Origin of the sequence: Terrimonas ginsenosidimutans, assembly GCF_022012415.1 — a bacterium.
GTDB classification, from domain to species: Bacteria; Bacteroidota; Bacteroidia; order Chitinophagales; family Chitinophagaceae; genus Terrimonas_A; species Terrimonas_A ginsenosidimutans.
In genome coordinates, this window is record NZ_JAKLTR010000016.1 from 57,672 (window position 1) to 115,342 (window position 57,671).

Annotated in this window: 35 protein-coding genes and 1 tRNA gene (2 of these 36 cut by a window edge); 20 read left to right on the plus strand and 16 right to left on the minus strand. The window is 46.4% G+C overall.

Annotated features, from left to right (window positions below; all coding sequences use genetic code 11):
- The 4 genes from LZZ85_RS21715 to LZZ85_RS21730 form a co-directional block, all read left to right on the plus strand.
- A protein-coding gene (locus LZZ85_RS21715) for a TonB-dependent receptor (RefSeq protein ID WP_237875467.1) crosses the window boundary here: on the plus strand, positions 1-1,864 show its 3' portion. Its footprint begins 563 nt before the window's first position; 1,864 of the gene's 2,427 nt are visible here — the last part of the coding sequence; the start codon falls outside the window, past its left edge; it ends in the stop codon at positions 1,862-1,864.
- A 248-nt stretch (positions 1,865-2,112) separates the two neighbouring features.
- Positions 2,113-4,539: an outer membrane beta-barrel protein gene (locus tag LZZ85_RS21720; RefSeq protein ID WP_237875468.1), complete on the plus strand. Its 2,427-nt coding sequence runs from the start codon at positions 2,113-2,115 to the stop codon at positions 4,537-4,539.
- Positions 4,540-4,682: 143 nt separating this feature from the next.
- Positions 4,683-5,738: a nucleoid-associated protein gene (locus LZZ85_RS21725; protein ID WP_237875469.1), complete on the plus strand. Its 1,056-nt coding sequence runs from the start codon at positions 4,683-4,685 to the stop codon at positions 5,736-5,738.
- Positions 5,739-6,016: 278 nt separating this feature from the next.
- Positions 6,017-6,892: a hypothetical protein gene (locus LZZ85_RS21730; protein ID WP_237875470.1), complete on the plus strand. Its 876-nt coding sequence runs from the start codon at positions 6,017-6,019 to the stop codon at positions 6,890-6,892.
- A gap of 71 nt (positions 6,893-6,963) precedes the next feature.
- Here LZZ85_RS21730 and LZZ85_RS21735 read toward each other — a convergent pair whose 3' ends face one another.
- Together LZZ85_RS21735 and LZZ85_RS21740 are read right to left on the minus strand one after the other, a co-directional pair.
- Positions 6,964-7,380: an SET domain-containing protein gene (locus LZZ85_RS21735; RefSeq protein WP_237875471.1), complete on the minus strand. Its 417-nt coding sequence runs from the start codon at positions 7,378-7,380 to the stop codon at positions 6,964-6,966.
- 70 nt (positions 7,381-7,450) lie between these two features.
- Positions 7,451-7,882: an rRNA adenine methyltransferase gene (locus LZZ85_RS21740; RefSeq protein ID WP_237875472.1), complete on the minus strand. Its 432-nt coding sequence runs from the start codon at positions 7,880-7,882 to the stop codon at positions 7,451-7,453.
- A gap of 165 nt (positions 7,883-8,047) precedes the next feature.
- Here LZZ85_RS21740 and LZZ85_RS21745 point away from each other — a divergent pair, with 165 nt between their 5' ends.
- Complete coding sequence (locus tag LZZ85_RS21745) at positions 8,048-8,578, plus strand: STM3941 family protein (RefSeq protein ID WP_237875473.1); 531 nt, start codon at positions 8,048-8,050, stop codon at positions 8,576-8,578.
- A gap of 8 nt (positions 8,579-8,586) precedes the next feature.
- Here the strand turns inward: LZZ85_RS21745 and LZZ85_RS21750 are convergent, their stop codons facing one another.
- The 8 genes from LZZ85_RS21750 to LZZ85_RS21785 form a co-directional block, all read right to left on the minus strand.
- The gene (locus LZZ85_RS21750; protein WP_237875474.1) at positions 8,587-9,048 is read right to left on the minus strand and encodes an NUDIX hydrolase; all 462 of its coding nucleotides are present in this window, start codon (positions 9,046-9,048) and stop codon (positions 8,587-8,589) included.
- A 9-nt stretch (positions 9,049-9,057) separates the two neighbouring features.
- The gene (locus LZZ85_RS21755; RefSeq protein WP_237875475.1) at positions 9,058-10,110 is read right to left on the minus strand and encodes a T6SS phospholipase effector Tle1-like catalytic domain-containing protein; all 1,053 of its coding nucleotides are present in this window, start codon (positions 10,108-10,110) and stop codon (positions 9,058-9,060) included.
- A 45-nt stretch (positions 10,111-10,155) separates the two neighbouring features.
- Positions 10,156-10,977 (minus strand): N-acetylmuramoyl-L-alanine amidase, encoded by an 822-nt coding sequence (locus LZZ85_RS21760; RefSeq protein ID WP_237875476.1) that lies wholly within the window; start codon positions 10,975-10,977, stop codon positions 10,156-10,158.
- Between the two features lie 493 nt (positions 10,978-11,470).
- A complete protein-coding gene (locus tag LZZ85_RS21765; protein ID WP_237875477.1) occupies positions 11,471-12,193 on the minus strand; it encodes a copper homeostasis protein CutC in 723 nt (240 codons plus the stop codon).
- 196 nt (positions 12,194-12,389) lie between these two features.
- Positions 12,390-13,415 (minus strand): glycosylasparaginase, encoded by a 1,026-nt coding sequence (locus LZZ85_RS21770; RefSeq protein ID WP_237875478.1) that lies wholly within the window; start codon positions 13,413-13,415, stop codon positions 12,390-12,392.
- A 230-nt stretch (positions 13,416-13,645) separates the two neighbouring features.
- Entirely contained in the window at positions 13,646-15,025 is a 1,380-nt protein-coding gene (locus LZZ85_RS21775; protein ID WP_237875479.1) for a sugar porter family MFS transporter, read from the minus strand.
- A 174-nt stretch (positions 15,026-15,199) separates the two neighbouring features.
- Positions 15,200-16,963, minus strand: coding sequence for a class I mannose-6-phosphate isomerase (locus LZZ85_RS21780; protein ID WP_237875480.1), 1,764 nt, complete (start codon positions 16,961-16,963; stop codon positions 15,200-15,202).
- A gap of 156 nt (positions 16,964-17,119) precedes the next feature.
- On the minus strand, positions 17,120-21,160 hold the full coding sequence (locus LZZ85_RS21785) for a hybrid sensor histidine kinase/response regulator transcription factor (protein ID WP_237875481.1): 4,041 nt from the start codon (positions 21,158-21,160) through the stop codon (positions 17,120-17,122).
- A gap of 426 nt (positions 21,161-21,586) precedes the next feature.
- On the opposite strand from LZZ85_RS21785, the gene LZZ85_RS21790 reads away from it, so the two are divergent.
- The 11 genes from LZZ85_RS21790 (at position 21,587) to LZZ85_RS21840 (ending at position 43,714) form a co-directional block, all read left to right on the plus strand.
- The gene (locus LZZ85_RS21790; protein ID WP_237875482.1) at positions 21,587-24,787 is read left to right on the plus strand and encodes a DUF1553 domain-containing protein; all 3,201 of its coding nucleotides are present in this window, start codon (positions 21,587-21,589) and stop codon (positions 24,785-24,787) included.
- Between the two features lie 171 nt (positions 24,788-24,958).
- Positions 24,959-26,434 carry a DUF1501 domain-containing protein gene (locus LZZ85_RS21795; RefSeq protein ID WP_237875483.1) on the plus strand — a complete coding sequence of 492 codons (1,476 nt, stop codon included), beginning with the start codon at positions 24,959-24,961 and terminating at the stop codon, positions 26,432-26,434.
- 119 nt (positions 26,435-26,553) lie between these two features.
- Positions 26,554-27,612, plus strand: coding sequence for an NHL repeat-containing protein (locus LZZ85_RS21800; RefSeq protein WP_237875484.1), 1,059 nt, complete (start codon positions 26,554-26,556; stop codon positions 27,610-27,612).
- Between the two features lie 113 nt (positions 27,613-27,725).
- Positions 27,726-29,147 (plus strand): c-type cytochrome domain-containing protein, encoded by a 1,422-nt coding sequence (locus tag LZZ85_RS21805; RefSeq protein ID WP_237875485.1) that lies wholly within the window; start codon positions 27,726-27,728, stop codon positions 29,145-29,147.
- Positions 29,148-29,473: 326 nt separating this feature from the next.
- Positions 29,474-32,578: a SusC/RagA family TonB-linked outer membrane protein gene (locus LZZ85_RS21810; RefSeq protein ID WP_237875486.1), complete on the plus strand. Its 3,105-nt coding sequence runs from the start codon at positions 29,474-29,476 to the stop codon at positions 32,576-32,578.
- A gap of 20 nt (positions 32,579-32,598) precedes the next feature.
- Complete coding sequence (locus LZZ85_RS21815; protein WP_237875487.1) at positions 32,599-34,239, plus strand: RagB/SusD family nutrient uptake outer membrane protein; 1,641 nt, start codon at positions 32,599-32,601, stop codon at positions 34,237-34,239.
- 167 nt (positions 34,240-34,406) lie between these two features.
- Positions 34,407-36,347, plus strand: coding sequence for a heparinase II/III domain-containing protein (locus tag LZZ85_RS21820; protein WP_237875488.1), 1,941 nt, complete (start codon positions 34,407-34,409; stop codon positions 36,345-36,347).
- A gap of 18 nt (positions 36,348-36,365) precedes the next feature.
- Complete coding sequence (locus LZZ85_RS21825) at positions 36,366-37,619, plus strand: glycoside hydrolase family 88 protein (protein WP_237875489.1); 1,254 nt, start codon at positions 36,366-36,368, stop codon at positions 37,617-37,619.
- A 148-nt stretch (positions 37,620-37,767) separates the two neighbouring features.
- Positions 37,768-40,161, plus strand: a complete 2,394-nt coding sequence (locus LZZ85_RS21830; protein ID WP_237875490.1) for a penicillin acylase family protein — start codon at positions 37,768-37,770, stop codon at positions 40,159-40,161.
- 169 nt (positions 40,162-40,330) lie between these two features.
- Complete coding sequence (lacZ, locus tag LZZ85_RS21835) at positions 40,331-43,450, plus strand: beta-galactosidase, LacZ type (protein ID WP_237875491.1); 3,120 nt, start codon at positions 40,331-40,333, stop codon at positions 43,448-43,450.
- Between the two features lie 182 nt (positions 43,451-43,632).
- A tRNA-Leu gene (locus LZZ85_RS21840) sits at positions 43,633-43,714 on the plus strand.
- A 400-nt stretch (positions 43,715-44,114) separates the two neighbouring features.
- Here LZZ85_RS21840 and LZZ85_RS21845 read toward each other — a convergent pair.
- The 5 genes from LZZ85_RS21845 to LZZ85_RS21860 form a co-directional block, all read right to left on the minus strand.
- A complete protein-coding gene (locus tag LZZ85_RS21845; RefSeq protein WP_237875492.1) occupies positions 44,115-44,330 on the minus strand; it encodes a hypothetical protein in 216 nt (71 codons plus the stop codon).
- Between the two features lie 17 nt (positions 44,331-44,347).
- Positions 44,348-44,614 (minus strand): hypothetical protein, encoded by a 267-nt coding sequence (locus LZZ85_RS21850; RefSeq protein ID WP_237875493.1) that lies wholly within the window; start codon positions 44,612-44,614, stop codon positions 44,348-44,350.
- A 429-nt stretch (positions 44,615-45,043) separates the two neighbouring features.
- Positions 45,044-45,640: a hypothetical protein gene (locus LZZ85_RS21855; RefSeq protein WP_237875494.1), complete on the minus strand. Its 597-nt coding sequence runs from the start codon at positions 45,638-45,640 to the stop codon at positions 45,044-45,046.
- A 2-nt stretch (positions 45,641-45,642) separates the two neighbouring features.
- Positions 45,643-45,891 carry an RNA polymerase sigma factor gene (locus LZZ85_RS28865; RefSeq protein ID WP_432422777.1) on the minus strand — a complete coding sequence of 83 codons (249 nt, stop codon included), beginning with the start codon at positions 45,889-45,891 and terminating at the stop codon, positions 45,643-45,645.
- Entirely contained in the window at positions 45,881-46,132 is a 252-nt protein-coding gene (locus LZZ85_RS21860; protein WP_237875495.1) for a sigma-70 family RNA polymerase sigma factor, read from the minus strand. The genes LZZ85_RS28865 and LZZ85_RS21860 overlap by 11 nt, the downstream gene beginning before the upstream one ends.
- Before the next feature lie 791 nt (positions 46,133-46,923).
- Here LZZ85_RS21860 and LZZ85_RS21865 point away from each other — a divergent pair.
- The 3 genes from LZZ85_RS21865 (at position 46,924) to LZZ85_RS21875 (ending at position 49,032) form a co-directional block, all read left to right on the plus strand.
- Positions 46,924-47,157: a hypothetical protein gene (locus LZZ85_RS21865; protein ID WP_237875496.1), complete on the plus strand. Its 234-nt coding sequence runs from the start codon at positions 46,924-46,926 to the stop codon at positions 47,155-47,157.
- A gap of 82 nt (positions 47,158-47,239) precedes the next feature.
- Positions 47,240-48,037 carry a hypothetical protein gene (locus tag LZZ85_RS21870; RefSeq protein ID WP_237875497.1) on the plus strand — a complete coding sequence of 266 codons (798 nt, stop codon included), beginning with the start codon at positions 47,240-47,242 and terminating at the stop codon, positions 48,035-48,037.
- A gap of 140 nt (positions 48,038-48,177) precedes the next feature.
- Positions 48,178-49,032 (plus strand): hypothetical protein, encoded by an 855-nt coding sequence (locus LZZ85_RS21875; RefSeq protein WP_237875498.1) that lies wholly within the window; start codon positions 48,178-48,180, stop codon positions 49,030-49,032.
- A gap of 285 nt (positions 49,033-49,317) precedes the next feature.
- Here LZZ85_RS21875 and LZZ85_RS21880 read toward each other — a convergent pair whose 3' ends face one another.
- Positions 49,318-49,563: a hypothetical protein gene (locus LZZ85_RS21880; RefSeq protein WP_237875499.1), complete on the minus strand. Its 246-nt coding sequence runs from the start codon at positions 49,561-49,563 to the stop codon at positions 49,318-49,320.
- A 9-nt stretch (positions 49,564-49,572) separates the two neighbouring features.
- On the opposite strand from LZZ85_RS21880, the gene LZZ85_RS21885 reads away from it, so the two are divergent.
- Positions 49,573-57,671 carry the 5' portion of an FG-GAP-like repeat-containing protein gene (locus LZZ85_RS21885; RefSeq protein ID WP_237875500.1) on the plus strand. It continues 124 nt past the right edge of the window, so 8,099 of the gene's 8,223 nt are visible here — the first part of the coding sequence; its start codon is at positions 49,573-49,575; its stop codon lies beyond the right edge, outside the window.

Sequence of the window (57,671 nt, forward strand, 5' to 3'; positions counted from 1 at the left end):
TGACCTTCTAAAAAGCATGTCTGCCAGCCAGCTTGACCAGATCGAGATCATGACACAACCCTCGGCTAAATATGACGCCGCGGGGAATTCCGGGATCATCAACCTTCGTACGAAAAAGACAAAGGCAATGGGTTTCAACGGAAGCATAAGCGTTGCTTACATACAGGGCAATTATCCGAAATCACCCAATAGTTTCAATTTTAATCTCCGGAAAGGAAAAGTCAATTTCTTTTCCAGCGGGGGCTATACGTTCTGGCAAAGCGATTCAAAACAATACCTGAACCGCAAGTTCAGCAATGCAACTATAGCTTCGGAATTTGATCAGAATGGCTGGCAGAAAAACACCTCCAAAAGCTATAACCTTCGTCTGGGAGTGGATTATTCTGTCAGCGCTAAAACCACCATCGGTTTTATGGTGAATGGCATGACTAACCGCGTGAAAGGCTCCAATAGAAGTGAGGGTGATTTTTACAGTAATGGGGTAAATATTCCGGATTCCAATATATATGCTACCAATAACCGGAAGAATACGTTCAAAAATTTTACAGGCAATATCAATTTCCGGCATCAGCTGAATAAGAATGGACGTGAGATCACTGCAGATCTTGACTATGTGAAATACAGTTCAGAGTTGGATCAGTTCACGAATAACCAGATGATCTATCCTTCAGATCCTGTATCGCAATACCTGCTTCGTGCAATTTTGCCGACAGAGATCGATATCTATACCGTCAAAGCGGATTATACACATCCGTTGAGCAAAGAGGCGAAATTTGAAGCCGGCGTTAAAACAAGTCTGGTGAAGACAGATAACAACGCGCCTTACGAAACATGGGATGCCGCCCAGAATAAATGGGTGGACGATGTGCGCAAAGATCATTTTGCCTATGACGAACAGATCAGCGCTGTTTATTTGAATTTCAATAAACAAGTGAAAAAATGGGGTTTCCAGACAGGCCTCCGGGGTGAGCACACTCATTCAACCGGCAAACAGGTGCTGGCAGGAAAAAGCATTTCCCGAAACTATTTCCAGGTATTTCCGACGGCGTATATCAGTTATTCGCTGAATGACAAAAACCAGTTTGGTTTAAATTATGGCAGAAGGATCACGCGGCCGAATTACCAGGATATGAATCCGTTTCAGAAATTCCTGGACCTTTATACGTTCAACCAGGGAAATCCATATCTGACGCCACAGTTCACTCATAACATCGAACTGAGCCATATTTTCGCTGGCAAACTAAATACCTCCATCAATTATACTTCCACAACTGATATCATCAATGATATAATAAAGCAGAACGACGAAACAAAAGTCATCTACCAGACGAAAGAAAATGTTGCTTCGAGCCGCAATGTCGGGATTACGGTCAATTACAATGCACCTTTGCTAAAATGGTGGACTATCAGCCTGTTTGCAAACGGGTATAATAATATGTATAAGGGCCTTGTCAATAATGTGATGCTGAAGAAGGAGATCTTTGGATATTTTTTCAATATGAATAATCAGTTCAAATTTGCAAAAACATGGGGAGCGGAGGTGAGCGGTTTTTACCAAAGCAGGTTCCTTTACACAAGTATGTTCATCATCGAGCCAATGGGAGTGATCTCGTTTGGGGCAAGCAAACAAATATTGAAAAACAAAGGGACACTCAAGTTAAGTATCAATGATGCATTCCTGCTTCAGCGATCAAATGTGGATATCCGGCATGGTAATATAAATATGCGTGTGGAGAATAGCTGGGATAACAGGCGTGTGGGACTCACTTTCACGTATCGTTTTTCAAAAGGCCAGGCGGTTCAGCAGCGTAAACAATCGGGAAGTTCACAGGATGAGCAGCGACGCATAGGAGGAGGTAACTGATCCGGTTATCTGCAACCTGAAGCTAGCCAACTGGCATAGAAGTTACGAAGCGGACGCAACAATACGCGGCGAGCCACGGGATATAATTTTCCCGGGCTGTTTTTATGGTGTCTCTTTCGTATCGTAGCGCCCGTTGCGTTACTTTCACGCCAGACTATTCACCGTGCTGATCCACTCATAAACTTTATTCCTCAATCCATCACTTTTAACAAGGTTCGTCACCGGCCGTAAATAATCTTTGCGGTCTTATGAGACTAACCTTAACCACACTCGCTTGTTTATTCTTCCTGGCGCCCTTGTTTGCGCAGGATTCTCTTTCTGTAAAAGGAACAGTTCGTGATACAGAGAAACCATTAGCATCAGTCACCGTTTCCTTATTAAAGGCTTCCGATTCATCATTAGTGAAGCTGGCACTGACCAATCAACAAGGTGTTTACGAATTTCATGGCATCAAACCGGGAGCTTACCGCATCATGACCACGTTTGTCGGTCTTGCCACGCAATATTCTGAAGCGGTTGAGCTTACCGCCAACCGTGAATTTTCAGCGATCACCATGCAGCCGCAGGCTCAATCGCTTGCAGGCGTGACAGTGCAGGCAAAACGTCCGCTCGTAGAAGCCCGGCTGGATAAAATGATCGTGAATGTTGATGCATCGCCGTCCAATGCTGCCAATAATGTATTGGAAGTGCTGGAGAAATCTCCGGGTATTTCTGTTGATCGTGACGGTAATATCAGCCTGAAAGGAAAACAGGGCGTGATCGTGCTGATGGACGGAAAACAGACCTACCTCAGCGGGCAGGATCTTGCCAATCTTTTGAAAAGTATGTCGGCCAGCCAGCTTGATCAGATCGAGATCATGACACAGCCTTCGGCTAAATATGACGCTGCCGGTAATTCAGGCATCATTAACCTGAAAACAAAAAAGAATAAAACGATGGGCTTTAATGGTAGCGTGAGTACGTCTTTCGTGCAGGGCTATTATCCGAAATCGCCCAATAGTTTCAGCTTTAACTACAGAAAAGGAAAACTGAATTTCTTTTCAAATGGTGGTTATACCTACTGGCAGAGCAACAGCGACCAGACGTTGACCAGGAATTTCCATAATAACGGACCGACCACCGTATTTGACCAGGTCGGTTTTCAGAAAAATACCAGCCACAATTTTAATCTCCGCCTCGGAATGGATTATGCAATGGATGCGAAAACAACACTCGGTTTCACTATCAATGGTATCTCCAACAGCAATGATGGGATCAATTTCAGCAAAGGTGATTTTTTTACAAAAAATACGGGCATTGTTGACTCAACGATCGATGCCGTCAATGATCAGGATAACAAATTCAGGAATTTCAGTGCAAACATCAATTTCCGCAAGCAATTGAATGCAAACGGGCGAGAACTGTCTGCTGATATAGATTATATCCGGTACAGTTCCGAGATCGATCAGTACACAGATAATAAAGTATTGTATCCGGCAAGGCCTCTGAAGCAATACCTGCTGAGAGCGATCCTGCCAACTGATATAGATATCTATACAGCTAAGATCGACTACGCTCATCCATTTGGTAAAAATGCAAAATTTGAGACTGGTGCTAAGACAAGCCTTATCAAAACCGATAACAATGCGCCTTACGAAACGTATGATGAGTCTATGGGCAAATGGGTAGATGATGTCCGTAAAGATCATTTCGCCTATGATGAGCAGATCAGTGCGGTGTATGTCAACTTCAGCAAACAGGTCAATAAATGGGGATTCCAGACCGGCTTGCGTGGAGAGCATACACATTCCAAAGGAAAACAGATCCTGCTGAACAAAAGCATTTCGAGAGATTACTTCCAGCTGTTTCCAACTGCGTATATCAGTTATGCGATGAATGACAAGAACCAGTTCGGATTGAATTACGGAAGACGGATCGAACGTCCGGATTACCAGGACATGAACCCTTTTCAGCAATTCCTGGATCTTTACACCTACAATCAGGGTAACCCGTATCTGACGCCTCAGTTCACCAACAGCGTGGAACTGAGTCATATTTTCGCAGGTAAATTAAGTACCACCCTGAACTATACGCATACCACCGATATCATCAATGATATCCTGAAGCAGGACGATGTAACAAAAGTGACTTTCCAGACAAAGGAAAACGTTGCGACCAGCCGTAATATCGGTTTATCCGTGAGTTATAATGCTCCGTTGAAAAAATGGTGGACGATCAGCCTGTATGGTAACGGTTACAACAACCTGTACAAAGGCCTGGTGAATAATGTAATGCTGAAGACAGATGTATATACATATATGTTCAATATGAACAACCAGTTCAGGTTTGCAAAGACCTGGGGAGCTGAGGTCAGCGGTTTCTATCAAAGCAGAAGCCTGATGACGAGCATGTTCATCATTGATCCGATCTACGTGCTGTCATTTGGCGCCAGCAAGCAGATCCTGAAGAACAAGGGATCGCTGCGTTTGAGCATTATCGATCCATTCCGTTTGCAAAAAGCGAATGTATGGATCCGTCATGATAATATCGATATGCTCGTTACCAACCGCTGGGATAACCGCCGTGTTGGTCTCACTTTCACTTACCGTTTTGCGAAAGGGCAGGCAGTTCAGCAACGCAGACAGACAGGTGGGGCAGCGGATGAGCAAAAACGTATTGGCGGCGGCGGGAATTAAAACGCCAATGGTCGCAAATAGAGAACTTCTCCTTCCTGGTTTTCCCCAGGGAGGAGAAGTTTTTATTTTCTCAAACCCACGGCATCTCCTTTTCTTTCAATCGCTATTCGCGCTCATTCGCGGCCATTCGTGTAAATTCGCGGATGATTTTTAGTACCGAAGCAAAGCTCTCCCAACTCTCCATTCACAAAGTAGGCAACAAAGCTGCGGCAGAGCCGCTGGCACTGTCGGAGCAACCGTATCCGGTAGAGGATGAGGTGTTGAATGGAATTTTGTTGCAATATTTTACTGGCGGATTTTTAAAGGTCAATGAAATATACAGGTTACATCATCCTACGTCGAACCTGGCGCTGAATGAGGTGTATCATTTCTGTAAGAGCATTTTTGCCGATCCGGAGAGTTTTCATGAGAACAGCCGCCAGCTGGCAAAGCAGCTGTATGATATCGCGGATCATCCAAATATCAAGCCCGGAGAGTTCTATGTGGTCTATTTCCAGAACATCCAGGTGGAGGGTGCATTGGTAGATGCCGTGGGCCTGTTCAAATCGGAGAACAAGGAGACTTACCTGAAAGTTACCCCGTCTGCGGGTGCATTCGGCTTGTCTTATGAATCGGAAGCGATCAATATCAAAAAACTGGATAAAGCCTGTATCGTTTTTAACGTCGAGGAAGAACTGGGCTATAAAGTGTCGGTGATCGATAATACCAATAAGTCGGGAGAAGCGGTTTACTGGATGGATGGATTTTTGAACCTCCAGATCCGCAATGATGAATACACCCAGACGCATAATGTACTGAGTATCTACAAAGAGTTCATAACAGATAAGCTGGATGAAAAACTGGAAGTATCCAAGCCGGATAAGATCGATCTGCTGAACCGTTCCATTCGTTATTTCAAAGAAAATGAGCAGTTCAATTTAGATGAATTTTCCAATGTGGTGCTGGATAACCCGGTGGCGATCCAGGAATGGAAGGATTACAAGCAACATTATGAGCAGGAATCAGGGAGTGAGATCGGCGATTCTTTTTCGATCAATAATGCGGCGGTGAAGAAACAGGCGAGAACCTATAAGAGTGTGTTGAAGCTGGATAAGAACTTCCATATTTATATCCATGGCAACCGGGACCTGATCGAGAAGGGGTTTGATGATGCGGTGAAGATGAGTTACTACAAGGTCTATTTTAATGAAGAACAATAAGCGTCTATTTATTATTGGTGTGCTTTCCCGGCTCTGATTCGATGAGGGACTATTTGGTGAAAGTCCGATGCCCCGGGTGACCTTGAGCCTTTCCTGCTCTTTATACCGTGGCGCGTGAGACACGCACCACGGCTGCCTGATGTCAATGTTCGCAAGATTCTTTTATTTAGCTGGCTGGAAAGTATCGCCCTGGTCCGTCTGCCTTTCTTAAAGAAAAATGATCATTCTGTTAAACTCCAGCTCATGAAACCGGTCTGATGGCTATAAAATTCAATTTTATGAAGGTATTCAGGTTGTTTCTTTCTTCCGGGTTCTTGCTTTCTGCGATAGCCGGATTCTCCCAGGCATCTTCTTTGGCTGATTCTACAGGTTTGCCGGGTGATGATTTCAGTTTACAGGGAGCACTCGCATTGTTCAAACGATCTTCCAGCGTAGAAGATTTCGAGAAATTATTGAATACAGAATCGAGCAATGTTAATAATCTGGATCTCAATAATGATGGACAAACAGATTACGTAAAGGTGATCGACAAATTTGATAACGGGGTACATGCATTTATTTTACAGGTGCCTGTTGCTGAAAATGAGAACCAGGATATTGCTGTGATAGAGCTGGAGAAAACAGGGAATGAATCTGCACATTTGCAGATCATTGGTGACGAGGATATCTATGGTGAGGAAGTGATCATAGAGCCGGATGGCGATAGTGAGGGAACGGCGATGATGATGCATGCGACTGATTCGGGATTTGAACATGGTCCGGCTGCACTACTGGATCCAACGAATGCGGTAGTGGTGAATGTCTGGACATGGCCGGTGGTTAGATTTGTATATGCTCCATCTTATATTGGTTGGCTTTCGCCCTGGCATTGGACACGTCGCCCGGTATGGTGGAGGCCCTGGAGGCCGGTCAGTTGGGTAGTATGGCGCCCGCGGAGAGTAGCGCATGCACCGCATTATGTGGTGGTCAGGCAGCGCAGGGTTATGAGAGCCAGGCAGGTTTACAGACCTATACGTTCTACCTCAGCCATTGTTCATACGCGTTATTCCGCATCGGTGGGGCGCTATCGTGCCACACGCACGACTACTACGATCGAAGGAAAGAACGGCAGAAAAGTAAAAGTTACAAAAACGAAAGTGCGTCGTCGCAGATAAATGTATCGTAAATACAAATGGTGTGGTGTAGCTGTATGCATGCGTACAACTACACCACACCATTTGTATTATTATCCTTCTTCAGGCTCACTATTTATCTTTGAAGTTTCCCAGTAATCTTTGCCATAGTTCACAAAAACTTCAGTGCCTGCAGGGATGCGTTTTGTTGCTTTGATGAACACGCGGGTTCCATCAATCTCGAAAAAGCTATTGTTACGGAGACCTTCAATACGAACCGGTCCTGCTGCATCATTTGCATAACGTGCAAGGTATTCAGGATGCGGCGCACCGTTGATCACATGATTTTTGTTGACGTAGCAGATATAAGGATTGTCGATGTCATGCATGATCTCTTTCCAGGAAGTAACTGTTCCGAGGTATTCAATGATCAATGTTCCTCTGGGGATATCCACTCTTGTGAAAAGACCCATCCCGGCACCAGGCAGGGTAGATGGTTGGATGAAGAGGTTTTCGTCTTGTTGATTCATGGCGGTCTTAAAGCTGGCGAAGATAGGGAAAAATGGACCTCAGTGTGCGGACCGTGGTCTTCAGTCTCTGTCACCCCCTCATCTCCATCCTTATCAGCGCTTCCTCCACAGCAGTACGGATGGCGCGGCCATATTTGTCATTGGGCAGATAGGGGATAAAGCCGGCAGCAAGTTGGTAATTGCGTTTTGCTTTTGAATAGTTGTGTAGTGTTTCATAGGATTTTCCGATGGCGAGATACAGGGGAGACAGATATTCCTGTGCGATCTCTTCATCGATCCGCAGGGCGAATTGCAACGCCTGTTCATTCCAGTAAAGACATTCATGTGGTTCGTCCTGGTGACGGCCGAGTGAGCGCGCAGCTGTGAATTTGTCCGTATCGGAGATGGCGATCTCCCAGGCTTCCATGTACAACTGAAAAGCCGTTTCGATATTGCCCAGGGCCTCTTCATTCATGCCCCTGTTGCATAAGCGGGATACCGTATTGCGGGGAGTGAAATCCATCGCGCAAAGATAATTATCTGGCTGATATGAGCATTGTCTGTAGTATTAAATGAACTGATCTGCGCATCGGTATCGGGGTAATTCATACTACAGTCGGTCAGACTACCTGCCTGTGAGTGAGATTTTATAGCATAACTGTATTAAATTGCGCACCAATCCACAAACATGAACAGAGTAGAAATTTCCATCAGCAAGCGTAAAATGATCATTTCATTAATGGGTTGCCTTGCTTTTGTCCTCGCAGGCTTTCTGTTTGTACTCCAACCATCCACCTTTGCCGGTAAAACCGTGGTCCGGAGCGGTTCGATGATCATGATCGTTGGTGTGTTGTCCATCTTGTTTTTTGGCCTTTGCGGGTATTTTATAGCAAAGAAACTGTTTACCAAAACTCCCGGGTTGATCATTGATGACAGGGGTATTGCTGATCAGTCCAGCGGCATTCAATCCGGTTTTATCCCATGGCATGATATAAAAGAGATCAGCACATTTAAGATATTCAAACAACAGTTTGTAACAGTTCTGCTAAAGGATCCGCAGAAGTATATCGATGCGGAATCCAATCCTGCAAAGAAGAAAGTGATGCAGGCGAACCTTCGTTCGGCAGGTACGCCCTATTGCATATCCACCAATACGCTTAATATCAAATTTAAAGCGCTGCACGCATTGCTGACTGAGCGGCTACAGCGCAGCAGATAGTCCCCGCATTATTTTAATAGCTGAGCAAGCTCATCCAGGAAAGCAGCCTGGGCCGGATTTATCTTTTTATGCGCAGTATGGAGATCAAACCATTCAGCACGATCCACTTCGGGAAATGATTGCATACGCCCCGACCGCGGAGGCCATTCGATCTCAAATACATTGCTGTTGATCTTGCGGGCATCCATGTCATATTCAATGGCGAAAGCATCCACCCATTTCCCTGATTTCTGTTTGATGGAGGTTAACGGGCGGAAATCTTCTTCGGAGATGGCATATCCTGTCTCTTCCAGGAATTCTCTTTTTGCCGCTGCCAGCGGTTCTTCCTGTGCATCGTACTCTCCCTTCGGAATGCTCCAGGCTCCTTCATCTTTGTTCTTCCAGAATGGTCCGCCCGGATGCACAAGCAACACTTCAATCAAGTCACTGGTAAGCCGGTAGGCCAGGAGGCCCGCACTTCGTTGTTTCATTAAATGAATTTACGAAGTCTCGTTCTTTGGTAGGTTCTTTGGCCGGTATTTCAGATTCTCTTTCATTCTTTGATAGGCCGACTCGTCAATGGTTTGATTCGGATATTCAGGGTTCAGCAGTTGACGGTGGGTAGGGAACCAGAACCAGTAAAGAGGTGTATATGAATTGCGCAGTTCGGCCAGGTAATTTGGTTTTATCTCGTTGAGTCTGTCTTCCTCAAAACATAGTCCTGCGCCATTTGCTTTATTGACCAGCCAGTGGAGCGGAATATCACTAAGCCCGCTATCGGCATATCCTCCGCCTACATTGGAGTGGACGCCGGAAAACCAGCGTTGTTCCATTTTTTGAGGATGGTAGGGATTATTGGCCACCGCACTGCTTTGCTGCCACAGCGTGGGTGTAAACAGGCGGCGTTTCTCGTCTATTGCCAGCGCATGATAAGCATGTTGCACCGTGCTACCCAATGTAAGGTCATGAAACTTGTAACGGTTCCGGTTGCGCAACTTGTACCAGGGCAATGGGATTCCAAGACTTCCGACTGTGTCCCAAACCCCAATAAAATGGACGGGAGTCTGATCTTCGTGAGCATATTTATGCCGGAAAGAAGTCATCAGATCTGAATCGGGTGAGGAATATTTGTTTCTGTCACGGTAGAGATTATAGGCTTTGTCGACAAGCATGATGTTCTCCGGTCTTAAGATGCCGCAGTTACGGATCAGTCCGCCGATACTGCGTGCGGTATAAGCGCCTCTGCTGAACCCAAACAGGTAGATCTGATCACCGGGATCATAATTCAGCATCAGGAAGGTGTACATATCCTTTATATTCTTATCGATGCCCGCGCCGGTTGCGCCACCGATCAGCTTGTCTTTCCAGGTATAGCCCGTTCCCACACCCTGATCATATATTTTAAGCTGGCGTACCGGCTTATATGCATCTGAATTGTCTGTGCTGCAGATCGCCCGGAACATTTTTTCCACGTTTGTTTCAACAGGCAGCCCGCGGTCTTTATTTTCCGGTTTGTTCCAGGTGCCATCACTGCAGGTGATCAATCGTTTCATCAGAATAAGGTATTAGTTGGTTAACGGATTTTAATAGCAGTAGTGTTATTTGGCTGCGAGGTACTTGCTGAAAACCCAACCTTCGATATCATTCAGTCCGTGAATATGGTCGGTAACATCCACAAGACTCCAGTTTCCTTCGCGTTTCAATATTTCAACGGTGGTGTTTTTGGGAAGGGGGTCGGATACGGTAACGAATTGCGTTCCTGCTCCGGAGCGGATATTAACGGTAGTGGTGGTTAAGAACGGACTGGCAGTAGCGGCTTTTCTTCCCATAGCGCGGGAGCGGAAACTTGCCATGGGGAATGCTGGTCCGGGATCGCTCTTGCGGTGCGGAGCGATCTCATCATGACCAACCACATCTTTTAACGAATATGTTTTTACAAGTGCAGCAGCTATCTCCGCGGCAACCTGTAATTGTATGTCGGAATAGACCTGCCATCCGGTGCTCGCAGTTTCGTTACGGTGCGTTGCGATGATCACATCATTGTCAGGGATCGTTTTTTTGTCGAGCTGACTGATCCAGGTGCTGCCGGACTTTGCGAGGCGTCCCGCGTTGACGAGTTCAATGCCGATGGAGAATTTGTTCAGCCCGACGAGTCCATTCCATTCACTGATGCCTGCATGCCATGTGATGATGTTGAATGGAGCAAATTGCGTGATGGTTCCGTCTGTATCGATCAGCAAATGTGCGGAAGCCTGTGCTTCTTTATTCAAAAACCAATTGATCGAACCCTTTTCTGAAGTGGATGCCGTGTAGTGCATCACAAGATATTGCGGTGTATACGTGCCGCCTTTGTTGGGTGTTGGTTTGAAGTCGACCTGTTTATTGTTATTGTCGAACAACAGGTGGTTAACGATTTTCATGATCAAAAGGTTTATGGTAAATGAATGATGATATACATACGTGAATGTGTACGCAGGTACGTTGCTGCTAAAAAGTCTTAACCTTGTTGATAGTCAATCGAAATATCGTAAAAGAAAGCAGAGCTGGAGCTCACTGGAACCGGTGATATTTAAAGGTACGATAAGGCGGATTTGCAGCCAAGTGGCTGAAGTGAAACTACCGGTTTGTGGGAGATGGATTGGACTGATTGAAGTATAGTTTGCGCGTTGATCACCCTTTTGGGCTATGTCGCGAGATGGATAAGTATCGCAGAGGACGCAAAGAAGCCGCAGAGGACGCAAAGAAGCCGCAGAGGACGCAAAGAAGCTGCAGAGAGCGCAAAGAAGCCGCAGAGAGCGCTAAGATTTCTTTGCGCCCTTTGCGGCTGCTTTGCGCTCTCTGCGATACTCCTACGCATTTCGTTTTTACACACTGTTACATAGCATAGAGCCAGTCTCGATTTGGTGAAGATGATTACGCCATCTGCGCAAGTATACCCATCAGTTCTTCTTCATCCGGGAGATATACATTTCCAAAATCAGTTACCAGTGGATTGGCGAATGTCATCGGGTTTTCAGTTGCCTTACGCACTGAACCATGATATTCTTTTGCACCGGATTCATCCATCAGTTTTTTTATGTTGGACGAGCGTATGCCTGCTCCGGGCATGATGACGATCCGGTCCCCGGCTTGTTTTACAAGTTTACCCAAGAGTTCGCCAGCTTCCGGCGCGCCGGTTTGCTGACCAGAAGTCAGGATGCGTTCACAACCTGCTTCAATGATATCTTCCAGTGCTTTGAAGGGATCAGGGGTAGCATCGAACGCCCGGTTGCAGGTTACGCCCATTGGTCCGGCGAGCTCTACAAACTCTTTCAGCAGGTCGATATCAATTTCTCCGTTGATCTTTTGTGCGCCGATCGAAATGCCGTCACAACCCAGTTCACGGCAAACACGGATATCCTGTTTAATGATCTCTATTTCGTCTTCATCATAATAATAGTTACCACATCTTGGCCGCAGAATGGGATAGAGTTTGATGGAGATACGCTCGCGTGTCCGTTTGATCGTTCCATAACCCGGTGTTGTACCACCCTCTACCGGGTTGTCACAGAGTTCCACACGATAAGCACCTGCTTTTTCTGCTATGATGCAGGATTGGATGTTAAAGGCACAGACTTCGAGAATTGCTTTGGGCATGGGGAGGGGTTTAAGAGTTTAAGAGTTTAAAAGTTTAAGAGTTTAAAGAGGTTTAAGGTTTGGGAGGTTTCATAGGGTTAATAATTTTCAGTGTTAAATAGGGGGCCATATATTGTCTGGAAAGAACTTGTGTTTGTATTTAAACTACCTGTTCTGTATCAGAAGAGCCTATGAAACTTCCCTAACCTCTCCAACATCACTTATACACACTGGTTGCACTGATCAGCTTTTCTTCGCTGGCTGATTTTACTGCGAAGGTAAAGCCTTGCTGCAAGGCATATGCACCGTATTCGCCATTTTTATTCAGGGCAAGAAAACCTACCTGGATGTCTTTGGCTTTTGCTGGATTGCGTTTGATGATACGTTCAACGGCTTCTTTGCAGGCTGCCTGGGGTGATCTTCCCTGGCGCATCAGTTCAACGATAAGATGCGCACCGACGATGCGGATGACTTCTTCTCCAACGCCGGTGGCTGTGGCAGCACCCACTTCATTGTCTACATACAAACCTGCGCCGATGATCGGAGAGTCGCCAACACGTCCCTGCATTTTGTAGGCAAGCCCGCTGGTAGTGCACGCGCCACTAAGCTTTCCTGATGCATCAAGCGCCAGCATGCCGATCGTGTCATGATTGTCTTTTCCGCCGGGCATGGGGTCGTTTGTTTTATCGTAAAGCTGGTTTTCGATATTTTTTACAGGCGAATAATTGGATGTCTTCATCCAGTCGCGCCAGTATTTTTCGCTTTCAGGTGTTAGCAGGTTTTCTTTTTGAAACCCATTGGCAAGTGCGAAACGAAGCGCGCCTTCACCCGCAAGTATAATATGAGGCGTTTTATCCATCACAAGCCTGGCTACCTTGATCGGATGTTTGATATACTCCAGGCACATGACTGATCCGCAATTATACTGATCATCCATGATGCATGCATCAAGTGTAACGCGTCCATCGCGATCAGGGATGCCGCCATAGCCCACACTACGGACCAGCGGATCTCCTTCAGGTACCTGCACGCCTGTTTCCACCGCATCCAGTGCGCGTCCGTTTTTCTCCAGCACCGTCCATGCCGCTGCATTGGCGGCTTTACCAAAATCCCAGGTAGAAACAACAATAGGTTTGGCCGGTTTGGAAGAATCAGCTCTTACCGAAGCCAGCAATTCATTAGTGGCAAATATCCCAGCAGAAGCAGTGAGCGATTGTGCCAGGAATTTTCTGCGTGTTGACATGAGATGTTTTTTTTAAGTAAAAAGTAAAAAGTAAAAAGTAAAAAGTAAAAAGTAAAAAGTAAAAAGTAAAAAGTAAAAAGTAAAAAGTAAAAAGTAAAAAGTAAAAAGTAAAAAGTAAAAAGTAAAAAGTAAAAAGTAAAAAGTAATTTCTCTTATAAACTTTTCTTCTAAGAGAACAATGCTGACCGCAACCGGATATTTTTACTTTTTAATTTTGAATTTTTAATTCTTCAATGCGGTGCCACAAACACCTCCTCCATCTCCTCCAGTGTCTTCCCGCTTGTTTCTTTCACTACTTTCCAGCTGAAGAAAAAATTGCAGAGACTGAAGATGGCGAAGATCCAGAACATCATCGCGGGGCCGGCTTTTTCGAGAAGCCAGGGAACGAACTGGCCGACCATCCAGACAGCTATCCAAAGCATCAGCGTGCAAAGTGCCACCGCTTTTACACGGACAGCTCCAGGGAAAATTTCGTTGATGATGATCCAGGTGATCGGACCGAGTGAGAACGCGAAACAACAGATGAATACCAGCATCAGGATCAGTAACCACGGGCCCTGCGTGCTGTTGGTATAGAATAATACGCCGCAAAGGATCAGTGAGATCACGATGCCGGTAAGTCCGATCGATAACAGTTTTTTCCGCCCGATCTGATCAACCCATTTGATCGCGATGATCGTTGAGAACAGGTTTACCGATCCGATGATCACCTGTGATAATAAAGCATTGCTGCTGTCCATTCCCGCGGCTTCAAAAATACTTGGTCCGTAATAGATGATCGCATTGATACCAGAGAATTGTTGGAACACGGCCAGCAGGATCCCGATCAGTAATGGAATCCGCATTTGCGGCGAGGATAATGAAATGCTTTGTGGTGCAGATGCGTTCTGCGGGTTTGCAGTGGATGCTTTTTCTATATCGCGGATCTCTTTATCGGCAAGCTCCGGTGTGCGCACAGTGTGCATAATGTCTGAAGCTTCTTTTATTCTGCCTTTACTGACAAGCCAGCGCGGGCTTTCCGGGATCTTTACAAGCAGAAATAAAAAGGCAACGCTTGGGATCGCCATTACGAAGAACATGGGTCTCCAGATCTCTTCCGGAGTGAAGCCCATATTGAAATGTGCAAGCAAGGCATTGGATAGATAGGCAAGCAGTATACCAATAGTGATCGCTAGCTGGTAATAAGCGACCATTCTGCCACGGCTTGCAGCTGGCGCAAACTCAGCGATGTACATGGGAGAGATCATGGATGCCATTCCAACACCAATGCCCCCGAGCATCCTGCTGATGATCAGTATGGTTGCTGATGGTGCAACTGCACAGCCGATGGCAGATAAAAGAAATGTCCATCCTGCAATAAGAATGGTTTTCTTTCTGCCGATGCGGTCGCTCAGCATTCCCGTGATCAGCACGCCAAGGATACAGCCGACCAGGCCGCTGCTTACCAGCCAGCCTTCCATGGTGGCATCGAAAGAAAATTGCGTTTTCAATGGTTGCAAAGCGCCAGAAATAACCGCGGTGTCAAAGCCGAATAGTAATCCGCCAAGAGCCACGGTAAAGCAAATGAACTGCGTGCGGCGGGAAGTGATTGAATCGTTAGATGTTTGCAATGGTGTGTGTTTTTGACAGTTTTTTAAATAATCTTATGCAGGAGGAACGCGGCGGACGCAACGATACGCAGCGGACGCGGCGATAACAGCCTTGGAATATATTGTATTTCGCCGCGCTTGCCGCGTATCGTTGCGTCCACCGCGTTCCTTATGCACAAAGCAATCTTAAACAGCTTACGCATTCGTTCTTACAAATGCCTTTATCGTTCCGCATTCTCTACCTTCACTTTCGCCATGCGGCCTGATCGTGTATGTTTTTACATTTTCCGGAATGATAAATGTTTCAGCGTAATGCACTATAAAAGGTTCGAAAGAATTATCAGGACTTTCCACGATTGCTTCGCGACCTTCAACAAGATTCAAAACGTTCACGCTTCCGTTGGTGTGATGTGTAACGGTTTTGCTGAACCAATGCCTTCTTGTTTCGATGAATTCACGTTTGTGCAGGCCCGTATATTCTTCTTTCCATCCATCACCTTCGGCCACTGTTTTAATTGTATTGATGAGTTCACGTTTGGTGAATTCGGGCGTTCTTGTCCAGTCGAGCACTTTAGCTCCGCGTTCGATATTGATCGGGCGTGGTTTTCCATCAAGTCCCATACGTCCCCAATCCCATAGCTTGAATGTGAAAATGTAAGGAGTGGCACTGATCTCCAGCACCATTGCGTTCTTGCCGGAACAGTGAATGGTGCCTGCCGGGATCAGCACGTGATCATGTTTTTTTACTTTCCATTCCTGTGTGTAGTCGGTCGCTTCGAAATGGTACCCTTCTGTTTGTGCTTTTCGCAGATCATCCAGCATTTTATCAGGGTCTACATTGTCTTTGAAGCCAAGATACACCACTGCGTCATCTCCGGTATCAAGCATGTAATAGCTCTCATCCTGTGTATAGTTCATGCCGAAATGTTCACGGATGTATTCTGTGGAGGGATGTACCTGAAGGCTGAGGTTTCCGCCCTGCATGGTGTCGAGAAAGTCAAACCGGATAGGAAACTCATCTCCGAACCTCGCCTGTACGGCTTCTCCCAGTAGTTTCACCGGGTGAGCAAATACCAGGTTGATGCTGGGGATCTCAAAGATGATCTCGCGGAAGCGGAACAGTAAGCTATTCTCTTCCGGAACGCAATCGAATGCCCAGGCATAGTTCTTTTCATTTCTGTCGAGATCGCAATATTCTTTGATCCATTGGCCACCCCATGGGCCGGGGTCAAAGAATGGTACTACGCGGAAAGGTCTGTTCACTGCCGACTGCATGGCTGCGTTCAATGATGTTCCATCTACTATTTTTGGTTGGTCCGGGATGGTTGTGTCAATGACATAATCCCATTTACTCATCAGTGTTCTTTTATGCCGGTCGCATACTCTCCAGTCTACAAAGAACGCCTGCTTATATTGCAGCGATGCTTTTTCTGTTCTATTATTTACGCCGAGATTGGATACCTGATTTTTTCGGAACCGCAATTGGATTTCCCATCTGGGCATATCGAGATAGAGCAGGAGGTCCGGTGCATCTGCGAATAATGCAGCACCGGGTCCGTATATGTAAACCGTTTCATGTTCGCTTTCCTTCAGTAGCATACGTGCATGTTGCAGTTTTTTTGAATCAAAGAAATCGATCATGTTCAGCCGCGTCATATAACCGAATACTTCGTCATTGGTAACATCAGGGAATACCATTTCCCGGATGACTTCTTCCGGTTTCATATAGTCGGCCGTGAAGTAAAGATCTCCGGCAAGATGCTGTTTTAAGTGAGAGATGATCTCTTCATCATTCACTCCCTGGTAGCAATCCAGCACAACGATCTTTTTGCCCGGCGTTGCTGAAATCTTTTTCCTGATCAGTGCTGTTACATTTTCCCAACCCTGTGCAACGGACAGCGTGTTGGAATCAAAAGAAATGTGTGGCGTCTTGTCGTAATTCGAAATAACCTTATTCATATGTTTTAAGTTCAACGGAGTGCGGGGGGATGGGTAGTTTAAAAGTTTAATAGTTTAAGGGTTTAATAGTTTAAAGTTGTAATAGTTTAGAGGCTTTGGGGGCTTGCTCATGAACGAACAGCTTTTAAACATTAAACTGTTAAACTTTTAAACTTTTTAAACTGAACCAGTCCCTTCATTCCCCTGCGCATATTCACTCGGCGTTTTGCCGAATTGTTTTTTGAATTCCTGGCTAAAATATTTTCTGTCGCTGTAACCGACGGCGTAGGCCACTTCATATACGGTTAATCTTTTTTCCTGTAATAGCTGAGCTGCTTTTTTTAAGCGTAATGATTTTACAAAATCGTTCACCGACATTTTGCTTACAGCTTTGATCTTCTTGTATAACACTGGTGCACTCATTGCTACTTTTCTTGAAAGCATATCCACGCCGAAATCGGGATTGTCCATGTTCTCTTCAACGATCTGGATCACCTTCTGCAGGAATTCCTGTTCTACTGAGTTCAATGCGGTTATTTTAGCAGGATGTTCGTTGGCAGTTACTGTATAAGTGCTTACCTGTTGAAGGAATAGTTGTTTCAATTTCTCTCTTGCGGCCAAAAGGTTTCTGACATTCAGTTCAAGTATTTTTGTACTGAATGGTTTGGTGAGATACATATCTGCTCCTGTTTCCAAACCTGTTACCTGGTCATTCTGTGTAGTTTTTGCAGTCAGAAGGATCACAGGAATATGGCTCGTTCGCTCATCTGTTTTTAACCGGTAGCAGAATTCGATCCCATCCATTTTCGGCATCATTACATCACTGATAACCAGGTCAGGTAGTTGCGTCGTTGCAAGATCAAGTGCATCCTCTCCATTAGGGGCTTCCAGTACGCGATAATGATTGCCGAAAGTTTCCTTTACCAGGGCCCTCAGTTCGGGGTTGTCTTCCACTATGAGTATCGAGGGGCGTGCAGAAACTTCCGTTCCTGACTCAGGTAGTTTGATCGCAAGGCCGGTTTGCTTTGCGTGCTGATCATGCTGCAGTTGTCTTGCTCCTTTGAGAGACTCCTGCGTGAAATGCTTATTGCTTTTTTGCAAAGTGACGCTGAAGCTTGTCCGGGTGTCACCAGTTGCTGCATCTGTCCCGCTTTCTGCCGAGATCTCTCCTTTGTGCAGCGTTACGATCGTTTTGGAAAGCGCAAGACCGACACCATATCCGGTGTTCTGATGACCATGGTCGTCAACCTGGAAGAAATTGGTGAATACTTTATCGAGGTACTCGGGGGCAATACCGCGACCATCATCTGTAACCGAAATAGTCACATCTTTTTCTCTTTCCTTTACCTGCAGCCAGATATGACCATTTTCCGGCGTAAACTTGATGGCATTTGTCATCAGGTTAAAGAAAACCTTTTCCAGTTGCTCTCTGTCAAAATAGAGAGGCAGTGAACTGCCTTCATAAAGGAAGGAAGTGGTAATGCCTTTTTTGATCGTTATATCCCGGAAGCTGTCATATACTTCTTCCAGTAGCGGGATCAGATCATATTCGTGAATGGTTAGTTTGAGATTACCGGTTTCTGCTTTTCTGAAATCCATTAGTTCATTGACCAATCTGAGCAGACGGTTAGCATTTTGTTTTACTGAATTCAGTTGCTGCCTGAAAAAGCTGCTGGTGTCCTCGGTTTCAAGGATGCGCTCCACCGGCGCCATGATCAGTGTAAGGTGCGTGCGGATCTCATGAGAGATATTGGTAAAGAAATTCAGTTTTACCTGGTGTAGCTCCTCTTCTTTTTTTAATAACGCTCCGAGGAAGAAATAACGTAATACCACAAACACGATCCCGCCGATAGCGAGCGCGTAGATACAATAAGCCCACCACGATAGCCAGAATGGCGGTAGAACGCTTACCCTGGTGCTGATCACCTCGCTCCAGACCCCGTCATTATTGGCGCCTTTTACTACAAAACGAAAATCTCCAGACGGAAGGTTCGTGTATGTTGCTGTCGGGATATTTGTATACAGCCAATCTTTATCATATCCTTCGAGCTTGTAGGCGTAAGCGTTTTTATTGCTCTTGATAAAATTGAGCAGCGCGAATTCTATGGAAAGAACATTCTGGTCATACTTCAATGTGATGGATGAAGTAGAAGATGCATTTTCTTTTAGCAGTCCTGTGGAGTCTCCCGGTTCGATGGTGTGGTTAAAGAGTTTCAGGCCGGTGATCGCCATCTTACCGGCTTTTTGGTTCGACTGGATCCTGTCCGGAAAGAAGTGGGTGATCCCGTTGAACCCCCCAAAGAAGAATTCTCCTTTGCTATCGCGGAAGTAAGAGTTATAGTTGAATGCATTGCCGGCCAATCCATCACTGGCAGTAAAGAGTTGCAGCAGATCCTGACGCGGATTGAATTTAAATAGACCGTTATCGCTGCTGAGCCAGAGGTTCTGCTGGTTGTCTTCCAGTATGCCAAGTATGTTCCGGTTGCTGATCTTCCCGTTATGATTGACATACTCAGGTTTCTGTGTTTGTTCATCGTACCGGCCAAGGCCGCCTTGTTGTATGCCGAACCATACCTGTGACTGTTTATCCTGCTGTATGCAATTGACCAGGTCACCGGAGATCTTGCGGAACTGATCTCCTTCGAGTAAATAGAGGCCGTCCGAAGTGCAGACCCATAAACGATGTTTATCATCTTCAAAAAATGCATTGGCCGTGCTGTTAAAAGGAGCCCTCGCAGTGAAGGGATTGTTTACGGGTTCAAGTCCCTGGGGGATCTTATTGAAGAGTTTGATGCCGAATGTTGTTCCAACCCAAAACCGTCCTTTGCCGTCTTCAAAGACGCTGAGGACTTCCTCATTTAGTAGAACCGCATCATTTTGCTTGAAAAGAAATCTGCGGAACTCATTCTTTACGGGGTCAAACAGGTTCAGTCCTCCGCCGTGCGTACCCGCCCAGATCTGGCCCTGCCAGTCGCGGTAGACGATCTTGACCAGGTTAGAACCCAGGGAACCCGGATCGGTCGGGGAGTGTTTGTAAACCCGGAACTTTCCGGTTGCTCTGTCATAATAATTCAAACCGCCACCTTCCGTACCGATCCAGAGATTTTTCTTTTCGTCTTCAACAATGCTGCTGATAACATTATTATTCAGGAAATCGGGCTGGTCCTTTTTCTTCAGCACAGAGAATTGTGTGTTTACGGCATAAGTAAAGTTCAGGCCACCGAAGTAAGTTCCTGCCCACATATTCCCGCTGTTATCTTCATAAAGGCAGTGAACACTGTTCTGGCTGAGGCTTTCAGGATTGTTATCATCCTGTTGAAAGGATTGCAATAGTTTTCCTTCCTGGTCGATCAGGCTGATGCCTTCCTGGGTACCCACCCAAAGCCGGCCTTCCTTATCTACGAGTATCTTGCGGATGTTGTTATTAATGATGGACTGGCCGGAGGATTGATGCTGTATCCGTTTGAACAGATTGCTGCGCGAATCATACTGGTTAAGACCATTCATGTGCGTGCCGGCCCAAATGCGTCCCTGGCGGTCTTCTTCAATGGCCGTAATGAAATCACTGCTGATGGAATTCGGGTTTTTAGGGTCATGATAAAATGACGTCAATTCTGTTGTACTTCCCGATTTACTGAGGCGGAACAAACCGGTTGTAGTACCTATCCAGAAATTTCCGCTGCGGTCTTCCAGGATCGCACGAATTCCCCAGGAGTCGGGCTTGCCGGTACCGGCAAAATCGAAGATCTCTGGCTTGTCGCCCGCTACCGTATTGATTTTATAAAGCCCTTTATTTGTTCCCGCCCAAACATTACCCTTTTTGTCTTCGTAAAGACAATGATACATCAGTTGCTTTTTGTCCGTCGTATTGATCCGTTTGATCCGGTCTGGCCCGGGCAGGTATTTATTCAACCCGTTATTCGTTCCGATCCACAGGTTCTTTCTGGAGTCGTTAAGGAGCGAGAGGAGATTGTTGCTGCTGAGTGTAGTGCTGTCGTTTGGCCGCGACTGATAAACTTTAAAGCGGTAGCCATCAAAGCGGTCCAGCCCGTTAGATGTACCCACCCACATAAATCCCTGGCTGTCCTGCGAGATGGCGAGTACGGCATTTTGTGAAAGCCCGTTCTCAACAGTAAGATGGTGAAATGACGGCTGCTGTGCACAGGCCGTGATCACGGAGAAAAGGAGGAGTGTAGTAATATGTAGGAGCCTTCGCATGTTCGGTGTGTTGTAGCAATTCGTTGCCGCTGGCGGAACGGGGATCTATTGGATCGTAGGGATCAATGCGACTGCTGTTCAGATCAAAAAAATATCTTACATCTTGTAGTACACCGATCTCATTCATTCCAACGATCCGGTAAATCATGGTTCCGGGGTTGCGACATAAATATATACACCAAAATCGTATGACTCTGAGCCTTTTAAGGAAATCCCCCTAGATATTTAAGATTATCCCCCTTAACTTCGGAGATAGACGACCATATTTGTAGTGCAAGGCATTAAGGGACTCTGATTTACTTTTCCAACACAATTCTTCCAAAATGCGATTGCGATAGCCAGTTGAAAAATGCATGAGATAAGGCGGGGGAACGACCAGCCTGATCCATTCTTCCTGGTCAGCTGGCTCCGAAAATATTATAGAAAATGAAAATGCGATTAAACAAAGCCCTGTTAGCGGGTGCTATTTTGTTTGCGGTTGTTTTCGCGATCGGAAAACTTGCCACATCCACGTCGCTGGCCATCCCGGCGGATGTACAGACTGCCATGGACAACCTGCCTGAAGACCTCGACTATAATATTCATGTCAAGAAAATCCTTTCTGATAAATGTTTCAGTTGCCATGGTCCGGATGCCGCCAAGCAGAAAGGTGACCTTCGGCTGGATGATCCAAAAGCTGCTTATAATAAAGAAGCTGAAAGCGGGCTCTATGCCATCAATGCCGGAAACATTTCCAAAAGCGAAGTAGCTCATCGCATCCTGAGCGATGACCAAACCTACATGATGCCGACCCCTGCATCGCATCTTAGCCTTACTACAGAAGAAAAAGCAACCCTGCTGAAATGGATCGACCAGGGTGCTAAATATAAACCTCACTGGGCGTTTGTTGCTCCGGTGAAAAATGAATTGCCTGATGTAAAGCAAAAAGCCTGGGTCAAAAATGATATTGACAGGTTTGTGCTGGCACGGCTTGAAAAAGAGGGCATCGCACCTTCTGCGGAAGCAGATAAAGAAACCCTGATCCGCCGCGTGAGTTTTGACCTTACGGGTCTTCCTCCCGCTATTGCCGAGATTGACGCATTCCTGAAGGATAATTCCGCTGACGCATATGAGAAGATGGTGGATCGCTTTATGCAATCATCAAGATACGGTGAACGCATGGCGGCTTACTGGCTGGATGTGGCAAGGTTTGCTGATAGTCATGGCTACCTCGATGATAAACACCGCGACGCTTCTCCCTGGCGTGATTGGGTGATCAAAGCCTATAACCAGAACATGCCCTTTGACCAGTTCATCACCTGGCAGCTTGCAGGTGACCTGATGCCTAACGCCACGAAAGAGCAGATCCTCGCTACAGGCTTTAACCGGAATCAGAAACAAAACTCAGAAGCCGGCATTCTGCCCGAAGAGTTCCGCGTGGAGTATGTGGTTGACCGGACGAATACCCTGGGAACGGCATTGATGGGATTGACAGTCAGCTGCGCAAAATGCCATGATCATAAATATGACCCGATCAGCCAGAAAGATTATTACTCGCTATATGCCTTCTTCAACAGCACAAACGAATTAGGCAGTTCAAACTACAGCGGTGACAAAAGCATTGTGCCCGGTCCAACCTTGATGCTTACTGATAAGAAAACGGATTTTAAGATCGACTCTATCAAACAATTGATCCGGTCAGTGGAGGCAAAAACAGCCGTTACATCTACGCCTTCAGTACAGCAGGCGCTCGATCAGAAAGTGATCGCTTCGCTTTCGTTTGATAAGGTTGAACAGCTACGTTATGCAGATAAAGAACCTAAAGTTGTTCCTGCAATGCGTAACGCTATTCAACCGGCTCTTTCCGCTCAATACAAAAATGGCAGATCAGCCAAAGGTGTATCAGGGGAAAGCCTGGAACTCGATGAAGAAACGATCGTGAATTTCCCTCCCTACAAGGTTGGTTATTTCGAGAGATATAATCCTTTTTCTTTCAGCCTTTGGCTAAAGGTGCCAAAGAAATACGATGATGTTGCCGTGTTGCATCATAGTGACCCGAGGCGTTATGGTTTCCAGGGTTATGATATGATCCTGAAGCAAAACAAGATCAATTTCCGTTTGATGCATGCCTTCCCGCATGATGCGATCAGTATCGAAACAAAGCAGGCGCTCGATTCCAATAAATGGTATCATGTGGCCGTGAGTTATGATGGAAGCAGCAGCGCAAAAGGTGTGCAGATCTACCTGGATGGCAAACCCGTTGCCATGAATGTCGAGTATGATAACCTGAAGAAGAATATCAAATCATATCCGAACATACATAAGATCTACTGGTTCAGCGGTCTTTCATTTGGCGCAAGAGTACTGGAGCGAACCATGAAAGGTGGTCAGATCGATCAGTTCTACCTGTTCAATCAGGCGATCAATCCAGCGGAAGCAGCCTATCTCTATGCGAATCCCGCCGCATCATTCAGTGTAAAGAATAAACCGGTTGATGCATTACCCCTGGATGAATTGCAATTGGCGAGAAAGGAATTGGCAGACGTATACGATTCCACGCAGGAAGTGATGGTAATGGGAGATCTTCCCACGCCACGTAAAAGCTACTTATTGCAAAGAGGTGTATATGATAGTTATGGTGATGAAGTGCAGCCTTCCACACCCGCATCCATTTTGAAATTCCCTGCTGATCTTCCAAAGAACAGGCTTGGTTTGGCGAAATGGTTTTTCCTGAAAGACAACCCGCTTACTTCACGTATCGCGGTGAATCATATCTGGGAAATGTATTTCGGTCGTGGTCTGGTCAAGACTTCTGATGATTTCGGTAACCAGGGAGACATGCCTTCTCACCCTGAACTGCTCGATTATCTTTCTATCAAATATCGGGACGAAGGCTGGGATACAAAGAAGATGCAGAAGTATATCCTGATGAGTGCGACGTATCGCCAGCAATCGGTGATCTCAAAAGAAATGCTGGAAAAAGATCCTGCGAATATGCTGCTGGCGAGAAGTTCCCGGTACAAGATGCCTGCAGAAATGATCAGGGATAATGCATTATCGATAAGTGGTTTGCTTTCTTCCAAAATAGGAGGACCGAGTGTTTATCCGTATCAGCCATCCGGTTTATGGGATGCCCTGAGTGATAAAGCCTGGAGATATGTGTATAAGGAATCAGAAGGCGAAGATCTTTTCCGCAGAAGTATTTACACGATCGTAAAGAGATCCAGTCCGCCTCCATTCATGCTGATCTTCGATGCGCCTGACCGGAACTTCTGCACGGTAAAGCGTTCTGTTTCAAACTCTCCATTACAGGCTTTGGCGATGATGAATGACCCGACATTTATTGAAGCTTCCAAATTCATTGCCGGAAGAATGATGACAGAAGGTGGTTCAACTCCAGGCGATCAACTGATCTATGGCTTCCGCCTCGTTACCGGCCGTAAACCTGACGCAAAGGAAACGGCGTTGCTCAAAAAAATGTACGACGAAGAGATCGCGATGTATAAAAAAACACCGGCAAAAGCGAAGAAGATCCTTTCTATCGGGAATGCAAACGCGCAACTGAAAGGAGGAGCAGAGCAAACGGCTGCTTACGTTGATGTGGTGATGGCGCTGTTGAATACGGATGAGTTTATTACGCGAAAATAACGCGAATAGCACGCCAATGGCCGCGAACGTTCGCGAATAGCGATTTATAGGTTGGTACTGGAATATTATGTTGAACAGTTTTTGATAAAACCTTTAAGATATTAGTAACGACGAAAAGCAGTGAATGTGTTCGTGAACATTCGCGGCCATTCGTGCTAAACATTCTCTATTATGGACGACTTACAAAAATTCGCGTTTGAGAAGAGCCGTAGAGATTTCCTGCGTGGTTCTGCTTTGGGACTGGGTAGTATCGCGTTGGGAACGATGCTTGGTTGTAAGAATCCCGGTGAGCAGGTGGTGAAGCAGGTATTGGCGAGCGCAGCCGGTGGCGATGAAAATCAGCCGCTCGTGAATCCGCATTTTGTGCCGAAGGCGAAGCGTGTGATCTATATGTTCCAGAGTGGAGGCCCATCGCAAATGGAGTTGTTTGATTATAAGCCGAAGTTGTACCAGATGCATGGTCAGGAAATTCCTGCGAGTGTATTGGGAACAGCAAGGGTTTCGGGGATGACATCCAATCAGAATGGATTTCCATTGGCAGCACCAGCCGCTACTTTTAAGCAGTATGGAGCAAATGGTGCTTACTTCAGCGATCTTGTTCCGCATACCGCTGGTATTGTCGATGATATCTGTGTGGTAAAAAGTATGTTCACGGAGCAGATCAATCATGAGCCTGCGGTGATCTTTACACAAACCGGTAACCAGTTAAGCGGCCGCCCGAGTATTGGATCCTGGATCAGTTATGGTTTGGGTAGCCTGAATAATAATCTCCCTTCTTTTATTGTCATGGTATCAAAAGGAGGTGGTGATCAGCCGATCAGTAACCTCGCGTGGAGCAATGGCTTTTTGCCTTCGCATCACCAGGGCGTGCAGTTCATGTCCGGCAAAGATCCGGTATTGTATCTTTCCTCTCCGGATGGAGTGGAGAAAGTGGATCGCCGGCGTGCGTTGAACTTTATCCGCGAATTTAATTTGTTGCAGAAAGATAAATGGCAGGATCCGGAGATCGACAGCCGTCTCAATCAATATGAAATGGCATATCGGATGCAGATGGCCGTTCCGGAAATCGCGGATCTTAGCAATGAACCACAACATATCCTGGATATGTATGGCCCTGATGTAAAAACCCCAGGCAGCTATGCTTATAATTGTTTGATGGCGCGCAGGCTTGCTGAAAAGGATGTTCGTTTTATTCAGTTATATCATTTGGGTTGGGATCACCATGGCCGTTTGTCTTCGGGCATTCAGAAAGCAACACGCCAGACAGACCAGGCTTCCGCTGCATTGGTAAAAGATCTGAAGCAACGTGGCCTGCTGGATGATACGTTGGTAGTATGGGGCGGCGAGTTCGGCAGAACAAGTTTTTGCCAGGGCAAGTTGACACAGGAAGAATTTGGCCGTGATCATCATCCTGGAGCGTATACGATCTGGATGGCCGGTGGCGGTGTGAAGAATGGAATGGTGTATGGAGAAACAGATGATTTCGCACATAATATTGTAAAAGATAAAGTGCATGTACACGATTTCCAGGCAACGATGCTGCACCTGATGGGAATCGATCATGAGAAGTTTACATATAAAAGCCAGGGACGCCGGTATAGGTTGACGGATGTGGCAGGGGAAGTGGTTAAGGGGATACTGGCCTAGGAGGGATAGTTTAAAAGTTTTAAAGTTTAAGGGTTTAACTGTTTTATGTTGCATTTAACTGTTAAACTATTAAACTTTCAAACATCTATCCCTTCTCTTCGTCTCAAACTAACTTGTTTATGAAAAGAAAAGATTTCCTGAAAAATACCCTCGCTGCCAGTGCTGCGCTTGCTATCCCTTCCGTATTCAACATCATCAGCGCGCAATCACGCAAGGGAGAGATCATTGGTCATGGTGATTACAGATACCGCGTCAATCGCGAATGGGGAATGCTCGATAAGAGCGTGCATCCTGTAAAAGATTGTCATGAAATGGTGATGGACAGCCGCAAGCGCCTCATCATGATCACAAATGAAACGAAGAATAATATTCTCATTTATGATAAATCCGGCAAATTGCTGGATAGCTGGGGCAGCCAGTTTCCGGGCGGTCATGGATTGACTTTACACAACGCCAATGGTGAAGAGTTCCTGTATATTACCGATTATGATCTGGGTGAAGTATACAAGACCACACTTGACGGAAAGATCCTGCTGACGATCAGGCATCCGAAGTTCATTGGGGAATATAAAGACTGTGATCGCTTTATGCCAACGGAAACCGCCATCGGTCCGAATGGAGATATCTATATCGCGGATGGATACGGCTCTCAATATATATTGCAATACAGCCCGAAAGGAGAGTTCATCCGCAAGTTCGGCGGTGACAGCTTTATCAAAGACGATAAATTCAAACAGGCGCATGGAGTAGCATTAGACACGCGTGATCCGGCCAATCCTGTATTGATCTGTACCGATCGGGTAAAAAATAATTTCAAACGGTTTACGCTCGACGGAAAATATCTTGATTCCATCTATCTGCCCGGCGCCTATATGAGCCGCCCGGTGATCGATGGTGAAAACATTTATACAGGTGTTTGTTATTCGGCTTTGAAGCATCATATGCTGACGATGAACTCCGGGTTTGTCATGATCCTGGATAAGAATAACAAAGTGGTCTCAAATCCCGGAGGGACAAAACCTGTATATAAGAAAGGTAAAGACGAGCCGGAACTGATGATGCAGGCTGCCCCGATATTCAAACATTGTCATGATGTATGCGTGGACGATGACAAGAACTTATACATCTGTCAGTGGATGGCAGACGGGACTTACCCCATTAAACTTGAAAGAGTCTGAAAATTTTAAGTCAAAGTTCAAAAGTAAAAATTAAAAAATGGTACTTAGAACTTTGAGTTTTGCCTTCACAATGAAACTGGTTTTTAATTTTTACTTTTGAATTTTGACTTAAGATGCCACTTCTGAACATCGTTCAAGACTGGATGAACTACCTCGGCCACTTTCATCCGGTTGTTGTTCATTTACCTATAGGAATACTCTTCGTTGCCTTCATCCTTGAGATCGTTGCCTGGAAGCAGAAGCAGCCGGGCTTGCTGAAACATGCCATCGAGATCTGCCTGATCGCGGGTTTCTTTGGTGCGGTGATATCCTGTCTATTTGGCTGGTTTCTCAGCAAAGAGGGCGGATACGAAGAAAAAACATTGCAATTGCATCAATGGATGGGAATTGGTGTGGCGCTGCTTTCCGGCATTTCCTGGTTGGTCAAGAAACGCTACGGTTTGTTGAATAAAGCCACAAAACCCTATCGTATACTCCTCGGTTCTATTTTTATCTTATTAATATTAACCGGTCATCTTGGTGGTAATATGACCCATGGTGAAGATTATCTCACGGCAGGAATGCCGCAACCTTTTGCCGGCTGGTTGGGGATAGAGGAAAAGAAAGATTCTTCTGTTGCGCCAAAGCCGATCACCGATGTGAATGAAGCTGTTCTTTATACAGATATCATCCAGCCGATCTTTAGCGCTAAATGTTATGACTGCCACAGCTCTAAAAAAGTAAAAGGCTCTCTCCGGATGGATGAGGAGAAATTACTGTTCAAAGGCGGAAAGCACGGAGCGGTCATCCAGCCGGGAAATGCAGACGCCAGCGAACTGATGAAACGCCTGCTGCTTCCGATGGAAGATGATAAACGCATGCCACCGAAAGATCAGCCTCAATTAACCAAAGAGGAGATCGAACTCATCGGCTGGTGGATCAGAACCGGTGCCGATACTAAAAAGAAGGTAAAGGAGCTGGCGGCGGATGAAAAGATCAAGCCGGTGCTGGCTTCTTTTGGAAGTGGTGGAGCAGATACGGCAAGCCAGGAAGTATTGTCAAAAGTGTTTGAACTGAATCCGTCGGAGCCCGGTAAAGATGCAGTGGAGAAGCTCCGCGCTTTGGGAATGATCGTTTCGCCGGTGGCGAAAGAAAAACACCTGCTGGAAGTAAGTGCGATCAATGTGCCGGCATTTGATAATGCGAAAGCGGCGTTGCTGGCGGAACTGGCGGAAAATATTGTTTGGCTGAGGTTGGATAATACAGCGGTGACCGACGAAGCGATGGGGCAGGTGGGGAAATTGAAGAACCTGGTTCGGTTGAATATCAGCGGAACGGTGGTGAGTTCCGCGGGAATGGCTTCTTTACAGGCGCTGAAAAACCTGGAGTATATAAATATTGTCAACACTGAAGTGGATGATAGGGGGCTGCTTGTTCTTGCTTCGCTTCCGGCTTTGAAGAATGTTTACTGCTGGAATACGGCGGTGAGTGCCGTGGGGGTGGAAAATTTAAAAAAGAAGAACCCGGTTATACGGGTTGATGCGGGTGATAAATAGACTGGCGTATTAAGGAACGCGGCGAACGCAACGGTACGCGGAGGACGCGGCGAAATAAAATATCTTCTACAACTGTTTTCGCCGTGTCCTCCGCGTACCGTTGCGTTCGCCGCGCTCCTTCTACGCCAGTCTGTAAGATTGATAATCCCAAAAGCTCAATTGAAAATCAACACGCTAGCAACCCTTTAAGTTTTTCCCCTTAGTCTTTTATGATACTCCCCCCAGTTTTTTTGTTCAGCATTCATATTTGTAAAGGCGATGAAAAACAGGAATATGAGAGCCCGTCTTTCACAGCCACCAATTTCTATTAAATAAAAACAACTGCTATGACGCGATTGCCAATTGCCCGCCTCAGCCAACGGCTGAGATGGCCGCTCTTTCTGATGGCCTGTATGATCTCGTCTGTTCTCACATTTGCCCAGTCGCAAAGAACAGGTAAGGTCACAGACGAAGCCGGTAAGCCGATTCCCGGTGTATCCGTAACTATTAAAGACAATGCCGGTGGAACCACCACCAATGAAGCCGGTGAATTTTCCATTAATGCAGCAGCCGGACAGGTACTGCAATTTTCCAGTGTAAGTTTTGAAAGTAAAGACGTTCTTGTAGGAAGCGGAGCACAGATCGCTGTATCGCTTGCCGCCAAATCAGGAACACTCTCTGATGTTGTAGTAGTAGGGTATGGTACGCAAAAACGCGTTAACCTGACGGGTGCGGTTGGAACGGTTGATAAGAAAAAGATTGAAGACCGTCCTGTTGCCAATGCAATGGCCGCGCTGCAGGGCGTCGCTCCCGGTGTGACCGTAACAAGAAATAACGGTACGCCCGGTGGTGAAGGATACAATCTTCAGATCCGGGGATTCTCTTCCGTGAACGGCTCACCGCCCCTTGTACTCGTGGATGGTGCTCCCGGAAGCCTTATCTCTGTTAACCCGAACGATATCGAAAATATCAGCATCCTGAAAGATGCCGCCGCTGCTTCTATTTATGGTGCACGCGCTGCGGGTGGTGTGGTACTGGTGACCACCAAACGCGGTACATCCGGCAAAGTGACGGTTAATTATAATGGCAAGTATGCCAGCATGCGCCCAAGTAACGTTCCCGGTCGCCTTCATTCATGGCAGGAAGCTGAAATGGCGAATGAGTCAAGGATCAATGCCGGACAGGCTGCCGGTTATACCGCTGAGCAGATCGAATGGATGAAAAATCCGGATATCAACTTCGTACCTAATCCAAGCGGTAGTGACTACCTCTATTTTTATGATCTTGATCAAACAGACCTGATCCTTCGTGATCAATCTCCGATGTGGGATCATAACGTTTCCATGCGTGGCGGCGGTGCCCGTGATAACTTCTTCTTCTCAACCGGTTATTACAAGCAACAGGGTGTGTTCACCCTCGGACCGGACAAGACTGAAAGGATCAACGCACGTTTCAACTACTCACTCGCGATCTCCAAGATCCTGAGCCTTGACGCACGTTTGGCTTTCCGTCAGAGCAATACACTTTCTCCAAGCGTTGGTAACGCAAGGATCTTCTCCAACCTGTATACAACACGTACGCTGTATCCAACATTCTTCCCGGGTACAACTGACCGTTATATCAATGATAACAGCGGAAACTTTGCTTATTCTTTGTTGAAAGAAGGCGGCACAGGCGCGGTGAAAGAAAATGAAGGCAATGCACAGATCGCACTGAAAGCAAAGGACATCGTAAAAGGGCTGACGCTTTCTGCTACATATAGTCCAAGACTGGGTGTTCGTACAACCACTTCTGCGATCCGTACCATTCCGCGTTATAACCTGACCGGTATCGGAAGCTACATGAACAACCCGAACTCTTATACCAAAACAGAATACAAGATCACGTCGGATAATATCCAGCTGATCGGTGATTATGTTTGGAAGCTCGGTAGTGATCATGATTTCCATGTGATGGGCGGTTATGCTTATGAAGATGAGCGCATCGATCAAACGTCGGGCAGAGCGGCCAACCTTGCAACGAATGATTTCTTTACCCTGAACACGGGCGACCCGCTCCAGTATCAGGCTTCTGAAACGATCGATACCTGGGGATTGGAATCTTATTTCGGTCGTTTTAACTACGCGTTCCGCAATAAATACCTGTTTGAAGCAAACTATCGTCACGATGGTAGCTCCAAACTTGCTCCGGTGAATCGCTGGAAAAACTTCCCATCCGTTTCAGTGGGTTGGAGAATGGCGCAGGAAGAATGGTTCCGCAATGCACTGCCTTTCTTCAATGAATTCAAACTCCGTGGTTCATGGGGTAAACTGGGTAACTCAGACGGTTTCCAGGGTGATAACTATGCATACATTGCATTGTTGACCGCTGGTCAGCCTTATCCTTTCAATGGTGTAAGAAACCGTTCTTACTACCAGGGCCGTCTCGCTTCTCCTGATAAAGTATGGGAAACCATCACCACCTCTGATGTGGGTATCGATATCGCTGCGCTCAACAATCGCCTGAACATCTCTGCGGATTACTTCGTAAAACGCAATGATGACATGCTTGCGCCGATCCAGATCTCCAGTAGCATTGGTATTGCAACAGGGACATATAACGTTGCTGATATGAAGACGACAGGTTGGGAATTCAGCATCGGTTGGAGAGATCGTATCGGTAAAGACTTCTCTTATTATGTAAACGCGAACATCGGAGACAGCAAGAACAAAGTGATCAGCTATAACGGACAAACAGCGATCATTCCTGGTATCAACGGTATCATCGAAGGCATGCCTTTGAATACAGTGTATGGATACCAGGCGGCAGGTTACTATCGTGATGCGGCTGATGTTGCTGCAAATCCAACATTCAGTTCTGCGGTAGGTGCAGGTGATATCAAATATATTGACGTCAATAAAGATGGAAAGATCAATGCCGGTCTTGGCCGCTTGTCTGATCATGGTGATCTCGTGAACCTGGGTAATTCCACTCCGCGTTACAGCTATGGTTTTGATTTCGGATTCAGCTACAAAGGATTTGATTTCTCTGCAATGTTCCAGGGAGTTGGCGAGCGTAAACTGTTTGTTGATCCGACAACCTTGTATCCATATACATCAAGCTGGATCGTGCCAATGGATTACAACCTGGATTACTGGAAGCCAGATAACCAGAATGCCCGTTTCCCAAGAATGTTCATCGGCGGCGCGCAAAACACACTCCGCTCTTCTCATTGGGTAATGAATGGTGCTTATCTGCGCCTGAAGAATGTTCAGCTTGGTTATAACCTGCCTCAGCAGTGGATCCGCAAAGCAGGTTTAACGAATGCGAAGATCTATTTCGCCGGACAGGATTTGTGGGAAGTAAGCCAGATGTGGCTGAAAACAGCATTCGATCCTGAAACACCTGATAATGCTGCATGGCAGTATCCCTTCTTCAGAACAATTTCTTTCGGTGTTAATCTCACATTCTAAGACCTAAAAAAAGAATTACAATGAACAAACGTCTTATAAATAAATTATTGATCGGGGGTGTCGTGATCGCTGGTCTTGCTGGTTGCAGCAAGAAGCTGGATCTTCTTCCCGAGTCGACCATAACCGATGCCGGTTTCTGGAAAACGTCCAATGATCTCGTACTGGCATGTAATGAACTTTACCAGGCACTGCCGGTGATCTCCAATAACGTAAATGCGATCTGGGCAGACGATGGCTATGGTTCCGCTCCGAATCCGATCAGCGACGGTACACGTACCGTCCCTGTTACTGATAACGCATTCTCGATTCCATACAGCCTGATCAGGAAAGCAAATACGATCCTCGAAAAATCTGTTCAGGTTACAGATGATCCTGCTCGCGTGCGCCGCTATCGTGCAGAAGCCTATTTCTTCCGCGCATTTGCTTACAGCGAACTTGTGAAGAGATACGGAGATGTGCCATTGTTATTGCGTACGTTCGACGTATTCGATACACTGGCTACACCACACAGAACAAACCGGGAGATCGTGCTGGACACTATGTACCGCGATCTTGATTCCGCTGCGGCCGGCCTGCCACTCGCTTCAGCATTACCGGCTGCAGAGTATGGCCGTATTACAAGGAATGCTGCGTGGGCAATGAAATCAAGAATGGGTTTGATGGAAGGAACGCGTAACAAGTATCATAACCTTGGCAATGCAGCCAAACATCTTACACATTCAATGACTGCCACCCAGTCACTGATCGACCTGAATTATCACAGTGTCTTCCGTTACACTGCCGTTCCTGACAGTTCTTATTTTTACCTGTTCCAGTACGCAGGCAACGGTGCGGCTAACAGGGAAAATATCCTGGCAAGAATATATGGTGTGAATGCGACGAACAGCATTTCTGAACATAACTATACTCGTCAGTTCCTTGACGTGGGTGTGGTGACCGCCACCCGTGCAATGATGGATGCCTATCTCTATCGCGATGGTCTGCCACTTGGTAAATCACCACTGCAGGCAAACCAGGATAGCTCAATGGCGGAGTTCACTAACCGTGATCCGCGTATCGCGATGACCGTATTCAATAAACGTGTTTGGGGCTTCACTGCTATGTGGGTGCCAACATTCAATACGGCGCCAACCGGTTACAAGATCCGCAAGTATGCGACATCGCAGGACTGGGCTTCACAGCAAAGTTTTAATCACCATATCATTTTCCGCTTTGGTGAAGTGCTGCTGAACTATGCTGAATTAAAGTATGAGATCAATGGTTCTATCTCTGATGAAGATCTCGATAAATCGATTAACCTGATCCGCGCGCGTGTGGGCATGCCAAAGCTGACCAATACATTTGTGACAGCCAACGGCCTCAACATGCTGGAAGAGATCAGGCGTGAAAGAAGAGTAGAGCTGGCTTTCGAAGGCGAGTTCCGCTACTGGGATCTGATCCGCTGGAAAACAGCCGAGATCGAATTGCCTAAAACTGTCAAAGGTTCTAAAGTTTTCCCTGACCACCAGTTCCCATCCACTGCTCCGAAAGATGCCAATGGTTTCGTGATTGTCCAGGACGCATCACGTAGAAGCTTCAATGTGAATCGTGATTATTGGTGGCCATTCCCGACGAATGAAACGGGGTTGAACCCGAATTTGAGTCAGAACCCGAATTGGTAGAAAGACGAATGGCGTAAGGTTCCCGCAGATAACGCAGATTGATTTTCAAGTTTAGACGCTTATCTGCGTTATCTGCGCTTGATCTGCGTTGATCTGCGGGAACCTACGATCATCAAAAATGAAGTTTGGTCAACGATGTAAAACCCCGATCCGAAAATTCCACGCACATGCGTATCCTTTTCTTGTTGTTTTCTCATATAGGTCTCTTCTTCCATGCTTTTGCACAGGCTGACCGTAACTGGTTGGCCGGTGCACATAGCAAAGAGCTGCTCGCGCGAAATCTTTCCGTGGAGAAACTCGATGAACAATTTCCCCGCTATACCGATCGTGCGAAGTGGGAATCCATCAATCCTGTTTATCGTGCACATTTAATAAAGGACGGCGAAGAGGCGTTGGGTTTTGTGTGGAAAGTGGTACCCGCCACTTCTTACCTCGAATTTGTAAAGTCAGGTAATAGGAGAGTCATGGAGGATGTGTACAATACTAACCTGACGGCGATACGCAAACTGGCATTCGCGGAACTCGCAGAAGGGAAAGGTCGGTTCATTCCACAATTGATCAACGGTGTATGGCATGTGTGTGATATTACAAGCTGGTCTATTTCCGCAAGTCTGAACCTGCAGAAAGCAGGTGCGGGTTTGCCGGATATCAATGAACCGGTGATTGAATTGGGAACCGGTATCACGGTAAATGTAATGGCGTGGACCTATCATTTATTTAAAGACGAATTTGATAAGCATAGCAAACTGATCTCTCCACGCATCAAACAGGAGATCGATAGAAGAGTGCTGCAACCATTCTATACAAGAAACGATTTCTGGTGGATGGCCCTGGACGGAAAGAAAAGACTGGTAAATAACTGGAACATCTGGTTGAACTATAACATGCTTACCACGATCCTGCTGGTGGAAGATGATCCGGCAAAACGGGCTGATGGGATCTATAAGACGATGCGTTCTGCCGATCAGTTCATTAATTACTATAAAGAAGATGGTGGTTGTGAAGAAGGTCCTGCATACTGGTCGCACGCGGGAGGGATGTTGTATAACTATTTATCATTGTTACAAACCGCTACCAAAGGCGCGGTTGATATTTTCGATAAGCCGCTGATCAGGAATATCGGGAGTTATTATTGTAAGGCGTACATCGACAGTTCCTGGTATCTGAATTATGCTGATGCCGCTGCGAAGATCAAAGGAGATGCTTCACTGGTTTATCATTATGGGAAGGCAGTGAAGGATTCTCAGTTGCAGTATTTCGGTTCGTGGCTGGCAAGGCAACAGCAATGGGACACGATGCCGCCTGTGGAGAATATGTATGGTGGTTTCAGAAACCTTTTTACAGTAAAGGAGATTGTTGACGGTAAGGCTGCTCAGCCTTTTATGGCGTATGCGTGGATGAAGGAAACCGGTATTGCAGTGGCAAGAGACCAGGAGGGATCCTCAAAAGGATTTTATTTTTCTGCATTGGCAGGGCACAATGATGAAAGTCATAATCACAATGATGTCGGCACCTGTGTGCTGTATTATGATGGAAAGCCATTCCTGATCGATATCGGCAGCGAAACCTATACAAGGCAAACATTCGGACCGGAGAGATATACAATCTGGACAATGCGGTCAACCTATCATAATGTTCCTTTTATCAATGGTGTGGAACAGAAAGATGGTGCAAAATATAAGGCGAAGAATGTTTCCTTCACTAATACAAAAACAACAGCAAGGTTTCAATTGGATATCGCTGCGGCTTATCCTGAAGCAGCACAGGTGAAGAAATGGGATCGCGTCTATGAACTGAAGAGAAATGAATCGTTCACGATCACTGACAAATATCAGCTGATGGCCAATAACGGAAACAGTGCTTTACATTTTATGACGAGTGCAGTGCCTGCGAAAACAAAAGAGGGAGTAGTAAGGCTTGTTTCCGGGATTACAGATCTCCGGATGGAGTTCGATCCGAAGCAGTTTGACCTGGAAATAGAAGAGGTGCCGGTGAAAGATAGCCGGTTACTGGAAAGCTGGCCTCCTGTAGTATATCGTATCCAACTAAAGATCCGTAATAAAAGCACTGAAGGCAATCACCGGATTGTATTCAGGAAAACAAAGTAAATAACAAAAGCAAAACTGATGATGAAAAGGTTTTTTGGGGCTGTTGCAGTCCTGTGTATTGTGTTGATGGCATTCCGGAAAAGCAACAATGAAGAGGCTTTTATACAGCAGAATCTTCAGTTTGCAGGCAGGCAGATCAACCTGATGTTGAAGGATGTGAAAGGAGACAGCGTATTCCCCCGTACGACCAATGCAGAGGGAAAGCTGGTCGCGACCAATATGTACGACTGGACACCGGGATTCTTTCCGGGCAGTCTCTGGTATTCATATGAATTCAGTAAAGATCCGGCGATGAAAGCACAGGCCATCCGCTGGACAGAGAAGCTGGAACCTTTGAAAGATTTCACTGAGCATCATGATCTGGGTTTTATGATGTATTGCAGTTTTGGTAATGCGTATCGGCTGACCGGTGATACCCGCTACAAAGATTATCTCGTGCAGGCAGCAAAGTCGTTAAGCACACGATTTGATAAACGTGTTGGTTGTATCAAATCATGGAATGCATTCAAGTCATGGCATGGTCAGCAGATGTATTATTTTCCCGTGATCATTGATAATATGATGAACCTGGAATTATTATTCTTTGCAACGAAAGTGACAGGTGACAGTTCTTACTATCGCACCGCGATCACCCATGCGGATAATACATTGAAAAATCAGTTCAGAAAAGATTATAGTTCCTATCACGTGATCTGTTATGATACTATAACAGGCAAAGTGCTGGCGAAAGAAACAGCACAGGGCTATGCAGATAATTCAACCTGGGCGCGTGGTCAGGCCTGGGCGATCTATGGATATACGATGACGTATAGGGAGACCAAGGATCCAAAGTACCTGAAAGCGGCGATGGGAATGGCTGACTGGTATTTGAAAAGCAAACAACTTCCCGCGGATATGGTACCGTTCTGGGATTTTAATATCAAACAGAATGGATACACTCCGGGAGAAAGATCATTTGCAACAAAGAGTGAGCTGAATTTCAGAGATGCTTCGGCGGCGGCGATTACAGCTTCAGGCCTGCTGGAGTTGAGTGAGTATGCGGGTAAGAAAGGGAAGGCATATAAGAATGCCGCAGTGAAAATGTTACATTCGCTGGCAAGTCCATCCTATAAAGCAGCGGAAGGGGAGAATGGGAATTTCCTGTTGAAGCATTCGGTGGGAAGTATTCCGCACCAGGTGGAGATCGATGTACCGCTGGTGTATGCAGATTATTATTTTATTGAGGCATTGCAGAGGTATGACCGGTTAGTGAAGGGAGAAAGGCTGTTTTGACTCGATTGGCGTAGGAGGAACGCGGCGAACGCAGCGGACCGCGGCGAGCGCAACGAATTAAGTCGTTTGTATTTCGCTGCGCTCGCCGCGGTCCGCTGCGTTCGCCGCGTTCCTCCTACGCCCAGTCCATCCTTAAACATATTCAAATATGATAAGACTTTTCGTTTCATTACTCTGCCTATTCATAGTTAACGCCCTTCATGCGCAATCCCCATTAAGCATCAAAGGTCTTCTTGATAAAACAGAGGTCATCCGTGATCAATGGGGCGTGAACCATATCTACGCAAAGAACACCCACGATCTCTTCTTCACTCAAGGCTACTGCGCCGCCAAAGACCGCCTCTTCCAATTCGAGATCTGGCGCCGCCAGGCAACAGGCACCGCCGCTGAGATCTTCGGCAAAAGAGAACTGAAACGCGATATCGGCGCACGCCTCTTCCGATTTCGCGGAGACATGAACAAAGAACTAAACCACTATCATCCCGAAGGAAAAAAGATCATCGAAGCATTTACAGATGGCATCAATGCCTACATAGAAGAAGCGCTTCGCACACCAGATAAACTGCCGATTGAATTCCGGTTGCTGAAGATCCTTCCCGGTAAATGGACGCCTGATTTGGTGATCTCCCGCCACCAGGGAATCCTGGGCAACGCAACTGAAGAATTGAATATTGGACGTGCAGTCGCGAAATTGGGAGATAAGAAAGTAAAAGAATTGATGTGGTTGCAAAACGGTGATCCGATTCTTCAACTGGATACCGCCGTTAATGCAGCGCAGCTATCTCAGGATATCCTGGAATTATATAATGCTTTCAGAAAGGATATCGTATTCGAAGCTGCCGATATAGCCGCTCAGGCGCGGGTACAAGATCCCGCGGCTGAAACACGCGCCATGGCGTTTCAGTACAGCCAGCCGTTTCCTGATCAACCGGAAGGCAGTAATAATTGGGTGGTCAGTGCAAAACGGTCTGCAACCGGAAATGCCCTGCTTGCAAGTGATCCGCACAGAAAGATCACCATCCCTTCCTTACGATACGTCGTCCACTTATCCGCCCCCGGATGGAATGTGATGGGAGGCGGAGAACCGCAGATCCCCGGAGTGGCTATTGGTCACAATGATTCTGGCGCATGGGGAATAACCGTGCATCAAACAGATGCGGAAGATATTTATGTGTATGATCTGAATCCGTCCGATCTTAAACAATATCGTCACAAAGGAAAATGGCAGACGATGAGCGAAGAGGAAGAGACCTTCAATGTGAAAGGCTCTTCCGCTGTTAAAACTAAACTTTATTACACCTTACATGGTCCGGTTTGTTTCATAGATTCTGTCAATGCAAAAGCATATGCGATGCGTGCGGCCTGGCTGGAGCCCGGAGCGGCGCCTTATCTTGCTTCACTAAGAATGAACCAGGCGAAAGACTGGACTGCGTTTCGTGAAGCCTGTACCTATGCGCATCTTCCTGCACTGAATATGGTTTGGGCTGATAAGAAAGGAAACATCGGCTGGCAGGTGGTAGGACTTATCCCTGAACGGGAAAACTTCAGCGGCCTGGTACCTGTGCCCGGCGACGGACGATATGAATGGGCGGGCTATCTCCCGATCAAAGAAAGACCTAACACCTATAATCCTGCGAAAGGATATTGGGCAACAGCCAATGAAAACCTGATGCCTGCAGGCTTCTCTCATCCGGATGCAGTAGGATTTACCTGGCCGGATGCATACAGAGGCAAGCGGATTGAAGAAGTGTTGTCGGCAAATGCGCAGATGGATCTGAACAAGATGCAAGATCTGCAGGTTGATTACATTTCTCATGCTGCAAAAGCAATTGTTCCTTTTCTAAAATTTATATCACCGAAAGATCCTATCGCTATTAAGGCAAAGGAGATTTTGTTGCAATGGAATTTCAGCATGGATAAAAGTTCCGTTGGTGGCGGCATCTTTAATAAGTGGGAACGTGAGTTGATGGACGAAGCAAACCGGTCGATCATTCCTTCGGAAGTGAAAGGGTTGCTTGCTGTTCAGACAACGAAGCTGGTTGAGTGGCTTCACCAACCTTCATTGATCTATTCTGCAAATGCTATTGAGAAACGAAATGAATTTCTTCAGCGCACATTTGATGCTGCGGTATCGAAGTTGCAAACCCAACTTGGTAATGATATCAGTCAGTGGCAATATGGGCAGGATAAGTATAAGCATATTCAATTCATTCATCCGCTGAGTGGATTGGTGAAATCACCGTGGAAGGAGTTGCTGAATACCGGATCTATTGCACGAGGTGGGTATGGGCATACGGTTGGGGCAACGGGTAATATGGATAACCAGGGAGCGGGAGCGAGCTTCCGTTATTTTACCAACACTGGTAATTGGGATGAAACAAAGATGATCAATTCGCCGGGGCAGTCGGGTGATCCTGAGTCTCCGTGGTATAAGAACCTGTTTGAGATGTGGGCGAATGATCAGTACTTCCCGGCGTATTTCTCACGGGATAAGATCGAAGCGCATGCGGCGGAGAGGTGGAGTGCGGAGCCGGGAAAATAGAATTCAATATGAATAGCGAGTTTGGAACGCGGCGAACGCGGCGAACCGCAGCGGACGCGGCGAATACAAACGAAATAATCCGCCGCGCCCGCTGCGGTTCGCCGCGTTCGCCGCGTTCCAAACTCGCCAGCCGAATTAAATGTTATCACAACTTAAATTTTGATATCACATGTTCAGGAAGCCATTCTCCAAATACTTGATTGTTTCTCTTCTGACAGGGTTTCTGAATAGTCCTGCATCTTCCCAACAGTTGAACGACTGGGAAAATCCTGCCTTTGTAGACCTGAACAAAGAAAAGGCACACGCCACGGCAATGCTGTTTGATACAAAGCAAAAGGTAATTGCTGACGATTATACCGCCTCTCCCTATCATCAATCCCTGAACGGCTCCTGGAAGTTTATATACGTACCGAAGCATACAGATCGCACTACCGATTTCTTCAAACAAGATCTCGATACAAGATCATGGAGTAATATCAACGTTCCTTCCAACTGGGAAGTAGAAGGATTTGGTATCCCTATCTATACCAATATCGTTTACCCGTTTCCAAAAAATCCTCCATTCATTGGCGGCGATAATCCCGTTGGCACCTACCGCAAAGAATTTGACATTCCCTCCACCTGGGATGGACGCCAGGTGTTCCTGCATTTTGGATCTATTTCCGGTTGTGCATTTGTGTATGTGAATGGTCAGAAAGTCGGCATGAGCAAAGTATCGAAATCTCCCGCTGAATTCAATATCACTTCATTCCTGAAAAAAGGAAAGAATGTGTTGGCTGTGCAGGTGTTCCGTTGGCATGATGGAAGTTACCTGGAAGACCAGGATTTCTGGCGATTGAGCGGTATCGAGCGCGATGTGTTTTTGTTTTCCACTCCATCCGTTACTCCCTGGGATTTCTTTTTAAAACCTGGTTTAGATAAGAACTATCAACACGGCGTCTTCAATGCTGAACTCGTGTTGAGGAATTTTGCAAAGCAGCATACAAGCAAAGGTTGGGCTTCCGTATCGATCGTTGATAAGTCGGGGAAAACCGTTTTTCAATCGTCCCAAAAATTCACTTCGAAAGATAGTTCGCAGACACTGCTGTTCAAAGGAACGATTAGCTCTGTTGATAAATGGACGGCTGAAACGCCTTCTTTATATGATTGCATTATTGCGGTGAAAAGTGATGCATCGGACGATACGCTGTTTACGGGAGCAAAGATCGGGTTCAGATCAGTGGAGATCAAGAATGCGCAATTGCTGGTGAACGGAGTTCCGGTTATGGTTCGCGGTGTGAACCGTCATGAGCATGATGATGTGAAAGGACATGTGCCTACCCGTGAACTAATGTTGAAAGATATTGCGCTGATGAAGCAGTTCAATATTAATGCCGTCAGAACATCGCATTATCCGAATGATCCGCTTTGGTATAAGTTATGTGATCAGTATGGATTGTTTGTGGTGGATGAAGCGAATATTGAAAGTCATGGCATGGGCGTGGAATTCCAGGGGCCGTATGATAAAACGATCCATCCTGCGTATCGACCCGAATGGGAAGCAGCGCATCTGGATCGGGAGCATCGGTTGGTGGAGACGGATAAGAATCATCCGAGTATCATCATCTGGTCACTAGGAAATGAAGCTGGTAATGGAAAGATTTTCTTTGATGCATATAAATGGATCAAACAACGTGATCCTTCAAGACCTGTACAGTTTGAGCAGGCGGGTGAAGATGCAAATACGGATATTGTAACGCCGATGTATCCAACGATGGAACAGATGAAAGCATATGCATCCGCAAAAGATAAAACACGACCATACATCATGTGTGAGTATTCACATGCGATGGGAAATGGCAATGGAAACTTCCAGGCTTACTGGGATATCATCCGCAGCAGTAAGCATATGCAGGGCGGTTTTATCTGGGATTGGGTGGACCAGGGTTTGAAAGCAAAGAACGCGAATGGGGATACGTACTGGGCCTTTGGTGGTGACCTGGGTTCGTTCTACTGGCAGCACGATGAGAATGGCGTGGCAGATGGGATCATTAGTTCGGACAGAACGCCGGATCCGGGTGCATATGAAGTAAAGAAAGGATATCAGCCGGTGTTGTTCCAGTGGAAGGACGGGAAACTGATCGTGGAGAATTCATACGATTTTACATCGCTTGATCAGTTGGATTTCCGTTGGGAACTTTTGCAGAATGGAAAGGTTATCAGAAGTGAAAACTTTTCTGTTGAGGCAAAGCCGCGCGAAATTGCGGAGATCAGTTTGTCGATCCCGCAATACAAAGCGATTGCCGGTACAGAGTTTTATCTCAATGTATATGCGTTAACAAAACAAGCCGCGCCGTTGGTGCCGCAGGGGTTTGAAGTGGCACGGGAACAGTTCCGTTATGCGGGAGACTTCTTTGCGAAAGAACAGCCACAGCAAGGACAGTTGATAGTGAAGCGCGACAATCGCAAGCTTTCGTTTCAATCAGGTGAGGTGAAGGGAGAGTTCGATGAGCAGTCAGGTGCCTTCACTCATTATTCGAAAGGTTCTATGAAGATGGAATCATTTCCTGAGCCATCCTTTTGGCGGGCACCGACCGATAATGATTTTGGAAATGATATGCCGTTGAAGCTGGGGATCTGGAGAACGGCGCATCAGAATAAAAAGTTGAGCAGTGTGGTGATCGGAGAGCAGAACGATAAAGGAGTTTTGATAACCTTAAAGTATGAACTGGCGATCGGCATTCCTTATGAGTTGCGTTACCAGATACAGCCGGATGGTTCGATTGGGGTGAATGCTTCGATGGATCTGACAGGGAAGGAATTGCCGGAGTTGCCAAGGTTTGGATTGCGCTGGCAGCTGCCAGCGATGTATGACAGCCTAAGTTATTATGGTCGCGGGCCATGGGAGAACTACAGTGACAGAAAGAGTGCCTCGTTTATTGGTTTGTACCGGGATCATGTGAAGAATCAGTTTTACCGTGGATATATCCGTCCGCAGGAGAGTGGGTATAAAACGGATGCGCGTTGGTTGATGATCACAGACAAGAAAGGCAATGGCCTGAAGATCGAAGGGCTGCAGCCGGTCTGTTTCAGTGCGATCGATCATTCGCTGGAAAGTCTTGATCCGGGGATGACGAAGAAGCAGCAGCACCCGACGGATCTGCCGCCGGAGAAGTGTACGTTCTTATCGGTGGATCTTGGTCAGCGTGGAGTGGGAGGCGATAATAGCTGGGGTGCGTTGCCGCACAATGAGTACCGCTTGCTGGGGAAAAAGTATAGTTATGGGTTTGTGATAAGTTTGGTTAATTAGTATCGCAGAGTTCGCTAAGGGGGACGCAAAGTGCGCAATGCTTATTCTTAGCGCCCTTTGCGTCCCCCTTAGCGGACTCTGCGATACTAATCCGTAACATCGAAAGCCCGAATATTTTAATTTTTTGCTGATTTATTGGTTTTTATACGTCTGATTCCCTTATTTTTGCTGCCCGTTATCAAGCCCAGATGGCGAAATTGGTAGACGCACTGTCTTCAGGTGGCAGCGCCGCGAGGTGTGCTGGTTCGAATCCAGTTCTGGGCACATCGGTTCCCTTGTAGAAGTTTGAAATTCAAATTTTTGCAAGGGATTTTTGTTTTCTGCCAGGTGTTTATCCCTCCGTTTATTTCCGCGTCTGTCCGATGTTTTTGGCGGACAATTGGCGGACAGTTTGGCGGACATTTTTAATGATAAAAACGGCATTAATGGCAATCATTTTAACGGCAGACCTGAGCCGGAAAGGTGACAAAAATTGGTACACTTTCGAATGGGGGTAAAGGGCAAGGGCAGCGGAGAGCCTCGGGAATTTTCACCTACACGAAACCAAAAGATCAAATCCAGAAACAACACAATGCTGAGGCCAAGCGGCTTCTTGATGTAAAATTGTTGGAGATCACGCTCGACCATCAATCAGTGGGTAGTTCGTTTACCCCGAGCCAGAGAATTAAGGAGAACTTCCTGACACCGAGTTGTTCGTTTGGTCTTTGGTATCGTAGGTATAAGAATACTTCAATCCGTATTCGGATACTTCCAGTTTCGCGTCTTTCATTACATACCTGGTTTTGTTCTTATCGTGGAAATAGAGGCTGCCGATATTTTTCCTGAGGATTTTATTCAACGCCGCGATCAGTTCGAGGAGGTCCGGATGAACTCTTTGCATGGCGACTTCCGGCTTCTCTATTTCATATTTTCGGGAAGGATAACCTTGGTTTTGATCGTGTCCACTTTTTCATAGACGGAATATTTTCCATCCTTATTGAATTCATCTTTGATCGCAAGTTTGCCTTGCTTTTCCAGCAGATCCATCTTGATGATCACGGATTGTTCTTCGATCCGGTCTACGTACTTGAAAGTTTCCGCTTCTATTTTCCCTTTACGGATGATGATCGGCTGCTCTTCACCGGGTGTGTATTCATAAACCAATTCTTTTGAAGGAATGAACACGAGGCGAAGGCCCGTCAGGTATTCGGAGATTTCGGTCTTCTTGTTACCCTCCAGATAATATTTCAGTTCCTATTCATGGGTGACGAGAAGCTTTCTCGTATTTGAGGCGGAATAGTTCTGCGTCAATGAAAAAAGGGTGAGCAGGGTAATGGTTAGAATGGACAGGACGGTTTTGTACATAAGGGGTGATATTAGAAGCAGGCGACAGTTCCCTTGCTACGCATCGCGGGGAGCCTGGACGTATTCAACGGAGATTTTAAAAGTTATTATCTGAAAGCTAGGAGATGCACATTTAAATTCCCATCGAAGGGCTAAAGTGTTTGTTCCGGCCGGGCGACCTAACATTTGCTTCAGGTTTAAGTTCTGGCATGCATTAAGGTCGATAGTTGTATTAAATTAGCCCGTCCAGGACAACCTGATGAATGCTGATCAATCGACCTCGATACTGCGCAGCATATTTTCTGTTTGTTTCAGCATCCTGTTGTACGATCTTAATGTCCATACCGAGAAAGCTAGGAAGAAGACAACAGCGAGGGGGAAGATCAGAGACCAGAAATAAGGGATTCGCGATATATCTTTTCCCCTGATTGAAGCGAGTACAGGCAGTATGATCAGCATTAGGAAAAAGCCCAGGGAGATATTCAGCTTTTGTAATCGTTGAAACCTCATCTTGCGGGTACTAAAATCTTTAATGGTATCCAGGTAGCTATTGGAGGATATATTTATGTTTTTAACCGCACATAATGACCGGATAGAAATAAAGGGTAAAACCAAAAGCAACGCGATCGCAATGAAGGCAAGGAATTGGATGACTTCTGTTTGGATCGTTGCGACGTTTGCCAACAGATATGCTGCGGCAAGGTAACAGATGATACTGCCGATATATTCGAATTGCCCGATCTTGTTTATTTTAGAACGGTAGTTGTTTTGTGTCATCTGATCAATTAAGTGTGTAGTTAATCTGCTTTGTCTGCCGGGTGTATTGTTCATTTCATTCCAGGCATTTTTCATTTCTTCCAGTTCCATATTTATAGTGTTTTAGTAATTTGCTGCTTGAGTTTTTCTTTGATGCGGCCGATCCTTGTTCCGACGTTGGTAGAACTGATGCCGGTAATCTCTGCAATCTCCTGGTGGGTTTTGCCTTCGAGATAAAGGAGGATGATGCCTTTATCCAGCAGGTTCAGGATCCGCAGGCTGTCGTATAGTATCCTGACGCTTTGTTCCGCAGCCTTGTCTTTTTCGTCTGGCAGATGGTAAGCGCTGGTTTCAATGGGTATCGTGTTTACCTTTTTTGAGGCTTTTCAGATTATAGATAGCGGTATTCATTGCGACCCTGTACATCCAGGTGCTTATTTTCGATTGATCATTGAACGAGCCGAATGATTTCCATAGCTGGAAGACGATTTCCTGGAAAAGGTCCTCTCTATCCTGCGGGCTATTAGTATAAAGTGATGCTACCTTGATGATCAGCCCTTCGTTTTGTGTAATTACTTTTGTAAAATGTGTTTTTTTATCCATCTGGTTCAAACTTCATATAATTAGTGTACAGTGTTGGGAAAAAATCACAAACAGGCAAAACTATTTTGTAGACGAAGAGTGGTTGCGGTTGACATGTGCGCATGATACTCTGCCGGGAATCTAAGGCCACTCAAAACGTATGAATGTAAGGTAGCTCTTGGGGAAAATTAGCAAGCAGCCCACATTCCTAACCATCATCCGGGAAATTCCGGATATTGCTAATGTTGAAGCTTTGTTTTACCGGAATTGCACTGCTGCATCGTCTTTATTATTTTAGCCTCTCAATCTGCCCCATGAAAGGCCTAATCCCTTTGTAACTTATTCCGTGCTTTATTGCACCAACTTTGCGCAAATTGACAAAGCAATCTTGGAATACGGAGAGGTGATCGTAGAAGCCTATGCGAATGAGCGCTAATGGCTTGGGGTGGATTTATTGTAGAAAAGGGAGTGCATTGTCGATGAACCAGTTCCAGAATGATTCAATAGATGTATCTGTTGGCCCAATTAATATTTGAATGATAAAAGAGTTTTCTTGAGCTAGGGTGTCGTTCAGTGATGTTGGCCTCTTCACTAGACAAGTAACAAGTGCCCATACAAATATACTAAACTACTTAGTATATTTTCGGGACGATTATCCGTTACTTCTCCGAATTACTACTCGATATGGCTTGGCCGCAGCGATTTGACTATTTGATTCAGACCGGACTCAATAACTGGGTGCGGGATAGTCAACAGCTAAGTGCTGCTCTGACGAAGCCAAATTCTTTTCTGAGATACCGGGAGGGGATATCATGGAAGTAGACCTGAATGGTTTGACACCAGTCTATCTACTCAAGCATATCGCGTCTGATCCCGCAAAGTATGCGGATGTCCTGTTCCTTTCGCTGGAAAGAGCGATGTTCCGTACACTGTCTTTTATTGGGGTCGAAGATTACCTGTTTTCGTTTCTGTTCAAATTCCAGGGAGAATTGATCAAACGACAAGTGAATTACTATTTTTTATCGAAGACAAGAGCGATGAAGTAATGAATCTGCCCTCCCCATTTCCTTTGCTTTCGAACAGGTTCCTTGCCGATTTCCGTGTAACTTACTTAGCAAACCAACTGCTATGGGTAAGCAACGGTCAATACCAGCTTTGTTTTCCAGTGTCGCGCCTTACCTGGGAGCAGGTCTACTCCTGATGGGGATGGTGCGACTCTGTATTTTTTACGGCTACTTTGGCGTCAATATCGTCCAGTTCATTGACCTGAGTGAGATCGTTACTTCGCTACTCGATATTGGCGTCTGGTTTATCATTGTGCTGCTCAGTGTACTGGTAGGTTACTTAACGCTGATCGTTTTTACGAATTCCCTCCGGAAGAAACGTGCCATCCTTCCCCGTATCCGGAGTCATGATACGGTCAAGCGGCGTTATAGTTTTTGCTTTTTGTTCGTCGGGTTTATTGTGCTCGGATTAGTGGATGGCCGTCGCTCTCTCGAGATCCTTTTTCTATGTCTCGTGCTAGTTTGTCTCGCCCTCGTCGCGGGAACATATGAAATCTGGCTGATGAGTTTGAAGAAACCTTTCACGGCCAACAGTTACCTGTTTTATGTGCTCCTTTTTGGTAGTTGTGTCGCGATCGTGGTGACCAGTGCCATGCATTCGATCGATGCGGTGCGAAACCAATATCGTTATTACGGTACGGCAATTGAACTGGATAATAACCGGCGATTTGTTTCTGATAGCACGCAATACTTTATCGGTAAGAATAGTCATTATGTGTTCCTCTACCATTCAGACACGCATGTTACGGAAGTGGTACCCATGAGTGCCGTGAAGCATTTGATACTAGCGGTAGACACGTTGACGCCGAATGTGTGTCCGGAGGTGAAGGGCGATGCAATTGCATTGCTTGAGCATAGGTGATCTTATCTTGTTTACTTTACTGAAGTTGCCGAGGGTGATTTTGGGCTCAGGTCAGGTCTTTGCAGCGTTAGTGGAACCACTTTAGCGTTACTTGAATCAAGATATTCAGTATATTGTTTGGTACCAAGACAAACGATTCGATGAGTAAACGCAGTTCTAACCGGCTTCCCAAGCTGTTTTTCCCGATATTTTCTTTAGTGATTGGTAGTATCTATGGTGCTATTATGTTGAATATGAGTAAGCCGTTCGAGGCTATCACCTCCTTTTTTGTTTCTATCACCTTGTCAGGACTTACTCTTTGGATTGAATTCAAGGCTGCCGATATTGCTGCCGAAAATCAAATTACTGGCATATTGTCGACTATGGCTTTCGCCAAAAAGCGCAATCTGGTTTGGAATTTAAAAATTGAGCAGCTCCTTACAGAGATTGAAGAATTGGACACTCAGGCGATCCGATTGAATGAAAGCGAACTTGAAGAATATACTTGTAAGCTATTGAAGGATATCGCCAAAGATTCGTGGGGCAACAAAAGTTATTGCGCTACGCATATCGTTAATACGGATACCTATTTGAATGTATGGGGTAAGGACTGTCCATACTATAAATCCATGGTAGATTTTGTTCAACCACAAAAGGAAATTCTGAATAAGGGAGGTTCGGTTGTGCGAATATTCATCTTCACGGAAGATTATCTAACCAAGCATTTAACGGAGTGTGAGGATATGCTTGCACACCATGATAGTTGGTTTAAAGGGACAAAAAATAAGGTGACGACCTTATTCCTGGTCGCTGAATCACTTCACCTCATTTCCAATGACATTACTATCGTAAATAATGAATATGTTTTTGAGTGGCAACGGAATTTGACAGCCGATTTCGGCTATGCTGGCGGAAAATGTTATATCAAATCGGATATGAAGCGGTATGTAGATTTATTTGATAAGTTAAAGAGAGGCGCGCATCCAGCCAAGATGTTAAGGGGTTATATGAGCTAACCTTCGACTGTTCTACCTTAATAAAATAAATGTTGGAACGGTCAAGAAGCAGGCGATGAATGATATATAATATGTTGGACAGCGGATATAGGTTTTTCCTTCATTGGTTGCAGGTACGCGTTTTCGGAATTGAACGTGCATGGCAAAGCCGCTATTAGACTTTCTGTCGCCGGCTATACAATGGATTTTCAATCCATAGAATATTTAGTAAAAAATCTCTACTTACATTGTGGTATAGCCGTTGAGGCTCAACATGTTTTCTACTAAAAGCCCTTTCTATGGGCCTCATTGTCGCTTGACCGTTTGGAAATCAAGCGCTATTTTAGCCCAGATTTTGAGCTGGCCGCCAAGCGCTTTTGCGGCCTCTTCCACCAACCAAACTGATTCATGCGTTCCACTAACATCCCCCTTATCCGAGGTTTCTGGTACAGAAACTTTCCGTTTATTTTTTTGTTTTTTGCCTTCCTGACTATCCGATCCGATGCACACACACAGATGCGAAAGCTTTTTTCTGATAATGATGTGCCTCAAAATGAGGTGATGAAGTTCAGCTTTTATAGCCGGTCCGAAGGATATGTAGCGTTCCGAGACTGGGTGGGATACACCGTTGATTCCGGCAGGACTTATATTAGAAAGCCAGTGACACTCAACAACGTAAACTACAATTCTCATCTTGTTAACCTCACGTTTGGTTTTGGAATAATGGGTGTCAAGGCATTTGACCAGCAAAATATTATTCTGTATGGGCATTACGGATTTGAGCCGGCTATCTTGAGGTCCTACAATGGGGGAAATACCTTTACCCTGGTTTATTATCTTGGCGTCAACCCAAGTGAGTTCCTGAATGGTGTTCCAGATATGGTTTTCCCGGAAAATAATCTGGTAGGATATGCCATTGAAGCAAACAATATTTTGAAGACGACTGATGGAGGGGTCAATTGGGTAACCCATAAGGCATACCCCGGTAAATATTTAACCAGGATAGATGCGCTGGATAATAATAATGTTTATGCGTACGGCACATATGGAAATTTGACGAACCTGGTAAAAACCACCAATGGCGGAGCTAGTTGGCAGGATATTACAATGCCTTCCATCCCCGGCAGCCATAAGACCATCCTTTCAGCGTTCTTCCGGACCGCGTCGAAAGGATGGTTGAGTTATTCAAACACCGATAACCAAGAGTATTTTTTCACCACCAGCAATGGTGGCGCGTCGTGGACATTATTGAACGATCCCGTAGCCACTTCTTTTGGTTGCAGCGAAATGAAGTTCTTCGACGATAATAACGGGTTCGCACTGTCGGGAATGAATGAGGTTTACCGGACGTCGAATGGCGGTGTTATATGGGAGCCTTTACCGCGGGATAATCGGTTTGAATACCTTAACTATTCTCACAATGATCTTGCATTCTGGAATGACCAGCAAATATGGGCCGGAGGTGGCGGAGGCCTTGTTGAGATAAGTACCAATGGCGGAGGCTCTCCGTTGCCACGTGCTTATTTTAAAATCGATACAGCGGGGCTGAAGGCTACGCAAAAGGTGAAACTGCTGAATTATTCGCGCCAGAGCTATTCTTACCGTTGGCTGGTGAATGGCGTGGAAGTAAGTACCGCGTATAATGCCGAATATACGCATGATATTTATCACGTATTCGATACAATTCAACTGATCGCCAGCAACGGAACATTGATTGATACCACTCTACGATACCAACCGTTTCATCCGCCGTTGATCGTATCGTCGTTTACACCTACGAGAGCAGTGTCGGGGCAGATCGTTACTATCGAAGGAATCAATCTCAGCGGTGTAACATCCGTTTCGTTTGGAGGAGTGCCTGCTGCCAGTTTTACTATTGTTTCTTCTACACGGATCACCGCCAGAGTGGGAGGAGGCGCTTCCGGAGACGTGGTGGTGGGTCGTTCCAATAGCTGGAGTTCTCTTCCCGGCTTTACGTTCGTAGCGCCACCGGATGTTACCTCTTTCAGCCCTGTATCTGCCACTACCGGCGAACTGATCAGTATTTATGGCTCCCATTTTCAAGAGGTGATCAGGGTTAGGATGGGTGCTATTCCTGTTATATCTTTCACGGTCGTTTCTCCAACGTTGATCACTGCCATTGCCCCTTCCGGTCGTTCCGGCAGTGTATATGTAGAAACAGCAGGGGGAAAAGATTCTCTTAACGGCTTTATTGCTTTGCCTTCGATCACGTCTTTCAACCCTGCGCAAGGTACTCAGGGCTCCCGGCTGAAAATCAAGGGTACGTCTTTGTTGGACATTACGGCAGTGACGGTTGGCGGTTCTCCGGCGAGCTCTTTTACGATACATTCACCGGACAGCATCACGGCAATTGTGAGTGGAGGCAGTAGTGGGGAGGTTGTGATTTCGAAACCGGGAGCCAATGCCTCTTTGCCCGGATTCGTTTGGAGCCCGGCGCCTGTCATCACTTCTTTTGCGCCCGCTTCGGGTCCGGTGGGTACAGAGGTTGTCATCAGTGGAACTGGCTTTAATGCGGCTGCTGGGAGCAATACCGTTTATTTCGGTGCAGTCAAAGCCACTGTTGTTTCCGGCAGCGAAACTTCCTTAACGGTTAAAGTTCCGGTCGGAGCCACGTTTGATGCGATCAGCGTTACCAGCAATTTTCTTATTGCTTATTCTGCCAAACCGTTCTTAGTCAGTTTTGCCGACGGAGGAAGTATTTCTTCCAACAGCTTTTCGGAGGCTTTCAGTTCTAATGCCGGAACTAATTCTCCCAGGCATATTGAAAAGGGCGATCTGGACGGAGATGGTAAAACAGATCTGATAATTACCTCTTCGGGAGGCACGTCGTCCCAACCGGGAGCCTATATTTATCGCAATACAAGTAGTACTACCACAACTTCTTTTGCGGCTCCTATCCATCTGCCTGGAGGAGGGACAAAAACCGGCATTGGAGACCTTGATGGCGATGGGAAGCTAGACCTGGTGATATTTTCTGATAACACTGTAAAGATATATCTGAATGCTTCTTCTCCAGGAAACATAAGCTTTATCCCAGACCAGGTATTGGTTGCAGGCTACACTTTTCTCAGCATCGCAATAAATGATGTGGATGGAGACGGAAAAGCGGATATTGTCTGTGTTAGTTCTTCCTCTGCGATCATTTTCAGGAACCAGAGCGACCCAGGAATGACCTTTTTTGCCGCACCGGTAGCCTTTTATACTGATGACTCCATAAACACGTTGGTGTCAGATCTGGATGGAGATAACAAGCCTGAAATCATCTCGAGCGGATCTAGAAATCAGTTAAGCGTGCTAAAAAACACCTCAGTAAAAGGAGTGATTTCTTTTGCCTACCCTGTCAGGTTCGAGGGGGTCGAGGACTCTCATATTGCGATTGGGGATTTGAATGGAGATGACCGGGCTGAAATTGTTATGTCCGATAATGAAGGACGCAAAGTGACTGTTTTTAAAAATACTGCTGCGACAGGAGATATCCGTTTTGTCCTTGTTGCCAATATTGAAGTGAATTCTCCCGGACAGGTGGCGCTCGCAGATCTTGATGGAGATGGCAAACTTGATATCGCCGTTTCTAACGTCATTAATCATTTTACTGTGCTCAAGAACTTGAGCAGTGGTGACAACATTTCTTTCTCGCCGGGGATTAGCTTCAAACAAGGATCGTTTGGTTCAGGAAACCCAATAGCCCTGAGTGATATTAATGGTGATGGTAAAGATGATGTCGTGGTGGCAAGCGCAATTGGGAAAACGATTGCCGTATACAGGAATAACGTACTGCCTGAACCGTTTGTTGAATCATTTACGCCTTCGATCGGAGTGGCGGGTACTGTTGTGACGATCACCGGAAGCAACTTCACTGGCGTAACTGATGTACATTTCGGTGTTACTCCTGCCGCGTCCTTTACCGTCAATCACGCGGGAAGTATTACAGCAGTTGTAGGTAACGGAAGTACCGGGGAAATTTCTGTGAAGAACAGTTTCGGTACCGGCTTTTCATTTGACTCCTATCTGTTTAAAACCCCGGCACCGCTGATCACCTCGTTTTTTCCTGAACAGGCATCTGTCAATGCAACAGTGACAATTACCGGAGAGAATTTTGATGGGTCGACGATGAATACCCACGTTTATTTTGGCGGTAGCAGAGCGGAACTGGTGTCTGCCACTTCAACAAGTCTGGTGGTCAAAGTGCCGTTCGGCTCAATGCACGAGCCGATCAGGGTTACCAGCAATGGCCGTGTTGCCTATAGCAAAAGGGCATTTACTACCACCTTCAATGGCGGTGGTGATTTTAATGCTGCCTCTTTTGCTCCGCCATACGTTCGGTCAGGCGGGGGGTACTGGCCATTTTTTCCCGATATAGACGGTGATGGTAAACCAGATATCGTCACTTCATCAAGCGCCAACAGTATCAGTATTTTGCAAAACGCCAGCATATCGGGTAGTTTTTTATTCAAAATGAGCCGGAGTTTTCCCATTGGACAGTCCCCCGGGAGTTTTGCTGCTGATGATCTGGATGGAGATGGTAAGCCAGATCTTGCCATGATATCCGAAAACAGAACACTCACCTTGCTGCGCAATAATAGTTCTCCCGGCGTAGTAGATTTTGCTGCTAGAAAAGAATTTGTGTTGGGAGCAGGTGAGCCCAGTGTCAGTACTGTGCGCATCAATGATATGGATGGAGATGGCAAGGCTGATGTGATCCTGGGTCATTTATCCGGCGGAACGTTTTCCATTTACCGCGGAACCGGTAGCCCGGGTGATATCTCTGTGGATGCCAGGAAAGATTTTTCCCTGAATGCAACTGCTGCCGTTTTTTATATTGCAGATTTTGATGGAGATGGCAAGCCTGATGTTCTTGGGCTTTCGGGTAATTCGATTGGTGTTTTTGCTTATCGTAATACCAGCACACCCGGTAACCTGTCTTTTGTGGGGAGAACGACTGTAACTGCCGTTCCCGGAGGAGTTGCTGTAGCTGATTTTGACAATGACGGAAAGCCTGATATTGCCTTTATACCACATACAGGTGAGGGACTGACGATTTACCGCAACACATCTGTAAATGGTGCGATAACTTTTGATGCCGGCACTCCTTTTCCGAGTAAAGGCACTTACACATCTATGGTGCCCAATGACCTGAACGGTGACGGGAAAGTAGACCTTGCCGTTAATTATGCAGGCAGGGAAGACCCCTATTCCGGACGTATGGTGACGGATGTTTTCCGCAATACCAGTTCGCCGGGTAGCATCTCCTTTGCTTCGCGGGTAACTTATCCGTCAACCGAGGGCTCCGGTAGTAGTGCGGCGTCAGTGGATTTTGATGGAGATGGCCGGGCAGATATCGTAAGTAGTTTATGGGCTGGGTTAAGTATCATGCGTAATACGAGCGGCGGACAGGGCCCAACGATCTCAGCGGTATCGCCACTGATCGCTCCTGCCGGAGCAACAGTTTTGATCAGCGGTAGTAATCTGACCGGCGCAACATCGGTTAGTTTCGGGGGTGTTGCGGCCAAATCTTTCACGGTTGAATCTTCTGAAAAGATCGTGGCTGTTATTGGTGAAGGAGCTTCCGGTATGGTGGTCGTGCAAATGCCAACCGGTACGGCAAGCATCAGCGGGTTTATCTTAGGTAAGGCACCCCTTATCACATCGGTTTCTCCCGGAGTAGTACCTGCCGGAGCTGAGATCGTGATCGAGGGTATGAATTTCACGGGGACCTCTTCTATCGCCATAGGTGGAACACCGGTCTCTTCTTTTATCATTATCTCGCCTTCATTGATCAAGGCAGTGCCGGGCAGTGGTTCGTCTGGCGAGGTACAAGTGACAACGCCAGAGGGTACCGTTTCTTTTGGTAATGTTTCCACAGCGCTTGCCCCGACGATCACTTCCTTTTCGCCTGTCAGCGTTACGGGAACTGGAACAGTCACTATCAATGGCTCCGGCTTTACCGGTACAACCGTAGTTAAACTTGGCGGCTATCCGGTAACGTTTACCATTGTTTCTCCCACTGTCATTACAGCGCAGCAGGATAGATATATGAGTTCAGGACTTGTCAGTGTCATAACGCCTGGAGGGACGGCTGAAAAGGACGGATTAGTTTTTTCGACCGGCCCTGATGTTACCTCTTTCTTTCCTCAGGCTGCTACGAAGGGTATGAAAGTAACGATAACCGGAACGGGACTGCAGCATGTTACCGAAGTTAAGTTTGGTGGTACTCCCGCCAGTTCTTTTACGATAATTTCTACCACAACGATAGAAGCAATTGTGGGGTCGGGCGCAACCGGCGATCTATGGGTCAGGACTCCTTCAGGAACAGGCGGGCGGCCGGGATTTACCTTTATCCAGGAGGGCCAACCTGTTATTGGTAGTATAGCACCTGCGATCGCAAGCACAGGAACGACGGTCACCATCACCGGTTATAATTTTACGGGTGCCAGTGCGGTTAGCTTTGGCGGCATAAGTGCTAGTTCGTTCAACGTAGTTTCGCGTGATACTATAACGGCGGTCGTGGCAGGTGGTGCTTCCGGTGTGATCACTATTTCTACTCCAACGGGAACTGCGGAGTTTGGAGGATTTGCCTATACCACCGCTCCGCTGATTACATCCTTTACGCCTGTATCTGCGCAGCCTGGTTCTTCGATCACGATTTTTGGCAGAAACTTCAGCAACAACCCTTCTTCCAATGTGGTGTACTTCGGGGATGTAAAAGCCACGGTAACGAAAGCCACTACCAGTTCGCTGATGGTCACTGTTCCGAAAAGTGCTTCCTATAGCGCACTGACAGTAGCGGTGGGAGGACTGACAGGGTATTCTCCTCATGCGTTCCTGCCGGTCTTTGCTGGTGCGGGAAAACTGAAGCCATCGAATTTTGCTATCCATATGGACTCGTCTTCCGCTAATGGACCCAATGCTGTTGCGCTGACGGACATCGATGGAGATGGGAAACCAGATATCACGGTCGCCAACCTGTCGTCGTCACTACAGGCAGGCATCTACACTTTCCGAAATGCCGGAGCTCCTGGGAGAATGGGTTTTGCCACTCACAATGAAATTGGAACCCACACAGCCCCTATTTATCTGAAGTATGCCGATGTGAACGGGGATACGAAACCTGATCTGACCTTTCCGGGTTCAGCCGATATAAACGGAGTGGGTGTTCACCCCAATACCAGTTCGCCCGGCACGATTAGTTTTGCTTCACCGCTTAAGATGACAGCGGGTCTTAGTAACTCCCATGTTTGCGCAGGAGATTTTGACGGTGATGGGAAGATTGACGTTGGTATTGTGGTAGCCAACACACATGCGGTATCGATGTTCCGTAGTACCGGGAGTGGAGGTACGACCTCTTTTGCGCCTGTTGTACAGGTGTCCGCAGGTATCTATCCGGATGCGGTCGCAGCAGAGGACATGGATAATGACGGTAAGCTGGATCTGGTCATCGTCGGCCTGAACTATATACGTGTAATGCGAAATACCAGCACCCCCGGCAATTTGAGCTTTACAAGTTGGGAAGTGCGCCTGCCTGGTTATAATAACCATCTGGCTACCGGCGATCTTGATGGTGATGGGAAATCAGATGTCGTGCTGATCAATAGAAGCAAGCCTCAGGGAATGATCATGAAAAACAGGAGCATGCCGGGCCATATAAAGCTTGAACCGGACGGCTATTTCAATACCAAAACATCCCCGGAGATTGTTGCCCTCGCTGACATTGACGGAAACGCGCAGCCTGATATACTGGTAGCTTCATCGGGGAATGAATTATCTGTTCTACCCAATATCAGCACTGGCAATTCGATCCGCTTTGATTCGGTTGTGCACATTCCTCTGTCTGCTCCCGCTTCTTATGTGGCTGTCGGCGACATGGACGGGGATGGAAGGCCCGACGTGGTGCTAACCAGTAAAGCTGCTAACAGCGTATCGATCCTGCGTAATCAGCAGGATACTGTTTCCTTGCTTGAGGTGCCGGCGTGTGCGAACACATCCAAAAGCCTGACATCCGGTGTTACCGGCAACTCGTATCAGTGGCAGCGAAATACGGGCGTTGGCTTTGCCAGCCTGACCGATGACAATGAATTCTCCGGAAGTCAGACTGCAACGCTTACTTTAGCGGCGATCCCTGCACATTGGGATAAGCATCTTTTCAGGTGTATGGTTAATGGTATCCAGTCGAGCCAATGGTTCGGTTTAGCGCTGAACCCTGTTTTGGATGCTGCCATTACGATCAGTTCACCTACTCTGATTGTTAACCCGGGCGCAAGTATACTGGTCTCATCCGCTGTGACCAATACAGGGACAACCACAGGGTTTCAGTGGCAGGATAGTACGGCGACGCATAGCTGGCAGAATATCAGCGGTGCGGTGCTTTCATCGCTCAATTATTCGCCGGGGGCAACCGGTGTAAGACTGCGATGTCTGCTGACGGGGGAGAGTGCCTGCAGCAACATCACGCTTCCCAGCAACGTGCTCCAGTTTACGCTCAATATTCCGACAAGTATCAATCCTGAGCCAGCCGCGGATCATGGTATCCGGTTGTATCCCAATCCAGTTGCGCAGTTGTTAAGGATCGATACGCTGAAGTTGGCAGACAGATGGGAATCCTTGCAGATCGTGAGCGCTGATGGCAAGCCTGTGCTGCAATG

What these genes read in the sequence shown, in the direction of transcription:
- LZZ85_RS21720 (WP_237875468.1), top strand. Translation starts at nt 2,113, where the DNA reads ATGAGACTAACCTTAACCACACTCGCTTGTTTATTCTTCCTGGCGCCC.
- LZZ85_RS21725 (WP_237875469.1), top strand. Translation starts at nt 4,683, where the DNA reads ATGATTTTTAGTACCGAAGCAAAGCTCTCCCAACTCTCCATTCACAAA.
- LZZ85_RS21730 (WP_237875470.1), top strand. Translation starts at nt 6,017, where the DNA reads ATGAAGGTATTCAGGTTGTTTCTTTCTTCCGGGTTCTTGCTTTCTGCG.
- LZZ85_RS21735 (WP_237875471.1), bottom strand. Translation starts at nt 7,380, where the DNA reads ATGAATCAACAAGACGAAAACCTCTTCATCCAACCATCTACCCTGCCT.
- LZZ85_RS21740 (WP_237875472.1), bottom strand. Translation starts at nt 7,882, where the DNA reads ATGGATTTCACTCCCCGCAATACGGTATCCCGCTTATGCAACAGGGGC.
- LZZ85_RS21745 (WP_237875473.1), top strand. Translation starts at nt 8,048, where the DNA reads ATGAACAGAGTAGAAATTTCCATCAGCAAGCGTAAAATGATCATTTCA.
- LZZ85_RS21750 (WP_237875474.1), bottom strand. Translation starts at nt 9,048, where the DNA reads ATGAAACAACGAAGTGCGGGCCTCCTGGCCTACCGGCTTACCAGTGAC.
- LZZ85_RS21755 (WP_237875475.1), bottom strand. Translation starts at nt 10,110, where the DNA reads ATGAAACGATTGATCACCTGCAGTGATGGCACCTGGAACAAACCGGAA.
- LZZ85_RS21760 (WP_237875476.1), bottom strand. Translation starts at nt 10,977, where the DNA reads ATGAAAATCGTTAACCACCTGTTGTTCGACAATAACAATAAACAGGTC.
- LZZ85_RS21765 (WP_237875477.1), bottom strand. Translation starts at nt 12,193, where the DNA reads ATGCCCAAAGCAATTCTCGAAGTCTGTGCCTTTAACATCCAATCCTGC.
- LZZ85_RS21770 (WP_237875478.1), bottom strand. Translation starts at nt 13,415, where the DNA reads ATGTCAACACGCAGAAAATTCCTGGCACAATCGCTCACTGCTTCTGCT.
- LZZ85_RS21780 (WP_237875480.1), bottom strand. Translation starts at nt 16,963, where the DNA reads ATGAATAAGGTTATTTCGAATTACGACAAGACGCCACACATTTCTTTT.
- LZZ85_RS21785 (WP_237875481.1), bottom strand. Translation starts at nt 21,160, where the DNA reads ATGCGAAGGCTCCTACATATTACTACACTCCTCCTTTTCTCCGTGATC.
- LZZ85_RS21790 (WP_237875482.1), top strand. Translation starts at nt 21,587, where the DNA reads ATGAAAATGCGATTAAACAAAGCCCTGTTAGCGGGTGCTATTTTGTTT.
- LZZ85_RS21795 (WP_237875483.1), top strand. Translation starts at nt 24,959, where the DNA reads ATGGACGACTTACAAAAATTCGCGTTTGAGAAGAGCCGTAGAGATTTC.
- LZZ85_RS21800 (WP_237875484.1), top strand. Translation starts at nt 26,554, where the DNA reads ATGAAAAGAAAAGATTTCCTGAAAAATACCCTCGCTGCCAGTGCTGCG.
- LZZ85_RS21805 (WP_237875485.1), top strand. Translation starts at nt 27,726, where the DNA reads ATGCCACTTCTGAACATCGTTCAAGACTGGATGAACTACCTCGGCCAC.
- LZZ85_RS21810 (WP_237875486.1), top strand. Translation starts at nt 29,474, where the DNA reads ATGACGCGATTGCCAATTGCCCGCCTCAGCCAACGGCTGAGATGGCCG.
- LZZ85_RS21815 (WP_237875487.1), top strand. Translation starts at nt 32,599, where the DNA reads ATGAACAAACGTCTTATAAATAAATTATTGATCGGGGGTGTCGTGATC.
- LZZ85_RS21820 (WP_237875488.1), top strand. Translation starts at nt 34,407, where the DNA reads ATGCGTATCCTTTTCTTGTTGTTTTCTCATATAGGTCTCTTCTTCCAT.
- LZZ85_RS21825 (WP_237875489.1), top strand. Translation starts at nt 36,366, where the DNA reads ATGATGAAAAGGTTTTTTGGGGCTGTTGCAGTCCTGTGTATTGTGTTG.
- LZZ85_RS21830 (WP_237875490.1), top strand. Translation starts at nt 37,768, where the DNA reads ATGATAAGACTTTTCGTTTCATTACTCTGCCTATTCATAGTTAACGCC.
- lacZ (WP_237875491.1), top strand. Translation starts at nt 40,331, where the DNA reads ATGTTCAGGAAGCCATTCTCCAAATACTTGATTGTTTCTCTTCTGACA.
- LZZ85_RS21845 (WP_237875492.1), bottom strand. Translation starts at nt 44,330, where the DNA reads ATGCAAAGAGTTCATCCGGACCTCCTCGAACTGATCGCGGCGTTGAAT.
- LZZ85_RS21855 (WP_237875494.1), bottom strand. Translation starts at nt 45,640, where the DNA reads ATGGAACTGGAAGAAATGAAAAATGCCTGGAATGAAATGAACAATACA.
- LZZ85_RS21860 (WP_237875495.1), bottom strand. Translation starts at nt 46,132, where the DNA reads ATGGATAAAAAAACACATTTTACAAAAGTAATTACACAAAACGAAGGG.
- LZZ85_RS21865 (WP_237875496.1), top strand. Translation starts at nt 46,924, where the DNA reads ATGGAAGTAGACCTGAATGGTTTGACACCAGTCTATCTACTCAAGCAT.
- LZZ85_RS21870 (WP_237875497.1), top strand. Translation starts at nt 47,240, where the DNA reads ATGGGTAAGCAACGGTCAATACCAGCTTTGTTTTCCAGTGTCGCGCCT.
- LZZ85_RS21875 (WP_237875498.1), top strand. Translation starts at nt 48,178, where the DNA reads ATGAGTAAACGCAGTTCTAACCGGCTTCCCAAGCTGTTTTTCCCGATA.